This is a genomic window from Clostridium sp. AF23-6LB (genome assembly GCF_003461085.1).
Lineage (GTDB): Bacteria > Bacillota > Clostridia > Lachnospirales > Lachnospiraceae > Coprococcus > Coprococcus ammoniilyticus.
The window spans coordinates 749,729-807,399 of the sequence record NZ_QTWK01000001.1 but is presented as its reverse complement, the minus strand read 5'-3'; the positions used below and the strand labels follow the sequence as shown (position 1 = coordinate 807,399).

General features: G+C 42.0%; 50 protein-coding genes, 5 pseudogenes and 1 other annotated feature (2 of these 56 running past the window's edge). Of the genes and pseudogenes, 34 read left to right on the top strand and 21 right to left on the bottom strand.

What is annotated here, in order from left to right; genetic code table 11:
- The 8 genes from DWY07_RS03685 to argJ form a co-directional block, all read left to right on the top strand.
- Positions 1 to 130, top strand: partial view of a lysylphosphatidylglycerol synthase transmembrane domain-containing protein gene (locus tag DWY07_RS03685; protein ID WP_117822217.1) — the 3' end only. It extends 890 nt beyond the left edge of the window; 130 of the gene's 1,020 nt are visible here — the last part of the coding sequence; the start codon falls outside the window, past its left edge; the stop codon is at positions 128 to 130.
- Between the two features lie 90 nt (positions 131 to 220).
- Complete coding sequence (locus tag DWY07_RS03680; protein ID WP_242997297.1) at positions 221 to 2,923, top strand: TetM/TetW/TetO/TetS family tetracycline resistance ribosomal protection protein; 2,703 nt, start codon at positions 221 to 223, stop codon at positions 2,921 to 2,923.
- A gap of 269 nt (positions 2,924 to 3,192) precedes the next feature.
- The gene (locus DWY07_RS03675; RefSeq protein ID WP_117822215.1) at positions 3,193 to 5,544 is read left to right on the top strand and encodes a hypothetical protein; all 2,352 of its coding nucleotides are present in this window, start codon (positions 3,193 to 3,195) and stop codon (positions 5,542 to 5,544) included.
- 450 nt (positions 5,545 to 5,994) lie between these two features.
- A complete protein-coding gene (gene glpK, locus DWY07_RS03670) occupies positions 5,995 to 7,476 on the top strand; it encodes a glycerol kinase GlpK (RefSeq protein ID WP_117822214.1) in 1,482 nt (493 codons plus the stop codon).
- 79 nt (positions 7,477 to 7,555) lie between these two features.
- Entirely contained in the window at positions 7,556 to 10,108 is a 2,553-nt protein-coding gene (locus DWY07_RS03665; protein ID WP_117822213.1) for a glycoside hydrolase family 3 N-terminal domain-containing protein, read from the top strand.
- 447 nt (positions 10,109 to 10,555) lie between these two features.
- Entirely contained in the window at positions 10,556 to 11,530 is a 975-nt protein-coding gene (locus DWY07_RS03660) for an aldolase catalytic domain-containing protein (RefSeq protein ID WP_008400103.1), read from the top strand.
- A 191-nt stretch (positions 11,531 to 11,721) separates the two neighbouring features.
- Entirely contained in the window at positions 11,722 to 13,401 is a 1,680-nt protein-coding gene (gene gltX / locus DWY07_RS03655) for a glutamate--tRNA ligase (protein ID WP_021944786.1), read from the top strand.
- Positions 13,402 to 13,517: 116 nt separating this feature from the next.
- Positions 13,518 to 14,762, top strand: coding sequence for a bifunctional glutamate N-acetyltransferase/amino-acid acetyltransferase ArgJ (gene argJ, locus DWY07_RS03650; RefSeq protein ID WP_044944736.1), 1,245 nt, complete (start codon positions 13,518 to 13,520; stop codon positions 14,760 to 14,762).
- 106 nt (positions 14,763 to 14,868) lie between these two features.
- On the opposite strand, the gene DWY07_RS03645 is transcribed toward argJ, so the two are convergent.
- Both DWY07_RS03645 and DWY07_RS03640 read right to left on the bottom strand, forming a co-directional pair.
- On the bottom strand, positions 14,869 to 15,564 hold the full coding sequence (locus DWY07_RS03645; protein WP_117822212.1) for a GNAT family N-acetyltransferase: 696 nt from the start codon (positions 15,562 to 15,564) through the stop codon (positions 14,869 to 14,871).
- Between the two features lie 79 nt (positions 15,565 to 15,643).
- Positions 15,644 to 16,021 carry a hypothetical protein gene (locus DWY07_RS03640; RefSeq protein ID WP_117822211.1) on the bottom strand — a complete coding sequence of 126 codons (378 nt, stop codon included), beginning with the start codon at positions 16,019 to 16,021 and terminating at the stop codon, positions 15,644 to 15,646.
- Positions 16,022 to 16,505: 484 nt separating this feature from the next.
- Here DWY07_RS03640 and DWY07_RS03630 point away from each other — a divergent pair, with 484 nt between their 5' ends.
- The 6 genes from DWY07_RS03630 (at position 16,506) to DWY07_RS03605 (ending at position 23,330) form a co-directional block, all read left to right on the top strand.
- A complete protein-coding gene (locus DWY07_RS03630; RefSeq protein WP_008400090.1) occupies positions 16,506 to 17,258 on the top strand; it encodes a DeoR/GlpR family DNA-binding transcription regulator in 753 nt (250 codons plus the stop codon).
- Positions 17,255 to 18,157, top strand: coding sequence for a 1-phosphofructokinase (gene pfkB / locus DWY07_RS03625; protein ID WP_117822209.1), 903 nt, complete (start codon positions 17,255 to 17,257; stop codon positions 18,155 to 18,157). The genes DWY07_RS03630 and pfkB overlap by 4 nt, the downstream gene beginning before the upstream one ends.
- Positions 18,158 to 18,235: 78 nt before the next feature.
- Positions 18,236 to 20,299 (top strand): fructose-specific PTS transporter subunit EIIC, encoded by a 2,064-nt coding sequence (locus tag DWY07_RS03620; protein ID WP_117822208.1) that lies wholly within the window; start codon positions 18,236 to 18,238, stop codon positions 20,297 to 20,299.
- Positions 20,300 to 20,470: 171 nt separating this feature from the next.
- Positions 20,471 to 20,734 (top strand): HPr family phosphocarrier protein, encoded by a 264-nt coding sequence (locus DWY07_RS03615; RefSeq protein WP_008400082.1) that lies wholly within the window; start codon positions 20,471 to 20,473, stop codon positions 20,732 to 20,734.
- Between the two features lie 40 nt (positions 20,735 to 20,774).
- Positions 20,775 to 22,478, top strand: coding sequence for a phosphoenolpyruvate--protein phosphotransferase (ptsP, locus tag DWY07_RS03610; RefSeq protein ID WP_117822334.1), 1,704 nt, complete (start codon positions 20,775 to 20,777; stop codon positions 22,476 to 22,478).
- 549 nt (positions 22,479 to 23,027) lie between these two features.
- The gene (locus DWY07_RS03605; protein ID WP_117808287.1) at positions 23,028 to 23,330 is read left to right on the top strand and encodes a hypothetical protein; all 303 of its coding nucleotides are present in this window, start codon (positions 23,028 to 23,030) and stop codon (positions 23,328 to 23,330) included.
- Here DWY07_RS03605 and DWY07_RS13565 read toward each other — a convergent pair.
- A pseudogene (locus DWY07_RS13565) lies at positions 23,262 to 23,426 on the bottom strand (hypothetical protein); the annotation flags it as partial. The gene DWY07_RS03605 and the pseudogene DWY07_RS13565 sit on opposite strands and share 69 nt — an antisense overlap.
- Positions 23,427 to 23,668: 242 nt before the next feature.
- On the opposite strand from DWY07_RS13565, the gene DWY07_RS03595 reads away from it, so the two are divergent.
- Both DWY07_RS03595 and DWY07_RS03590 read left to right on the top strand, forming a co-directional pair.
- The gene (locus DWY07_RS03595; RefSeq protein ID WP_347465137.1) at positions 23,669 to 23,794 is read left to right on the top strand and encodes a carboxymuconolactone decarboxylase family protein; all 126 of its coding nucleotides are present in this window, start codon (positions 23,669 to 23,671) and stop codon (positions 23,792 to 23,794) included.
- Between the two features lie 67 nt (positions 23,795 to 23,861).
- Complete coding sequence (locus tag DWY07_RS03590) at positions 23,862 to 24,299, top strand: DUF3783 domain-containing protein (RefSeq protein ID WP_021944796.1); 438 nt, start codon at positions 23,862 to 23,864, stop codon at positions 24,297 to 24,299.
- Between the two features lie 92 nt (positions 24,300 to 24,391).
- Here DWY07_RS03590 and aguA read toward each other — a convergent pair whose 3' ends face one another.
- The 4 genes from aguA to DWY07_RS03570 form a co-directional block, all read right to left on the bottom strand.
- Positions 24,392 to 25,489 (bottom strand): agmatine deiminase, encoded by a 1,098-nt coding sequence (gene aguA / locus DWY07_RS03585; RefSeq protein ID WP_117822207.1) that lies wholly within the window; start codon positions 25,487 to 25,489, stop codon positions 24,392 to 24,394.
- Between the two features lie 205 nt (positions 25,490 to 25,694).
- Positions 25,695 to 26,987, bottom strand: a complete 1,293-nt coding sequence (locus tag DWY07_RS03580) for a serpin family protein (protein WP_117822206.1) — start codon at positions 26,985 to 26,987, stop codon at positions 25,695 to 25,697.
- A 166-nt stretch (positions 26,988 to 27,153) separates the two neighbouring features.
- The gene (locus tag DWY07_RS03575; protein WP_008399983.1) at positions 27,154 to 27,774 is read right to left on the bottom strand and encodes a hypothetical protein; all 621 of its coding nucleotides are present in this window, start codon (positions 27,772 to 27,774) and stop codon (positions 27,154 to 27,156) included.
- The gene (locus tag DWY07_RS03570; RefSeq protein WP_242997296.1) at positions 27,758 to 28,246 is read right to left on the bottom strand and encodes a sigma-70 family RNA polymerase sigma factor; all 489 of its coding nucleotides are present in this window, start codon (positions 28,244 to 28,246) and stop codon (positions 27,758 to 27,760) included. The genes DWY07_RS03575 and DWY07_RS03570 overlap by 17 nt, the downstream gene beginning before the upstream one ends.
- A gap of 159 nt (positions 28,247 to 28,405) precedes the next feature.
- Here DWY07_RS03570 and crcB point away from each other — a divergent pair, with 159 nt between their 5' ends.
- The 5 genes and pseudogenes from crcB to DWY07_RS03545 form a co-directional block, all read left to right on the top strand.
- Positions 28,406 to 28,768, top strand: coding sequence for a fluoride efflux transporter CrcB (crcB, locus tag DWY07_RS03565; RefSeq protein WP_117808299.1), 363 nt, complete (start codon positions 28,406 to 28,408; stop codon positions 28,766 to 28,768).
- 42 nt (positions 28,769 to 28,810) lie between these two features.
- Positions 28,811 to 30,019 carry an amidohydrolase gene (locus DWY07_RS03560; RefSeq protein WP_117808300.1) on the top strand — a complete coding sequence of 403 codons (1,209 nt, stop codon included), beginning with the start codon at positions 28,811 to 28,813 and terminating at the stop codon, positions 30,017 to 30,019.
- Positions 30,020 to 30,563: 544 nt separating this feature from the next.
- A complete protein-coding gene (locus DWY07_RS03555) occupies positions 30,564 to 31,052 on the top strand; it encodes a pyridoxamine 5'-phosphate oxidase family protein (RefSeq protein WP_242996106.1) in 489 nt (162 codons plus the stop codon).
- 160 nt (positions 31,053 to 31,212) lie between these two features.
- Positions 31,213 to 31,695 (top strand): HD domain-containing protein, encoded by a 483-nt coding sequence (locus DWY07_RS03550; protein ID WP_021944804.1) that lies wholly within the window; start codon positions 31,213 to 31,215, stop codon positions 31,693 to 31,695.
- A 476-nt stretch (positions 31,696 to 32,171) separates the two neighbouring features.
- Positions 32,172 to 34,817: pseudogene (locus DWY07_RS03545) on the top strand (SrtB-anchored collagen-binding adhesin); the annotation flags it as partial.
- Here the strand turns inward: DWY07_RS03545 and DWY07_RS13560 are convergent.
- From DWY07_RS13560 to DWY07_RS03465, 14 genes and pseudogenes are all read right to left on the bottom strand, one after another.
- A pseudogene (locus tag DWY07_RS13560) lies at positions 34,807 to 35,061 on the bottom strand (sigma-70 family RNA polymerase sigma factor); the annotation flags it as partial. The pseudogenes DWY07_RS03545 and DWY07_RS13560 overlap by 11 nt on opposite strands.
- A 294-nt stretch (positions 35,062 to 35,355) precedes the next feature.
- A pseudogene (locus DWY07_RS03535) lies at positions 35,356 to 35,616 on the bottom strand (topoisomerase DNA-binding C4 zinc finger domain-containing protein); the annotation flags it as partial.
- Between the two features lie 169 nt (positions 35,617 to 35,785).
- A complete protein-coding gene (gene erm(B) / locus DWY07_RS03525) occupies positions 35,786 to 36,523 on the bottom strand; it encodes a 23S rRNA (adenine(2058)-N(6))-methyltransferase Erm(B) (RefSeq protein ID WP_001038795.1) in 738 nt (245 codons plus the stop codon).
- Between the two features lie 124 nt (positions 36,524 to 36,647).
- Positions 36,648 to 36,731, bottom strand: coding sequence for a 23S rRNA methyltransferase attenuation leader peptide (locus DWY07_RS03520; protein WP_001814874.1), 84 nt, complete (start codon positions 36,729 to 36,731; stop codon positions 36,648 to 36,650).
- A gap of 20 nt (positions 36,732 to 36,751) precedes the next feature.
- The gene (locus DWY07_RS03515) at positions 36,752 to 37,594 is read right to left on the bottom strand and encodes an ABC transporter permease (RefSeq protein WP_003060411.1); all 843 of its coding nucleotides are present in this window, start codon (positions 37,592 to 37,594) and stop codon (positions 36,752 to 36,754) included.
- Positions 37,584 to 38,354, bottom strand: a complete 771-nt coding sequence (locus tag DWY07_RS03510) for an ABC transporter ATP-binding protein (RefSeq protein WP_003061398.1) — start codon at positions 38,352 to 38,354, stop codon at positions 37,584 to 37,586. Before DWY07_RS03510 ends, DWY07_RS03515 begins: the two co-directional genes overlap by 11 nt.
- Before the next feature lie 166 nt (positions 38,355 to 38,520).
- A complete protein-coding gene (locus DWY07_RS03500) occupies positions 38,521 to 38,751 on the bottom strand; it encodes a hypothetical protein (protein WP_003060191.1) in 231 nt (76 codons plus the stop codon).
- Between the two features lie 15 nt (positions 38,752 to 38,766).
- Positions 38,767 to 39,096 carry a DUF3784 domain-containing protein gene (locus DWY07_RS03495; RefSeq protein WP_003061243.1) on the bottom strand — a complete coding sequence of 110 codons (330 nt, stop codon included), beginning with the start codon at positions 39,094 to 39,096 and terminating at the stop codon, positions 38,767 to 38,769.
- A 14-nt stretch (positions 39,097 to 39,110) separates the two neighbouring features.
- A complete protein-coding gene (locus tag DWY07_RS03490; RefSeq protein ID WP_007286202.1) occupies positions 39,111 to 39,320 on the bottom strand; it encodes a helix-turn-helix transcriptional regulator in 210 nt (69 codons plus the stop codon).
- 1 nt (position 39,321) lies between these two features.
- Positions 39,322 to 39,636, bottom strand: coding sequence for a DUF6442 family protein (locus DWY07_RS03485; protein ID WP_003061887.1), 315 nt, complete (start codon positions 39,634 to 39,636; stop codon positions 39,322 to 39,324).
- Positions 39,637 to 39,780: 144 nt separating this feature from the next.
- Entirely contained in the window at positions 39,781 to 40,692 is a 912-nt protein-coding gene (locus DWY07_RS03480; RefSeq protein WP_003062215.1) for a conjugal transfer protein, read from the bottom strand.
- A gap of 16 nt (positions 40,693 to 40,708) precedes the next feature.
- Complete coding sequence (locus tag DWY07_RS03475; protein WP_003059774.1) at positions 40,709 to 41,716, bottom strand: bifunctional lysozyme/C40 family peptidase; 1,008 nt, start codon at positions 41,714 to 41,716, stop codon at positions 40,709 to 40,711.
- Positions 41,713 to 43,923 carry an MFS transporter gene (locus DWY07_RS03470; protein ID WP_003060083.1) on the bottom strand — a complete coding sequence of 737 codons (2,211 nt, stop codon included), beginning with the start codon at positions 43,921 to 43,923 and terminating at the stop codon, positions 41,713 to 41,715. Before DWY07_RS03470 ends, DWY07_RS03475 begins: the two co-directional genes overlap by 4 nt.
- Positions 43,923 to 44,177: pseudogene (locus DWY07_RS03465) on the bottom strand (ATP-binding protein); the annotation flags it as partial. The gene DWY07_RS03470 and the pseudogene DWY07_RS03465, both read right to left, overlap by 1 nt.
- A 284-nt stretch (positions 44,178 to 44,461) precedes the next feature.
- Between DWY07_RS03465 and DWY07_RS03460 the strand changes: the two are divergent.
- From DWY07_RS03460 to DWY07_RS03395, 13 genes are all read left to right on the top strand, one after another.
- Positions 44,462 to 44,665 carry an excisionase gene (locus DWY07_RS03460; RefSeq protein ID WP_002322728.1) on the top strand — a complete coding sequence of 68 codons (204 nt, stop codon included), beginning with the start codon at positions 44,462 to 44,464 and terminating at the stop codon, positions 44,663 to 44,665.
- A 77-nt stretch (positions 44,666 to 44,742) separates the two neighbouring features.
- Entirely contained in the window at positions 44,743 to 45,933 is a 1,191-nt protein-coding gene (locus DWY07_RS03455) for a site-specific integrase (protein ID WP_003062094.1), read from the top strand.
- 459 nt (positions 45,934 to 46,392) lie between these two features.
- Positions 46,393 to 47,799, top strand: a complete 1,407-nt coding sequence (locus DWY07_RS03445) for an amidophosphoribosyltransferase (RefSeq protein ID WP_021944805.1) — start codon at positions 46,393 to 46,395, stop codon at positions 47,797 to 47,799.
- A gap of 87 nt (positions 47,800 to 47,886) precedes the next feature.
- Positions 47,887 to 48,152 (top strand) — a binding site (T-box leader).
- 133 nt (positions 48,153 to 48,285) lie between these two features.
- Entirely contained in the window at positions 48,286 to 50,007 is a 1,722-nt protein-coding gene (locus tag DWY07_RS03440) for a carbon starvation CstA family protein (protein ID WP_117808302.1), read from the top strand.
- Between the two features lie 154 nt (positions 50,008 to 50,161).
- Positions 50,162 to 50,725 carry an alpha/beta hydrolase gene (locus DWY07_RS03435; protein ID WP_117822204.1) on the top strand — a complete coding sequence of 188 codons (564 nt, stop codon included), beginning with the start codon at positions 50,162 to 50,164 and terminating at the stop codon, positions 50,723 to 50,725.
- Positions 50,726 to 51,040: 315 nt separating this feature from the next.
- Positions 51,041 to 51,427 carry a MerR family transcriptional regulator gene (locus DWY07_RS03430; RefSeq protein ID WP_117808355.1) on the top strand — a complete coding sequence of 129 codons (387 nt, stop codon included), beginning with the start codon at positions 51,041 to 51,043 and terminating at the stop codon, positions 51,425 to 51,427.
- A gap of 5 nt (positions 51,428 to 51,432) precedes the next feature.
- On the top strand, positions 51,433 to 53,184 hold the full coding sequence (locus DWY07_RS03425; RefSeq protein ID WP_117785554.1) for a 1-deoxy-D-xylulose-5-phosphate synthase: 1,752 nt from the start codon (positions 51,433 to 51,435) through the stop codon (positions 53,182 to 53,184).
- Between the two features lie 65 nt (positions 53,185 to 53,249).
- A complete protein-coding gene (gene ahpC, locus DWY07_RS03420; RefSeq protein ID WP_117785555.1) occupies positions 53,250 to 53,813 on the top strand; it encodes an alkyl hydroperoxide reductase subunit C in 564 nt (187 codons plus the stop codon).
- Between the two features lie 2 nt (positions 53,814 to 53,815).
- The gene (locus DWY07_RS03415; protein ID WP_117822203.1) at positions 53,816 to 55,561 is read left to right on the top strand and encodes an FAD-dependent oxidoreductase; all 1,746 of its coding nucleotides are present in this window, start codon (positions 53,816 to 53,818) and stop codon (positions 55,559 to 55,561) included.
- A 173-nt stretch (positions 55,562 to 55,734) separates the two neighbouring features.
- Positions 55,735 to 56,082 carry a type II toxin-antitoxin system RelE/ParE family toxin gene (locus tag DWY07_RS03410; RefSeq protein WP_008399964.1) on the top strand — a complete coding sequence of 116 codons (348 nt, stop codon included), beginning with the start codon at positions 55,735 to 55,737 and terminating at the stop codon, positions 56,080 to 56,082.
- Positions 56,083 to 56,087: 5 nt separating this feature from the next.
- A complete protein-coding gene (locus tag DWY07_RS03405; protein WP_021944812.1) occupies positions 56,088 to 56,399 on the top strand; it encodes a helix-turn-helix domain-containing protein in 312 nt (103 codons plus the stop codon).
- Positions 56,400 to 56,848: 449 nt separating this feature from the next.
- Entirely contained in the window at positions 56,849 to 57,517 is a 669-nt protein-coding gene (locus tag DWY07_RS03400) for a response regulator transcription factor (RefSeq protein WP_021944813.1), read from the top strand.
- 25 nt (positions 57,518 to 57,542) lie between these two features.
- A protein-coding gene (locus tag DWY07_RS03395; protein WP_117822202.1) for a HAMP domain-containing sensor histidine kinase crosses the window boundary here: on the top strand, positions 57,543 to 57,671 show its beginning. 1,524 nt of this gene lie beyond the right edge of the window; 129 of the gene's 1,653 nt are visible here — the first part of the coding sequence; the start codon lies at positions 57,543 to 57,545; the stop codon falls past the right edge of the window.

Sequence of the window (57,671 nt, the reverse complement as noted above, 5' to 3'; positions counted from 1 at the left end):
TGCGAAAGCAGGAGCTATGGCACTGCTATACCGTTTTGCAACATTTGTATTTCCATGTGCACTGGGCGCGGCCTATGCAGCGAAGTTTGCAGTTATAAAACAGAGAAAGAATAAGAAGAAGGAAGTCTGACCCGTATGAAATGTGGGATGGATGGAAAAATATCCATCAGCTATATGCTCGATATGATATATGATGGACAGAAACAGGGTAAATACAGATATGAAAAAGTTGGTGGTGGGTATTCTTGCCCATGTTGATTCGGGAAAAACTACATTATCGGAAGCCATGTTATATACGGCAGGCAAGATCCGTAAGCTTGGACGGGTGGATCATAAGGATGCTTACCTGGATACGGATGCACAGGAGCGGGAGCGTGGGATCACGATATTTTCCAAGCAGGCGGTATTTACATATGATGGCATGGAGATTACACTGCTTGATACGCCGGGGCATGTTGATTTCTCGGCGGAAATGGAACGAACCTTACAGGTGCTTGACTATGCGATTCTTGTCATTAATGGTGTGGACGGGGTACAGAGCCATACCGATACATTATGGAAGCTGTTGAAGCGGTACGAGATCCCGACATTTATATTTGTAAATAAGATGGACATGGATGGGGCAGATAAAGATGCTGTTTTCCAAAATATACGAAAAAAGCTGGATGGGGATTGCGTTGATTTCTCATCCGGGGACAGAGATGAACAGATCGCGATGGCAGACGAGAGACTGTTAGATACCTATCTGGATAGTGGTATGGTTGAGGTAGAGGATATCATCGAAGCAATTCTTGACAGAAAGATATTTCCTTGTTTCTGGGGATCGGCACTCAAACTCTCCGGTGTGCAGGAATTGTTGGATGCGATGAATACCTATATGGTGATGCCTGCATATAATGCAGAATTTGGCGGACGGATCTTCAAGATATCGAGAGATGCAAAAGGGGAACGTCTTACCTATATGAAGGTGACCGGAGGAAGCTTAAAGTGCAGAGAGCAGATCGAGGGAACCGAAGGAAAAGTCAACCAGATACGGATTTATTCCGGTGCGCGTTACGAGACGGTAGAGGAGGCTTCTGCCGGAACGGTATGTGCGGTCACCGGGCTTGGTGAGACATCCGCAGGTCAGGGCGTTGGATGTGAACAGGAAAATGTATTTGCCGGACTGGAACCTGTGTTATCTTATAAAGTCAGCTATCCGGAGGACAAGGATGCAGTTGTCGTGCTCCGGGATATCAGGCAGTTAGAGGAAGAAGAACCTGAGTTACATGTGGAGTTTGCACAGGAGACCGGAGAGATCTTTGTGAAGGTTATGGGACAGGTGCAGCTTCAGGTGCTGACGCAGATCGTAAAAGACAGATTTGGCTATCTCATATCATTTGGTATGGGAAGGATCATATATAAAGAGACACTTGCAGAACCGGTAATGGGAGTCGGACATTTTGAGCCGCTTCGTCACTATGCCGAAGTGCATTTGCTGATGGAACCGTTGGAGCCGGGAAGTGGCATGCAGTTTGATACGATATGCAGTGAGGATGTACTCGATAAGAACTGGCAGAGACTGATCCTGACACATCTGGAAGAAAAGGAATACCGGGGCGTGCTGACAGGCGCACCGATCACAGATATGAAGATCACAGTGACCGCAGGACGGGCACATCAGAAGCACACAGAGGGCGGTGATTTCCGTCAGGCAACATATCGTGCAGTAAGGCAGGGGCTTATGATGGGGGAATGCAGACTGTTAGAACCCGTGTATGTATTCCGGCTGGAGATCCCTACAGAGATGACCGGGCGGGCGATGAATGATATCACGCGGATGCATGGACGATTTGCACAGCCGGAGGTTGAAGGAGAAATGAGTATCCTGACAGGAACTGCACCGGTTGCTACGATGCAGGAGTACCAGCAGGATGTAACGGCATATACCAGAGGACAGGGAAAGTTATCCTGTACCCTGCAGGGATATGAGCCATGCCACAATGAAGATGAAGTGCTGGCGGCAAGTACCTATGATCCGGAGCTTGATTTGGCAAATCCGGCATCATCGGTATTCTGTGCACATGGAGCCGGATATATCGTGGACTGGTACGATGTGTATGATATGATGCATGTAAAAGAAGATCCGGGATTTGCACTTGCAGGAATAGAAGATGTCCTGCGGAATATAACGTCAGAGCCTACTGAGGCAGACGAGGATAACCGGAAGCGGATGGCGCGTGGGCGGCAGGACGCAGGTGTGCCGGTGTATGATGAGAAAGAGTTAGAGGATATATTTGTCCGTACCTATGGTTCAAACAGCCGGGAAAATGCAGCTTATAATAAAGCGGGTTTCAATCGGTATAATAAGGGTGTATCGGAAGCGGACTGGTATGTGAAAAAGGCGGCAGAACATGGTAAAAGCAAAACTGCCGGTGCGCAGACACCGTCTGTCGGCTCAAAGACAGCGGATACCGGAATTGCCAGACCCGGAGCATACAGGAAGCAAAAGGGCGAGAAAGAATATCTGTTAGTTGATGGGTATAATGTGATATTTGCATGGGATGACCTGAAAGCACTGGCGGCGGTGAACATCGACAGTGCCAGAGATAAGCTGATCGATGTTATGTCGAATTATCAGGGCTATGTCGGCTGCGAGCTGATCCTCGTATTTGATGCGTATAAGGTGAAACAGAATCCGGGCAGCATCACAAAGCATGGAAATATCCATGTGGTCTATACGAAGGAAGCAGAGACTGCTGATATGTATATAGAAAAGACGACACATGAGCTTGGCAGAAAATATAAGGTGACGGTTGCCTCCTCAGATGGACTGGAACAGTTGATCATCATGGGGCAGGGCGCACTTCGGATGTCCTCCCGTGGGCTTCGGGAAGAAGTAGAACGTGTGAACCAGATTTTGAGAAATGATTATCTCAAATAAAACGGACATGTTTCTGGTATGATCCTGAAAAGATATTAGAGGGAATCGATTCCAAAACAGCTATATGTATGGAATTTGTTAAAAATGGGATGAAAAAGTGAGTATTCTTTTCACAAAATTATATTATATAGATAAAAATATTTGGAATGTTTAAATAAATTTGGAAAAAATAACCAAAGAAAACCATATATTTCTTGAAGTTAATAACAAAATCTGCTAAAGTGAATAGTATGAGCGTACGAATTCAGATGAGATATGGAGGAGGAAGTATGGGAAATAAATTATTTGTAAGACAGATGAAGAGAACCGTTGCCTGCGTTGCGGCAGCAGCTACTGTTTTCTCAATGAATCCGGCAGGACTTCCGTATGCAGGGGGACAGGCTGGGGCATTTGTTGTAGATGCAGCGACTGAGAGTACGGCAGTGGAGATCAGTACATATGAACAGTTTGCAGCTTTTGCAAAAGCGGTAAATGCAGGTACGGCAGAGTCATATGCAAGTGTAAAGCTGACAGCGGATATCACGATACCTTCAGGAACCACATGGACACCGATCGGTAGTGCAGCTAATCCATATACGGGAGTATTTGATGGGGATGGACATACAGTATCAGGACTTACGGCAAGTATAACGGCTGCAGAATATAATGCTGAGAATGATAGTGTTCCGTTTGGTTTATTTGGACAGACGCAGGGAGCCACGATCAAGAATTTGAAGATGAGTAATGTAGAAATTTCCGGCTCTGCAGGATCGGGCAGTGGTATCTTATGTGGCAGATCAATTGCGACTACGATCAGTGGTTGTACGATTGATAATAGCTGTACGTTTAATGGCAATACAGCAATGGTTGGAGGCCTTGGATGTATGCTTATTGAAAGCACAGTTAGTGATTGTGTTGTTGCGGTGCAGCTTCAGTTGGAAAATCAGGCCCCACCTGCTGGTGGATATGTTTATGTATTAAGTAATTCTCAAATTATAAATAGTATATTTAAGGGCACAATCAAAGGAACTGGTGCTATTTCGCTTACAGGCGGATTTGTTGGAGTTAATAGTGGTTTGATAGCAAACTGTATTTATTCAGGGACTATGACAGCCGCTGGTTATAATATGTGTAGTGCTTTTGCAGGAGAGGCATCGAATTCAGGAACGATAGTTAACTGTTTTGCAAATGGTAAGTTTTCATTAAAGGATGGTTCAACAGGTACTACAACAGGTATTTTCAGAGGAAATGGTAACGGTAATAAAGTTGCAAACTGCATTGCAAATGCTGCTATGGAGCCAATGAATCTGATAGGTGCAGCAGACAATGTTACGGATTGTGTATTCATGGAGTCGTCAGAGATCGCAGCCGGTAATGCTTCTTACAAATTGAATGGATATGCAGCTTCTTTGACAGATGCTGAGAAGAAAGAATACCATACATCTGAATGGAAATCTTTTGTAGAAACAGACAATGGTTCACTGACATTCAGTTCAGAAACCAAGGTTACAAGAAAAGTAACATTTTATGATACAGACAATAATGTGATCAGCGGCGGTTCAAACTTCATGGAGGAGGGCGCAAAACTCGTATATCCGGAGGCAGCAGATCCTTCCTATATTGCATGGGTAGACAGCAAGGGAAGAATATATGATAAGAATTCAGTTGTTGGTTCTGAGGATCTGGAGCTGTATCCACTGACAGAAGGTTATGTGGATTCACTGTTGAATATAAAACAGGTATCGATCACACTGGATAGTGATATTTCTCTGGTATATCTGGTAGATCCGGCTGTTCTGGAACGTTATCAGAATGCGACAATTGTGTACCGGGATGCATCCGGAACAGTACAGGGAGCATCGGGCTTGTCAAAAGAACTTACAAAGACTGTAAATGGCAAGACATATCTGTATGGAGAGTTTACAGGAATTGCAGCAAAGGAAATGACGAAAGATATAACAGCAACGCTTGAAGGTACCAGTGATGGTGGAATGACAAATTGCTACAGCAAGGCTTATACAACCAGTGTTGCTGATTATGCAAAACGGCTGATCGCAATGGATGGCACAAGTAAAGTATTAAGGAAACTGTTGGTTGATCTGGTAAACTATGGTGCATCCGCTCAGACCTATTTTGGATATAACACTTCAGATTTGGCAAATGCAGATTTTGATGATTATCAGACCTATGCGAGTGCAAAACATTCATTAACAGGATTTACAAATTCCGGAAGCTCAGTTACAAATTCCGGTAATGTAAAGATCAGTGGACGAACATTGGTGCTTGAGAACCGTGTTGGTATTGCGGTGATCATTGATACATCTGAATATGAAGGGAATATTGCTGATATTACGATCAATGTCAACGGAACAGGAGTTTCAGATGTTATAGCAGGTCAGGATCTAAAGCCATATGGCACAAACAAATATTATGGTGTTACATATGAGATCCTTCCGACAAAGATGGATGAAACTTATACATTTACAGTTCAGGTAAATGGTGAAGCGTCAGCACGTATGACCTATGGTATATCTGCTTATGCCTATAATATGAGAAACAACAGCAACACAAAGCTGGTTGCATTACTGCAGGATATCATGGAATACGGTAATTCTGCATTAAGCTACTGGCTTGCAAACTAGGAACGATAAGATATTAATATAAAGATATAGGAAATATAAGGAGGGTAAATAAAAATGAAAAAACAGTATGAGGCACCGGTTATGGAGATTGTGGAATTTGAGACAGAGGATATTATTACAACTTCAGGTGAAATAAACAATGGACTTATTATAGATCCAACAGGTGAAAATTAGAGTTATAAAAATATCAGAAATTGAATGAATATATAAAACCGGAGGAGTCTCGTATTCAAGGCGCTTTTCCGGTTATGGAGGCAATCATCAGAGATATGTGTATGCAAGGATACTGGCTGGTTGCCGGTACAAATAAAATACGGGGACAGGGGACGTTTTATACCAAATCCTGCCTCCGTATTTTGTTCATTTGTTATGGGAACGAGGAAAACGCAGCATAGGACAGGCAGGAGTTAGAACAGCCTGAGAAATTGTTATTTATAAAGAGGATATACAATGCAGAAATACATAATGGCACTTGATCAGGGAACAACCAGTTCAAGAGCAATTTTATTTGGGAAAAATGGAGAGATGGCTGCTGTATCACAGAAGGAATTTACACAATATTTTCCGGAAAATGGCTGGGTAGAGCAGGATCCGAAGGAAATATGGGCTTCACAGATGAGCGTAATGATGGAAGCAAGAGAGACACTTGGTATTCCAGTAGAAGAGATTGCAGCGATCGGAATTACGAATCAGAGAGAGACAACGATTGTCTGGAATAAAGAAACAGGAGAACCGATTTATCCGGCTATTGTATGGCAGTGCAGAAGAACCGCTGACCGGATCGATGCATTAAAGGCAGAAGGGTATGATACTGTGATCCGGCAAAAGACCGGACTAATCGCAGATCCGTATTTTTCCGCTACGAAGATCGAGTGGATCCTCGATCATGTTGACGGAGCAAGAGAGATGGCAGAGCAGGGCAAGCTGTATTTCGGTACAGTGGATACCTGGCTGATCTATAAGCTTACCGGCGGCAGGGTTCATGCAACGGATTATACAAATGCATCCAGAACGATGCTGTTTAATATTCACACATTAGAGTGGGATAAGGAATTGCTGGAGAAATTCCGGATACCGGAAAGTATGCTGCCGGAGGTGCATAATTCCAGTGAGATCTATGGATACACGGATGAACGGTTATTTGGCGGTTCGATACCGGTTGCAGGTGTTGCCGGAGATCAGCAGGCAGCTTTATTTGGACAGTGCTGCTTTGAACCGGGAGATACGAAGAACACATATGGTACCGGCTGTTTCCTGTTGATGAATACGGGAGACAGGGCTGTTTATTCCGAACATGGACTGCTTACTACGATAGCGATTGGGCTGAACGGCAAGGTACAGTATGCACTGGAAGGCAGCGTATTTGTCGCAGGAGCGGCGATCAAATGGCTGCGCGATGAAATGAAGCTGATCGAGAAAGCCGGTGATACAGAGAGAATAGCATTATCCGTTAAGGACAGCAATGGTGTCTATGTGGTTCCGGCATTTACAGGACTTGGCGCACCATATTGGGATGCATATGCCAGAGGTGCGATCCTGGGACTGACCAGAGGCACCACAAGGGAACATATTGTTCGGGCAACCGTGGAATCACTGGCATATGAAACCTACGATGTGTTAAAGGCAATGGAGAATGATTCCGGCATGGAGCTGAAACGGCTGCGTGTAGATGGCGGTGCGAGTGCAAATAATTTCCTGATGCAGTTCCAGGCTGACCTGTTAGCAGGGGAAATTGTGCGCCCGGTCGTAACAGAAACGACAGCACTTGGTGCGGCATATCTGGCAGGACTGGCTGTTGGATATTATGACAGTATAGAAGAGATAAAGCAGAACTGGCAGGTGGAGCGGATATTTGAGCCGCAGATCGATGAAGAGATGCGGAGGATGCTGCTTTCCGGCTGGGGAACCGCAGTAAAGCGGGTGCTTTTATAAAATCAGAATTTAGTAGATAGAATTTGTGAGCTGTTTTCAGATGAACAGAAAATAGTTACAAATAGCAGGAGATAAAAATATGACAGATAAGATCAAGACAATACTGGAACAAATGACAATAGAAGAAAAGGCTGACATGGTATGCGGTGCAAGTAATTTCTGCACAGCGGATGCTTCCAGATATGGGGTGCCTGCGATCCGTATGCTGGATGGAGGAACCGGGATCAATTATGAACAGTTGATCGCAGATCTGATCCTTTCCTGGCGTACAAATCCGCGCGATGAGGAAGAAGCATGGCTGATGAAGGATTTTAGTGCAACGGAAGAAAGAAATGTTATATTTGACTATTTTCGTCCGGACAAACTGACAGAAAAAGAGACAAAGGTCTGGAAAAAAGTCCGGGAATATCTGAAGGAACAATTTATAAAGAATACAACCAATAATGATACGACGCTTGCATTTGTTGAAATGGCAGGCGATGCGGCGGCTGATATTATGTCTCCGGCATGTTTTCCGTGTGGCATGATGCTGGGAGCAACCTTTAACCCCGATGTTGTCAATCAGACAGGACATGCACTTGGAAGAGAAGCGAGAGCATATGGTGTGAGCATGCTTCTTGGAACTCCGAATATCAATATCCACAGAGATCCACTGGGCGGAAGACTGTTTGAGGGATTCTCTGAGGATCCGTGTCTGGTAGCGAAGCTTGCTCCGGAATATGTAAAGGGTGTGCAGGCGGAAGGCGTTGCAGCAAATATCAAGCATTTTGCTGCCAATAATCAGGAGAAGAACCGTCAGGGAATAAATGAAACGATATCAGAACGGGCATTGCAGGAGATTTATTTTCCTGGTTTCCGTGCCTGTGTAGAGCAGGCACAGCCTGCGACAGTTATGGCAGCCTATAATAAGATCAATGGAACAGCCTGCACTGCAAATGAATGGCTGTTAGACGGTATTCTGCGTAAATACTGGGGCTTTGAAGGTATGGTCGTATCAGACTGGGGGGCAGTATATGATCCGATCGCAGCGTTAAAGGCAGGCAATGATCTGAATATGCCGGGAATCACAGCAGATCCGGAGAAGGTTGTTCAGGCAGTAGAAGCCGGGGAGCTGATAGAAGAGGAGCTTGACCGGAATGTGGCGAGAGTGCTGGAGCTGATGGACACCTATGGTTCACCGGAATGCTATGATATGTCAGCACAGTATATTATGGATATGTCGAAGCAGGCAGCATATAAGGCAGCCTGTGAGGGAATTGTATTATTGAAAAATGAAAATGGAATCTTCCCGATCCGGTCGAAAGGAAAGGCGGGCAATGATTCTGTATTTGAAACTGTATCAGACGAGGAGGTAATGTCCGGGGTTGTTCTGTGCGGAAGCGGAGCTATCCGTTTATATGACTGTGGTACCGGAAGTGCAGGTATTACGACAGATAAGGACAGCAGCATCTACGAGGGGCTGATCCAGAATGGTGTCGAGGTGAGTATCGGAATACCGGCAGCAGGGAAGCGTGCAGGCATTTCCACCTATATCTGCGTTGCCAGAATACCGGGCATGGAAGGAAATGACCGGAAGAATATGAAGCTGTCCGCGGAGGATGCACAGATTTTGAATCAGATGTTAGATCTGAAACGGGAAAATCCTATGGTCAAATTAGGATTGATCTTAAATGTAAGCGGCCCGGTTGATCTGGCACTCTGGGAGCATGAGCTGGATGGTATTTTCTGTATGTTCCTTCCGGGAATGGAGGGCGGACATGCGATGGCAGATATTTTAACCGGACGTGTTAATCCATCCGGAAAGCTGCCGCTGACCTTCCCGAAGAAGCATAAGGATACACCGACGTATCTGAATTTCCCCGGGGATGGATATCAGGTCAATTATGGAGAAGGGATTTACGTCGGATACAGATATTATGATAAGAAGATGGTAGAGCCGTTGTATCCATTTGGACATGGCTTATCCTATAGTCATTTTGAGATCAGCAATGAGCGTGCAATCGCAGATTCTGTTCCGGTGGAACTGGTTTATCCGGATGGCAAAGTGGATAATAAGAAGATGCCGGTGCTGACGGATTCTCTCCGGATCGCTGTGGATGTGATCAATCAGGGACCGGAAGAGTTTTCAGAGGGTATGGAAGTCGTTCAGCTTTATATCAGTGATCCGTATGCGACGATATCAAAGCCTGTAAAGGAACTGAAAGCTTTTAAGAAGATCCGGCTGGCATATGGTGAGCGTGAAAAGGTGACATTCACATTGACGAAGGAGGATTTTGCATCCTTTGACAGTGACCTGCATCAGTGGGTAGCAGAGGAAGGCGTCTATAATATTCTGATTGGCAACAGCTCCCGAAATATCGTGTGCAGTATGCCTGTTTATCTGGATGCGAAGACAGAGTACAGCTACAGTCTGCAGACACCGATCAAGGTGCTGTATGAGAATACCGTGACCAGAGAACACATGAATCATCTGTGGTTCAGACTGGGACTTGATCCGGCGGACATTGATAATAAATACGAATATGAACCACATACCAGACTGATCAATCTGGTTCATCTGAAATGTGAGAATCCGGATCAGGAAGTACTGGATGAATTCGAACTCCGGGTTGGAAGCCTGAAGCGGGCGTAAAGATATATTATTATTAAAAGCTTCCGGGCACTCCATCCCTGCTGCATACTGCCTATACGAAATAACTTGCTGCGATTTCTGCTCATTGCACATGTCTGATTCGTAAGTGCTCCTGCGCAAACTCACCTTCGGTGAGAACCTGCGCCCGCATTTACTGACAATGTGCAGTGAACAACGAAATTCTCGCAATGTTATTTCGTATAGGCAGTATGCAGCAGGGGTGGGATGTCCGGGAGCTTTTTCTATGATAGGACAGTCATCACGGAACTTTAAAGTGAAAAAGTTTATTGCGTTGAAGTAAAAAAGTGCTTGCATTATTTTAAAAAGCTGTTATACTATACTCACACCAACGCGTTAAAGTGAGAAAATAAATAGAAAGAGCGTTGGATACCCCTGAGAGTTTGATCGGCTCATCAGGTGATAAAAAAGATTTAGGAGGAAACAGCGATGATAGGCGGAGATATGATCACGTACAGACCTGATATTCAGGTGCTTGATGCTACAATTCGAGATGGAGGACTTGTCAACGATTTTTATTTTACAGATGAATTTGTAAAAGCACTTTATGAAGCAAATTTGAAGGCTGGTGTTGATTATATGGAATTCGGCTACAAGGCTTCCAAGGAGATGTTCGATGTAGAAAAGTTCGGAAAGTGGAAGTTCTGTGACGAAGAAGCCATTCGCAGTATAGTCGGAGAGAATAATACAGAGATGAAGATATCTGTTATGGCTGATGTCGGAAGATGCGATTACAAGACAGATATTATTGACAGAGCAGACAGTGTTATTGACATGATACGTGTGGCTACGTACATCAACACCATGCCTGCTGCGATCGAGATGATAGAGGATGCACATGCAAAGGGATATGAGACGACCTGTAACATTATGGCGATCTCAAAGGATCAGGAGTCAGAGATCGATATCGCTCTTGAGATGTTAGGCAAATCAAATGTAGACGGAATCTACATTGTAGACAGCTACGGCTCTTTATACCCGGAGCAGATCCAGAGACTGACACAGAAATATGTGGCAGTTGGAGAGAAATACGGTAAGAAGATTGGTATTCATGCACATGACAACATGAAGATGGCATATGCAAATACTGTTGAAGCAATGAGACATGGAGCAAGCATGTTAGATGGAACGGTAAGCTCTATGGGACGAGGTGCAGGAAATTGCGCGATGGAATTGCTGCTTGGCTTCCTTCGTAATCCAAAGTACAATCTGTACCATATCCTGAAGTTCATTGAGCGTTACATGGTTCCGTTAAAGGAAAAGGGTGATGCTGTATGGGGCTATGATGTACCTTACATGCTGACCGGTATGCTGAACCAGCATCCAAGAGAGGCCATTGATTTCATCAAACAGGGCAAACACGAATACGCTGACATGTACAGCTACTTACTTTATCGTGAGTAAGAAATAAGTCGAAAAGAGATCCGGGAAAAATCCCGGGTCTTTTTTGTCCACCTGAGTGCAAACGGGAGAAAAGACCTGTACAAAGCCGGGGGTTTGTGGTATTTTTTACTATATGTGTTTTGACAGTCGATTAGGTGCTGTCAGGCGGTAAGAAACGAAAAATAGATTTGATATAAGAGGTGGCAGATAAGATGGATTATAACAAATTAGCAGAATTAATATTCCCGGATATAACAGGAACGGTAGACGATCTCGAAGCAAGATTTCCAAAGAGAGACTTGCCGGAGGGTGCGAAGGTAACGAGATTTGCGCCAAGCCCAACCGGATATATGCATATCGGTGGTTTATATGCTGCTATGATATCAAGAAAACTTGCAAAGCAGAGCGGTGGTGTGTTCTATCTTAGAATAGAAGATACAGATAGAAAGAGAGAGCTTGAAAATGGCGTGGAGGAGATCATCAATTCCTTAAACAAGTTTGATCTTGGATTTGACGAGGGACCATTTGAAGGAAGCCCTGTCACATATGCACCATATAAGCAGAGCGAGAGAAAAGAGATCTATCAGATCTGCGTTAAGAAGCTGATGCAGGAGGGATATGCATATCCTGATTTTACAACTGCGGAAGAACTGGATGCGATAAGAGCAAAGCAGGAGGCTGCAAAGGTAGATATCGGATATTATGGAGAGTATGCAGTTGGCAGAAATCTGACATACGAGCAGATCGAGGAGAAACTAGCAGCCGGAGAACCTTATGTTGTCAGACTTAAGAGCCCGGGCGAAGCAGGAAAGACGGTTGTTTACAGTGACCCGATCCGTGGTAAGATCGAGATGCCTGAGAATATGATGGATGTTGTACTGTTAAAATCTGACGGAATTCCAACCTATCATTTTGCACATGCAGTAGACGATCATTTCATGAGAACAAATATGGTCATCCGTGGTGATGAATGGCTTGCATCCTATCCGCTTCATAAGCAGTTATTTGAACTGTGCGGATTTGAACTTCCTGAGTATGCACATATTTCACCAATTATGAAGATGGAAATATCCGTGGATGAGGATGGAAATGAACATCAGCATAAGAGAAAGCTTAGTAAGAGAAAAGACCCGGAGGCAGCCGTTGGCTTCTATCAGGAGCAGGGCTATCCATCCGAGAGTGTACTGGAATATCTGATGACGATCGCCAATTCCAATTATGAGGAATGGCATGCAGCAAATCCTGATAAGACGATCGATGATTTCACATTGTCACTTGCGAAGATGCCGGCATCCGGTGCATTATTTGACATGGTGAAGTTAAATGATGTCAGCAAAGAGATGATCTCCACATTTTCAGAAGAAAAGTGCTATGAGAAGATCATGGCATGGGCAAAAGAATTTGATGAGAAGCTGTATGAATTTGGCACAAATGATAAAGAGAGCTTCTTAAAGACGATTAGCCTTTGGAAGATGTCAGGAAATAAAGTCCGTAAGGATGTTGGTAAGTGGTCGGATCTGGCAGAGATGTTCGGCTATCTCTATGTGCCGGAGGATGAACTGAAGCTTTCCTACGAGATCGACGAGAAGTATAATGCAGATCAGATGGCAGAGATCATCAATGAATATAAGAAGGATCTGTTCTTAGATGCTGAGAACTGGTTTGCCGAGATGAAGGTTATGGGTGATAAGCTTGGCTATTGCCCGAATGTCAAGGAATATAAGAAGAATCCGGATGCTTATAAGGGATCGATCACAGATGTCTGCACGATCGTTCGTGTGGCAGTAACCGGTAAGAAGAATTCACCGGATCTTGCTACGATCATGAACGTAATCGGCAAGAATCGTACGATCGGAAGACTGGACAAGTTTCTGGCAGCAATCGGCAAGTAAGATAATAGAAATACAGGCAGAGTTTTATATATCTTAAAAAGGAGGCAGTGGCGAATCACTGATCGGCAGTAGTGGAATGAAACGTGGAAGTCGACAGGATTTGGCTACGGATGATTATGAAGAAGAAAACATACGAAGGATACACATATGTAGACGGTGGTGTCTGTGCAGCAAAGGGATTTGTGGCAAATGGTATAAACTGCGGACTGAATTCCGATAAGAATAAGAATGATCTGGGTATGGTTTACAGCAGTACAGTCTGTAATGCAGCAGCCGTATATACACAGAACAAGGTAAAAGGTGCGCCGATCCTTGTAACTAAGGAGCATCTGAAGGCAACAGGCGGCAAAGCCATGGCAGTTGTCGTTAATTCAAAGAATGCAAATACCTGTAATGCGGATGGCGTGGAAAAGGCAGAGCGGATCTGTGAGCTGGCAGCAGATGCACTGGGAATCGATGCAGATATGATCATCAATGCATCGACCGGTGTGATTGGTCAGATCATTCCGATCGAACCATTTGAAGAGCACATGAAAGAGCTTGCTGGCGGTTTAAGTGCCGATGGCAATGATAAGGCTGCAAATGCGATCATGACGACAGATACAGTTGATAAGCAGGTTGCAGTAGAATTCACACTTGGTGGCAAGACCTGTCGTCTTGGTGGAATGGCAAAGGGAAGCGGTATGATCCATCCGAATATGGCAACCACGCTGAACTTTATCACAACGGATGTTGCAATCTCAGCCGATATGATCCAGAAGGCTCTGAGTGAGATCGTAAAGGTAACCTATAATTGTCTGTCTATAGATGGTGATACATCGACAAATGATACTTTAAGTGTCATGGCAAACGGACTTGCAGGAAATGAAGAGATCGTAACAGAAAATGACGACTATGCAATTTTCAAGAAAGCACTGTACATCGTTATGGAGTGTATGACGATGATGCTCGCAAGTGATGGAGAGGGCGCAAGCAAGATGCTGGAATGTACAGTATCAGGAGCACCGGATCAGGACACAGCGATCATCGTTGCAAAGAGCATTATCCGTTCCCCACTGACCAAATGTGCGATGTTTGGTGAAGATGCAAACTGGGGACGTATTCTCTGTGCGATCGGATATGCAGAAGCAGATTTCGATATCGATAAAGTAGATGTAGATCTTGAATCTGAGAAGGGAATCGTAGAGGTATGCAGAAATGGTTCCGGTATTCCATTTTCTGAGGAAAAAGCCTCTGAGGTATTATCCGAGGATGATATCTACATCAATGTCAATCTGAATCAGGGTGAAGCATCCGCCAAGGCGTGGGGCTGTGATTTGACTTATGATTACGTTAAGATCAACGGTGATTATCGTTCATAAATAAAGAGTGCCACCGATAGACGGTTAGCCTTGATATGATTGGTTAAAAATAACCGCTCGCAGTTTGCAGGCTGGGCGGTTATTTTTTATACTTATAGTGCGCTGATTAGCGTGTTCCAAATGAATCTGTCCAGAGTGGCATATAGCCGCTTCGGATGGCTACTGCTTGGGAAGCCAGATTTGTAACAGACGCACTATAAAATGGAATCATATTTCGTTCCAGAATTTCGACTGTCAGATTTCTAACCAGCAAACGGGCTAGACCATATCCTCTCCATTTCTTTTTTACATCAATTCCAACTTCCATCAGTTTACCGGTGGGAGCAGCACCCGCAATTGCTATTATTTCGTTATCTTTTATTGCACATAAAACGATGGTTGTATTTGTATTTCCTTCTGCATCAAAAGCCAGTGAATTTTCAAAGCCCTCGATATCACATAATGTTTTAATGTTGTTACCTTCATATAATTTGAACGAAAAGGTATCTGAAAGAGGTAATTTAACCATTTGTTTCAGGTCAGGAATGTAATGAATAGTCTGACCAAAAATCAAGGTACTTTCATATAATTCGTCTCGAGTTTTACCTGATAACAGTTGTTTTCCAAGTTCATATTTTTCTTCAGACAGAGAAATGATATTTGTATCTCTGATGCTGAGAATTTTAACATAATTATTAGCAGCCTTTTCGTTCTTTACGAAATGTGTGCCTTCTTCTTTTAATTGATCTGTTGAACAATTTATGTAGCCGGCAATGTAGTCATATATTTTATTATTTATCTCATCTTTATAAGAATTATTCATAATTTTCTCCCTAAGTATAGTCAAACAGAGAGATAAAAACTTATCTCCCTGAAATGAATGATTTGCATTTGAACTGTGCTTAATACCGTGTATCTACTGAAAAGCCTGTTTGCTGCAGGGAAGATTTCGTTATGGTTCGGAACCAGTGAATGGAGGAGTTGTAGTTTCCCTCTACTACTGTTACCGTTCCCTTTACATTTTTTGTTTTTAACTGGTAAGTTTTGCCCTTCTTCAGCTTTAAAGATGTTTTATTCAGCGCAGCTTTCTTGGCCGTGGTCTTGCTTGCGGTAAGGGTGGCATCATTTGTGGTTGTATTTGTAGTAGAAGTGGCAGTGTTTATAGCTGCGGTCTTACTTGTGGCAAGGGCAGCATTGGTGCCTGTGTATGTACTGACAGCGGAAACTGTGCGCTCATTTAAAGTTGCTGCCTGTGCTGGCAATGCAGTTACGATAACCATACCGAGCAGGCTGCATCCGATGATTGTACGTTTCCAGAAAGAATTGGAATGATATGGTGACGTCCCATTTTATATTTTAGAATTTCGTACGCAAAAAAGAACTCTATAATGAGATCCTTTTTGGAAGAGACGCAGCTATGACCCTTTGGCTGATGTCATATATCAATCAGCAGGAAGAAGGTGTTCCGATGCCAGGAAAACTTGCGCTTAGTTCTCCGGGATCGGCATTGACAGCAGAAGAAAGAAAACCGGCAGGTGGTCTTATAACGAGACTGCCTGCTTTCTTTAATTCCGTTTCTTTCATATTTGTTCAAAAAACTTCAAAAAAATGCAAATTAATGATTGATTGTGAACGAAATGTGTGTTAATATAAATCCAAGTTGAACGAATATGATTGATTTTGAATGAAAAATTGGTTATAATGCATATATATGAATTGAATTGCAAATAATAAAATGATTTGATAATAAGGAGACCTATATATATGCTTACGGAAGAAAGATATAACAAGATACTGGAAGCTCTGAAGAACAAAGGAACGATCACAGTTGCAGAAATGACAGAGTGCACAGGAGCATCAGAATCAACCATAAGGCGGGATCTTATCGCTCTCGATGAAATGGGAAAACTGAATAAGGTACACGGAGGAGCTACAGCAGTTGCACACCAGTTTATTGCAGATGAGATTGCGGTCAGTGTAAAAGAGCAGCTCTGTGTGGAAGAAAAGAAAGCAATTGCGCGGTATGCGGTGAATATGATCAATGATGACGATTTTATTTTCATAGATGCAGGAACAAGTACCGGATGGATGATCGAGTATCTGGAATCAACCAGAGCGACATTTGTCACAAATGGAATTGCACATATCAAACGGCTGATGAACAAAGGACTTCGGGCATACATGATCGGAGGACTTGGAAAGCCGGTCACAGAATCTACGGTAGGTGCAGATGCTGTAAATAATATGAAGATGTTCAATTTCTCAAAATGCTTCCTTGGAACCAACGGTGTACATACAGATTACGGTTTCACGACAGTCGATGTAGAAGAAGCACTTGTAAAGATGGAAGCGGTCAACCGATCTTATGCGAGTGTTGTCCTTGCCGATCACACGAAGTTTGACAAGGTTACAGCGGTTACATTTGCAGGAATCAAGAAGGCGTGTATTATCACCGACCGACTTGTAAATGATAAGTATGCAGATGCAACAGTCATAAAGGAGGTAATGAAGGAATGATCTACACAGTAACTTTCAATCCGGCAATCGATTATGTTGTCAGAATGGAAAAACTGGAAATCGGTTCGGTAAACAGAAGCAGAGAAGAAGCCCTGTTCTACGGTGGAAAGGGAATCAATGTTTCAACAGTCCTTAAGAATCTGGGCGTAGATTCTGTAGCACTTGGATTTGTTGCAGGCTTTACCGGAAAAGCGATTGAAGAAGGAGTCGCTGCCCTTGGTGTAAAAGCTGATTTCATCACGGTTTCAGATGGCGTTAGCAGAATCAATGTTAAGCTGAAAGCCGGAGAAGAAACAGAGATCAATGGAAAAGGCCCCAATATCAGCGATGCAGAACTGGAAGAACTTTATAAGAAATTAGATGGTTTAACAGACGGTGACTGTCTGGTTCTGGCAGGAGCGATCCCACCATCTTTACCATCTGATGTGTACGAGAAGATCATGGCAAGACTTGCAGGCAAGAAGGTTGATATCGTAGTCGATGCTACGAAGGATCTCCTGTTAAATGTTCTCAAGTATCATCCGTTTCTTATCAAGCCGAATAACTTCGAGCTTGGAGAAATGTTTGGCGTAACACTTCATTCCGATGAGGAGATTGAAGAATATGCAAAGAGATTACAGGCACTTGGAGCAAGAAACGTAGCGATCTCCATGGCAGGAGACGGATCTATGCTGATCACAGAGACCGGAGAGACATACAGAATGGGCGTTCCAAAAGGAAAAGTTGTTAATTCTGTAGGAGCCGGAGATTCCATGGTGGCAGGATTTATCGCAAGCTATTTTGCAGAGCATGATTACAAGAAAGCATTAAAGTACGGCGCAGCAACAGGCAGTGCAACTGCATTTTCAGAAGGACTTGCAACAAAAGACCAGGTTGAGAAACTTTTAGGACAATTTTAACAGTTGGGGAAAAGGGAGAAGAACCGACTGAACTGACCAGATCCTGATAAACCGGTATTTGAGTAAAGGAGAATGAGTATGAGAATAAGGGAGTTATTAAAAAAAGAAGGAATTGCCCTTGGTGTAAAAGTAGATTCTAAAGACGCAGCGATCGATTATCTGATCGATCTTCATGCAAAATCGGGCAATATAACAGATAAGGCAGAATTCAAGAAAGGAATTCTTGCAAGAGAGGAATCCGGTTCGACCGGAGTTGGAGAGGGAATCGCAATTCCTCATTCCAAGAATGCAGCAGTTAAGCAGCCGGGACTTGCAGCTATGACAGTACCGGACGGTGTAGATTATGATTCATTAGACGGACAGCCTGCAAACCTGTTCTTCATGATCGCAGCACCGGAAAAGGGCGCAGATGTACATCTGGAAGTATTATCAAGACTCAGTATGTTGCTGATGGATGAGAACTTCAGAGCAGAACTTCTTGCAGCAAAGAATGCAGATCAGTTCTTAGATATCTGCAGCAAATATGAGATGGAAAAGTTTGCGGATGAACTTGGAGAAGCAACAGAAGATAAGAAGGAAAACGCACCGGAAAAGACAGGATACAGAGTCCTTGCAGTTACAGCATGTCCGACCGGTATCGCACATACATTTATGGCAGCGGAAGCCCTTGAGAAAAAAGGAAATGAAATGGGCATTTCGATCAAGGTTGAAACAAATGGATCCGGCGGTGTTAAGAATCGTCTGACAGCAAAGGAGATTGAAGAATGTGACGGTATTATCGTAGCAGCCGATAAGAATGTGGAGACTGCAAGATTTGACGGCAAGCCAGTTCTTTTTACAAAGGTAGCAGATGGTATCCACAAACCGGAAGAGCTTATCAATAAAGTAATCGATGGCAAGGTTTCGGTGCATCATGAGAGTGGAAAGAAAGCAGAGGAAGAAAGCGCAGGCGGTGTTGGAAGTCAGATCTACAAGCATCTGATGAGCGGTGTATCCCATATGCTTCCATTCGTTATCGGTGGCGGTATCATGATCGCACTGGCATTCCTGATCGATACAATCTGTGGATATGGTTCAACCGGTGGTTCAAACTTCGGTACCTGTACACCACTTTCTGCATTCTTTAAATATGTCGGAGATCTGTCCATGGGACTGATGGTTCCGGTACTTGCAGGTTATATCGCATATTCGATCGCAGATCGTCCGGGTCTTGCAGTTGGATTTACCGGCGGACTTCTTGCTTCATCCGGTAATGCAGCGATCGCAAAATATATATGGGCAGGTGCAAGCCTTTCCCCATTCCAGAATTTTATTTCAAAATTCGGTTTTGTAGGGGAAGGCTCCGGTAATACAGTATCCGGTTTCTTAGGTGGTATTCTTGCAGGTTTCCTTGCAGGTTATATCGTACTTTTATTAAAGAAGATGTGTTCAAAGTTCCCTCAGTCATTAGAGGGTATCAAGCCAACATTGATCTATCCGTTAGTTGGTATTTTCCTTGTAGGCGTATTGATGGTATTTATCTTTAATCCATTGATCGGCCTTGTAAATACAGGACTTTCCAATATGCTTACATCACTTGCAGATAAGAATCTGTTAGCTCTCCTTGGTCTGATCCTCGGAGCAATGATGGCGATCGACATGGGCGGTCCTATCAACAAGGCAGCTTATGTATTCGGCTCGGGAATGCTTTCTACAGCAGCAGACCTTGTATCAGCCGGTGCATCCCAGAGTGATGCAGCCGTTCAGGCATGCTACATTTCCATGGCAGCCGTAATGATCGGCGGTATGGTTCCACCAATGGGAATTGCACTTGCATGTAAGCTGTTCCCTAAGAAATTCACAAAGGCAGAAAGAGGCTCAGCCGTTTCTAACTTTGTAATGGGTTGTTCCTTCATCACAGAGGGTGCGATTCCGTTTGCAGCAGCAGATCCGCTTCATGTTATCCCATGTACCCTGGTTGGTGCGGGTGTAGCAGGAGCATTATCAGCAGCATTCAAATGTACACTGATGGCACCACACGGAGGAATCTTCGTATTTGCAACAGTAGGACATCCATTATTCTACATTCTTTCATGGGTGATTGGTTCTGTAGTAACCTGTTTACTGCTCGGTCTGATCAAGAAAAATGTAGCAGAAGAATAAAAACAAAAACCCTATCCTTTTTAACAACGGTGGGAACAGAAAGAATCTGTTCCTGCCGGATATAAATAAAACAGGGATATTTCAAATATTAAATCAAAAGTAACAATGTTGATCATGCGTTTGTCCGAATCGGACAAATGATAAAAGAGATATAAAAAGGAGAAGATAATTATGGTATCACAGACAGTTAAAGTTATTAATGAGCAGGGATTACACATGAGACCGGCAGGAGTATTTGCAAAGGAAATGACAAAGTTCAAATGTAACGTAACAATCGATATTGCCGGTAAGAGAATCAACGCAAAGAGCGTTATGCTGATCATTGCAGCATGTATTAAGTGTGGAACAGAGATGACAATTGAGTGTGACGGTGAAGACGAGCAGGCAGCTCTCGCAAAGGCAGTAGAGTTGGTTGAATCCGGTCTTGGCGAATAGTCAGACAGCATTCTTTCATCTGGAAAGCGGGGTAGAAGATATGTTAAAAGGAATAGGCGGCTCAGCCGGTTATGGCATCGGAAAGGTTGTCATCATCAGTGATGGCAAACCGGAATATAAGCAGCATACAGTAACAGATACAGATGCTGAACTTCAGAGATTTGAGAATGCTATGGAAGTTTTTGTTGAAAAGACTCAGAAAATGGCAGATGCAATGAAAGAAAAGGTTGGAGGACATAATGCAGAGATCCTGGAAGGACATATCGTTTTGATGAGTGATCCATTTATGCAGGATCAGGTCAAGGAGTTGATCGGTAATGGCGAATGCGCAGAAGCAGCCGTTGACAGCGTATGTGATATGTTCGTATCCATGTTCTCCCAGGTAGATGATGAACTGACTAGACAGAGAGCAACTGACGTAGGAGATATCCGTGTCCGTATGCTTAAGATCCTTACCGGTACGCCGGATATTAATATCGGAGATGTTCCGGCAGGTACAGTGATCGTCGCAAAGGATCTGACACCATCCATGACAGCAGGAATCGTAAAGGAAAATGTAGCAGGTATTATCACCGAGATTGGCGGTAAGACTTCTCATTCAGCTATTCTTGCAAGAGCACTTGAGATCCCTGCTGTACTTAGTGTAGATGGTATCGTAGATCAGGTGTCCGATGGTATGATGGCAGTTGTAGACGGATGCGAAGGCGTTTGCATCTTAGAACCTGCGATGGATGAGATCGCAGAATATGAGACAAAGCGCGCAGATTACCTGAAAGAGAAGGAACTGCTTCAGATCTACAGAGGAAAAGATACAGTAACTGCTGATGGAACAAAGGTAGCTTTATATGGCAATATCGGCAATCCAGAGGATGCCAAGGGTGTTGTAGCTGCTGATGGTGAAGGCGTAGGCTTATTCCGTACTGAGTTCCTGTTCATGGGAACAGACAGTTTGCCAACAGAGGACGAGCAGTTTGAAGCATATAAGGCAGCAGCCGAGACGATGCAGGGTAAAGAAGTTATTATCCGTACACTGGATGTCGGCGGTGACAAAGATATCCCGTATCTCGGATTGGAAAAAGAAGACAATCCATTCCTTGGTTTCCGTGCAGTCAGATATTGTTTGAAAAATGAGGACAGCTACAAGGTACAGCTTCGTGCATTGCTTCGTGCGAGTGCATTTGGCGATATTAAGATCATGGTTCCGCTTGTTACCTGTGTGGATGAGATTCGACGGGTAAAAGAACTGGTAGCGGAACTTAAGAAGGAGTTAGATTCAGAGAAAATCGCATATAACAAGGATATTCAGGTCGGCGTTATGATCGAGACTCCTGCAGCCAGCCTGATCGCAGATCTTCTGGCAAAGGAAGCTGATTTCTTCAGTATCGGTACAAATGATCTGACCCAGTACACAATGGCAGTTGACAGAGGAAATGCCAAGGTTGCATATTTGTATTCCGCATACAATCCTGCTGTTCTTCGTTCTATGAAGAATGTTATTGAAGCAGGAAATGCAGCAGGCATCATGGTAGGTATGTGTGGTGAAGCAGCTGCTGATCCGTTACTGATCCCACTTCTGATCTCCTTTGGACTGGGAGAGTTCAGTGTATCGGCAACTTCTGTTTTAAGAACCAGAGGCACAATTGCCAAATGGTCAAAGGCAGATGCAGATGCTCTTGCAGCAAAAGCATTGTCCTTATCCACAGAAGCTGAGGTGGCTGAACTGTTAAAAGCCTCCGCAAGATAAGCGAAAAGCCCATATCTGTTTTGTTTGGAACAGAATGAAAGATATTAAAAGCAACTAGTACTATAATTACACCTATTATTCCGCAAGTCGTTTGCACTCTATTTCAACGCAGCGGTACTAAGCTCCTTGCCTATGGCAACTCGCTAAGGACCGGCGTTGAAAAAGGCTTGCTACATAATAGTGTAATATATAGTAACTGTTGCTTTTGTAATATATCGGATAGTTCCAAACAAACCAGATATGAAAGTTTCTGCAATTAGCGCAGGCGAGGCTTAAAAAGTGCATTGTTTTCTGAGACGGTTTTCTGCATATTTGAATAGCAGGGTAAATGTCAAGAATAAATTTTTTACAAAATTTGAAAGATTGAGTGTGGGTTTTTACGAATTTCTTACGAAAATAAATTTGCACTGGAATTTTATGAAAAATATTTGGTAATATTAATATAGAAACTTGAAATAAAAAGTTATTTTTTAGCCGTAGCGGCAAGACGAAACAGGGCACATATTGGCAGTTGGAGATGTTTTCAATAGGTAGAGAGGAAGATAGGTTATGTTTGAAAACGAAAAAGTGAAACATGTAAAATTTGGTGAGGGAAACGTAGTTGAATGTGATGGTACACACATCCGTATTTTATTTCAGTGTGAGAATATAGAAAAGACTTTCACTTATCCGACCGTATTTGAGAACTTTGTAAGATTTGACAGTCAGGACGCACAGGACAAGGTCACAGATGATCTGAATACCGCAAAAGAGGAAGCTGCAAAGCTGGAAAATCTCAGAAAATTATTCATGGCTGAGCAGGCAAAGAAGCGAAAGTTGGAGAAAGCAGCCAAAGCAGCAAAGAAAAGATAAAGCAAGAGCACCCGGTCGGGTGCTCAGCCCATCTTCTTCCTTTGAGCGAAGGCTGTTGGTCAGAACCTTCTGGCTGATACCGGTCAGATCATGTTTAAGTTCGTTGAAATAAGGCTACCGCAATCCCATTGGCTTTAGACAATGGGTAGTTCACTACTGAGAATACTTACTTCATAAAAACTTCATACAAAAAAGTTCTTGACTTGGAGTAAGGTTCAAAGAGTATGATAGGAGTGTACGAAAAAGGTATGCTCCTTTTTCGTATATAAATACGGGGAACATCAGAACATAAGAGCATAAGTTCTGAAGCAGGTTTAAGTAAGATGGAGAGTGATAGTATGAAGACTACAAACAGAGAAGAAATTGCTGAGATCGTTACACATGCAGTATTTTACTGTGGATGGCCAAAGGCATGGGCAGTATTTCGTATGGCAAAAGAAGTCTGGGCAGAAGAAGATAAGTAGGAGAAATGTGGCAGTTGTGGTATAATGAACATTGGTGTACCATAATAAAATGTAGACAGGAGACGGCATGGAAAAGTTAGTATTAATACATGTAGATGACATCGAATATCACAAGATACAGAACATTGCGAGCCGGATGAAGATCACTGTAGACCGGATACCGGAAGAAATAGTGACAGCGAATTATAAGTTGGGCGAGCTTGTAAATGGAGTCTATAAAAATGCCGCAGATACGATAGATGGAACTGGTCGGGAACAGGAAAATGTGACAGGACATTCTTCAGAGACAGGGGCGGTGAACGCACAGGCAAAGAGCCGTGCAGACAGCTTAATTCTGGTATGCAATCTGAAAGAAAAACGGCTGGATAAGATGTTGTTTGAGCTTCGTCATGCTGAGGTGAAGGTTATGTATAAAGCCATTCTGACACCAAGCAATCAGAACTGGACAGTTCCGATGCTGATGCAGGAGCTTTGCAGAGAAAGATTTGCAATGATGAGAAAGTAAAAAAGAATCGTACAGGGATGAATTTGATTCTCCTGTACGATCTTTTTTATATAGTACGATTTATATATAACAGGTAAAGCTCCATATGTCATTTATACTTTCGGCTGCTGCTGGGTGATACAGTGGATATTGCCGCCGCCGTAAGCAATTTCTTCGGTACGGACACCGACAACCTTACGTTCCGGGAACATGGACTGCACCTGACGGATTGCAAGAGCGTCATTTTCATCACCGTACTGTGGCAGGATGATGCCGCCATTTACGATCAGAAAATTCAGATAAGAGGCGATCGCAAGGTCACCGTTTTTTCTTGGAGTGCTTCCGGGAACTGCATCGACTGTGTCCATGCCCTTCAGATAAACCGGAGCTTTGGTTGTACAGAGCTTATGGACGATCAGTTTCCTGCCTTTGGCATCTACAGCATTTGACAGGGTGTGGTAAGCGGCCTGTGCTTCTTTATAGAATGGGTCAGTCGGATCATCCGTATAGATGCAGGCAACTTCACCGGGACGGACGAAGCAGGCAACATCATCGATATGTCCATTTGTCTCGTCGGGATCGATGCCGTCCGTGATCCAGATGATCGTATCGACATTCAGATAATCTTTTAATTTCTGCTCGATCTGAGCTTTTGTGAGATGAGGATTTCTTCCCTTTGACAGCAGGCACATCTCGGTGGTGATCAGTGTACCTTCCCCATCGACATGAAAAGAGCCGCCCTCTAATACGAAATCACCGGTTCGGTAAGAATCAATCTGTTCCAGTTCGCAGATTTTGGATGCGATCTGATCATCCTTATCCCATGGAAAATACAATCCGTCGACCAGTCCGCCCCAGGCATTGAAGGTCCAGTCACAGGCGCGGGTTTCGCCTTTATCATTTATCAGAAAAGATGGTCCCATATCTCTGCACCATGCATCGTTGCTGCTCATTTCAACGATCCGTACGCCGGCAGGCAGCATGGCTTTTGCATGTTCATATTGTGCGGCAGATACGCACATTGTAACAGGTTCGAATTCTGAGATTGCAGCAGCTACATTTGCAAATGTTTTTTGTGCCGGTTTCGCACCGGCTCTCCAGTTGTCGGTTCGTTCCGGCCAGATCATAAAGATCTGCTTTTGTTCTTCAAATTCTCCCGGCATACGGAAACCGTCAGCCTTTGGGGTCGAGTTTGTAATAAGTTTCGCCATTTCTGTATCCTCCTTGTATCGTAAATAAAATATCCATATCGTGTTTGAAAAATCATCTCTTGCAGGCAGAAGATTTTTCAGTTTTATATTTGATAAAACAAAAAACGGAGCAACTCATTTTCTGAATTGCTCCGTTGCATGTGTCTGTATTTATTTCTTATTACGATAGCACAGAGAGTATTGAAAATCAATATGGAATTGGATCTTACAGATCATTTACCCGTCCCATGAACAGGATCATTCCGGTATCCTGATCTTCAATGACATAGACAAATGGCTGGTCAACGATGAAGTTATAGGTTTCTTCCGGTGGCATCATAGCAGTTTCCTTTATTATGATATCCGTCTCCGCGGCAGCCTTTGTTCCGTTTTCATCAACGATCACTTTTGCTTTGTGAGAAACGGAAGATACCGCGATGCCATCTGCGATCTTTGAGAAATCAGCAAAAGCATATGCAGACCGGATTCCAAGTCTGTTCAGGATATCATCCAGACCGTTGATACTCTGTTCATCTGTGAATTTTGGAAGCTGAATGGTCTCTATCTCAGGAGAATCAGCATTATCCAGAGAGTCGATAAGTGCCTGTTTCTCATCACTGCTTAAAGCATCGAACAGGTTGGTGATCGTATCGCCTTCTTTAGATGGAAGGAATACTTTCATTACAACAGAATCACCATCGTAAGGAAGTACGATTCCTTTTATCGATCCGCTATCCGCATAAGAGAATTGTTCATCGTGCAGATGCATCATTGGTACGGTAGAATCTCCGTTTGTTCCGTGAAAAGTATCATCGTATGTGTTATCCTCTGTAAATGGTGTCTGCCATTTTCCTTCAAAGTAAACCGCATTAATGAGCATCATAACAGTATTTGTCGAAAGTTCATTCATGATGGATGGGATCATCTGATTTGTATGTTCATTTACCCAGTTGTTTACATCCTTCACAACCTGATCGGCATGATCCGTAAAATCGGCTTCATATATCTCACCATGGTAATAGGTCTTGGCCGGAAGCAGAAAATCATCTGAGATATTAGCCGCCCAGTCTTTTCCGGTGGTCATCCAGATGGAATTTGCAGTATTTACATATGTCTGCTTGGACCAGTCTTTGTTCAGATAGCTTTGCATTTCCGTATTCCAGGTTGAAAGATCTTTGATGCCAAGTGTTGATTCCAGTTCCGTTTTCGTTTCGCCCCCGGCACCCTGATCGAGCATGGACAGTGCACTGGAAATACTGTAAGGGGAATAAAAACAGTTGCTGTCTTTTGGAAGTGCATCATACAGGTCAAATGCAAAATTGTTGACACCGTTTTTAAGTTCCTCATAGGAATCGACGGGCGCCGGTTTTGCTCCGACTGCGATGTCACTTCCGAGTTCCTTTGATGCTAAAAGTTTTTGTTTGGTGACGCTGCCGCCATTATTATCTGCGTTTCTGCATCCTGCAAGACTTGTGCACAGACATGCACCAAGTAATAAGCTGATTATCTTTTTATTCATAAATAATCCTCCATTTCTTTCGTGGTCAGATATGAATAATACTAACATATATCAGTGAATAAGAATATTCAAAAAAATATATAGTCTTATCAATGTCCGGTTTATTTGCTTCTTTAATTTACATACGAAAGAAAATGGAGGATTTATGGAATTATTTTAAAAATTTTTATTCTTCGGTCACGGAATAGGTGGCAGCTTCATCCGATAAGGATTCCGCATCTACACCGAGATCTTTTTCCGCATTTACAAACCATGCCGGAGTATCGGAAGATACATTCATGTTGTTGAAGATATAAGTACCATCTGCATCAAACAGATATTCGGCATAGCCATAATCATCGGCAGTTCCGCCTATGACGATCACATGTGTGATATGATCGGCATCCGTGTAATCATATCGGAAGTAGGTATCTGTACTGCATTTGTCTGTGATATCGGTCTGCTGTCCGTTCAGGGTGAAATACAGTCTTCCGGCTTTCGCGGTGACATAGGTTTGATCGGTTGATTCGATACGGAAAGACATGGTAGCGTCTTCTGCATCGCATTCGACCTTCGTACCATTTGCAGTAGAGAATACCTTATGCACCCAGGTGCTTCCGGTTGCTGCCAGACAGATGCCATTTGACAGACAAAAGATGGCTGCCAGTCCGGCAACTGCGTAGGAAAGTCTGCGTGTGATCGTGTGGATCCGCAGCTTCTTTGAGCGTTCCGGGGTGATGTTGATGACTGCATCTGAGTGGATCATGTCAAATGTTTTCTTATAGCGTTCTTTATTCTGATTGTTCATAGTCCCAAGCCTCCTTTAGGGTGTCGCGAAGCACGGTACGTCCGCGGTTTAACCGGACCTTTACGTTGCTTTCGCTGATCTTTAGAATGTCTGCAATTTCCTTAATGGAATAGTCTTCATAATAAAACAGATGGATCACTGTCCGGTATTTTTCCGGCAGCTTCATGACTGTTTCAAATAATTCCTGGCTTTCAGTATCAGAAAAATTCAGTTGTTCCATATAATCTTCCAATGATGTCCGGTTCCTGTGCCAGAAGGTGCGAAGCATATTTTTTGACTGATTGATCGTAACCCGGATCAGCCATGCCCGGATATGCATTTCATTGTTAAAATCCACGGCACCTGAATGATAGCGTAGAAATGTTTCCTGAACAACATCTTCGGCATCCTCCCGGTTCTGACAAATGGAAAATGCAATGCGGAACAGATTGTCCTGATACATTTGTATAACAGTTTGTGTTGGTAATCGCATAGTCACATCCTCTTTTCTTGTGTTAAAAGGCCTTTCAATAATAACACAATTCATCCGGTTTAAAGGTTACAAAAATACAAATTATACTTGCATAAAATTTGTATTGTTTTATCATTTGATAGTGTAGGTATGAAATGACAGAAAGAGAGAAAAGATAAAATGGTAAAATGTTTGTTAGTTGGCGTTGGAGGCGGCATAGGTGCAATTCTTCGATATTTGATTGGTTTAATACCGGTGGGAGCACAAAACAACTTTCCGATAAAAACATTATTGATTAATGTAATAGGAGCATTTGTTATTGGCTTAATTTCTGTGTCGGCAGAAAAGTATCAGGTATCACCACTTCTGGTTTTGACATTAAAGACGGGAGTGTGTGGTGGATTTACGACGTTTTCTACATTTGCGTTGGAAACAGATCAATTAATACAGAGCGGGAATTACGGATTTGCGATACTTTATATAGGATTAAGTGTGATATTAAGTGTTGCTGCGGTGTTTGCTGCACAAATACTTATGAAGTAACGATGAAACGATGAAGATTTATGGGAATAGAGGGCTGACGATATGGATAAGAGAGAGCAATATATAGATAAACAGATTATAGAGCAAATAATGGAACTGCGAAAGCAGCTCCACCGGATCCCGGAGCATTCCATGCAGGAAGTAAAGACAAAACAGTTGCTGATGGATTTCTTAAAATCGCATACAGCATTAGAGATCGTAGATTGTGGGGCGTGGTTTTATGCGGTGAAAAGAGCAGATGATCGGGTAACCACAGAAAATGATAAAACATTCCATGTGAGTGAAGTGGCTGCGGAAATACCAGAGCAAATGGAGGAGTATAAGCAGCCGATTGCATTCCGGGCAGATATGGATGCGGTATGTGGCAAAGATGGAAAGCCGGGGCATTTCTGTGGACATGATGGACACAGCAGTGTGCTATGTGGACTTGGCTTGTATCTGGACAGCAGAAAAGATCCGTTGGCACAGGATGTATATCTGATCTTCCAGCCGGCAGAGGAGATTGGAAAGGGTGCAGAGCTTTGCAGAAGCCTGATCAAAGAAAAGCATATCGGAGAAATCTATGGCTTTCATAATATACCGGGGAAGCCGCTTGGAACGGTACTTGTGAAGGATGGAACATTTGCATGTGCTTCAACGGGCTTAGAGATCCACATGACAGGAACGCCGAGCCACGCAGCATATCCGGAAGCTGGCAGAAATCCCGGATATGCACTTGCCGGACTTCTGCTTCAGATTGAAGAACTGACAAAGCAGTTTAATGAGACGAAGGGATTTGTCCGCATGACTTTGATCGGGATGAAACTTGGAAGTGAGAACTACGGTGTAGCGGCATCGGACGGGTATCTGAGACTTACCGTTCGAAGCGAAGGCGAACAGGTATTTCGTGAGTATCTGGCAGAGATCCGTAAGCTGGCAGAGGTTATGGCACAGAAGGAAGCTCTGGAACTTTCGATAAAGGAGATTGAACGGTTTCCATCTACGGATAATCATGCGGAACAGGTGCAGAAGATCCGGGCATGTGCGGCTTCTCACCAGATTCCATATATAGAGCTGCCTGAGCCGATGCACTGGTCGGAGGACTTTGGCTGGTACTTGCAGGAGACAAAGGGCGCATTTTTCGGCATTGGTGATGGAGAGGATTATGCCCAGCTTCATACAGAGCATTTCGAATTTCCCGATTCCATACTTGAAACCGCAGTTACTATGTTTGCCGGGTTGTGTGTTGACATAAAAGAGGGGGAATGTTAATATAATATCAAAAGATGCTACCGATAGACGGTTAGCCTTGATAATGTTTTGGTCACAAAAAGGACCGCTCACAGTTTACCGGGCTGGGCGGTTTTTTTGTGCCTATTTATTGCTCTTAGAACCAACGGTATAACCAAGAGCAAAGCAAGTAATGCATAAGCTGATAATGGCTATAAAAAGCTCCGTTGTAAGCATAAGCACCGACCTCCTCAACAGATTTCCATAAATGGATTTCTATGTAAACACAGGCTATAACTCCTGTGGAGAAGACTGACCGCCTACCGAATAGGGTAGCACCGTGATTATTATATCAAACAAATGTTCTGCATGCAACTTTAAATAATTATAAATGTTCACTTGTCAGATAACACAAATCTGGTATATAATAAAAAAGAACAGAGAGGTTCGACGATGTGCGAATTCTCTGTTTTTTTTACTTTATAGGAAAGTACGCCCTATTCATAAGTTTATTGTTGATGATTGAGGGATGGAAAATAAGTCTTTAATAATAATTTAAGCCCAATGTGGCTAAAAGGAGAACATAATGAACAGACCAATGAGAAGACAAAAATGTGAAGTTACAGATCCGGTGAAGATTGAGCAGATCATAAAGAAAGCAGGCGTGGTTCACCTTGGTATGGTGGATGAGGGAAAGGCATACATTGTTCCATTACATTATGGATATATTTATAAGGATGGTGGACTTACGTTATATATGCATGGCGCAACGGAAGGACGCAAATATGACGTGATCGCAGCCAATCCAAATGTATTTATCGAGATTGATACAGATATGGTACTGACCAGTGGTGGTGAAGTTCCATGTGAATATGGGGCAAATTATGCTTGCGTGATGGGAGAAGGAACTGCCAGCATTCTGACCGATGTTGATGAGAAGGTTATGGGACTGGAGCTTATAATAAAGAGTCAGCTGGGAAGAGATTTTATCATTACAGAACCAATGACAAAATTGGTGAATGTGATCAAGGTTGTTGTTCCGGAATTATCGGTAAAAATGAATCAAGAAAAATAAAAAGAACATTAAGAAAAAGTAATAGTTTACCACGTATAAATTGTGCTATCATGGGTAAGAATAAATAGCCGGTTTGAGAAAAAAGCAAGGAATTGGAAAATAGTTGGCAGTAGTTGAATGATGTAAGAGACAGAGATTAGGGAATTCAGGAGAATCCAAAATGGAAGCGAATCGTATCGAAGAAAAAATATATAAATATGGTGCGGATATCCTGGCATCAGAGGGTATGCAGAAAGAAAAAACATTTGTGCAACATGGTTCAATAACCTGTTACGATCATTCCCTGCGGGTGGCGGAGAAAAGTCTGGAGCTTGCAGAGAAATGTTCCGCATATATTGATGAACGGTCGCTGGTGCGTGGAGCACTGCTTCATGATTATTTCTTGTATGACTGGCATGAGAAGGATGGCGGACATCGGCTGCATGGTTTTTTTCATGCAGAACGAGCCTTGCATAATGCCAGACGGGATTTCAATTTGAACTTCATTGAGCGGGATATCATCCGAAAGCATATGTTCCCACTCAACATAACACCTCCAAAGTTCCGGGAGAGCTGGATCGTAACATGGGCGGATAAGTTGTGCGCCGCCGAAGAAACCACCAGAGTCCTCCGCCTTGCCGTCACAAAAACCGTCAGAGGCTGATCATAATGCAGCATGCTGCATATAGCTAAAGAATAATATTGACATCTATAGAAAAAGAACAACATTATACATATTTTCGCAAGCTGTTTGCAGCCCGATAAGTGTATGATCTTGTTCTTTTTTTATTACGTTTTTTGATAGAAATTATTGATTTATGTAAGTACATCCTATAAAATAAAAAAGGTTTCTATTAAAAACACAATAAAAATCTGATTATCCGCTAAAACACAGTATCTATCAGCATTTTCAAGGAAACAAACACATCAATTTACTACTTATTTACTACCATTGAATGAGCCTTGATACGCAAGTTTTCCTAGATATGCAAAGATATGGTACAGCACATCAGTATTGAAACAAGAAAAATTGAATAACTCATAGACTATGGAACGCCTAAAATGACGTTCCTTTTCTATTTTCAGCCGTTCATTATGGACGGTTATTTTATTACCAAAAATGAAAGGAGCATTAGATTTATGAAAAAGATGTTAAAACGATTGTGTACGGGCTTCTTAGCTCTTGCAACTGTCGTTACTGCTTTGCCGACTACACCCGTTCATGCAGAAAGTAAGCAATACTGGACGGAGTCAAAAGAGCGTGTCGGTATCGTTGAAAAAGTAATGAATGACGGTTCGATTGGTTCTACCTTTAATGAGGGACATTTGACCGTTGAGGGCGAGGACGCTTACTGTATCGACATTAACACAGACTTTAAGAATGGCTACAAGACCAGAGCTGACGCAAGCACCCGTATGAGTGCCGACCAGATAAGCGACGTTGCCTTATCTATCGAATATGTAAAACAGTACACAGACAGCCACAACGGAATAAGCAAAAACCACGCCTACCTTTTAAGACAGCTTGTTGTCTGGCAGAGATTAAGCGTACATCTTGGCTGGCAATGCGATAACGTGCGAGCTTCTTATGATGAAATTCCAAAGGCAACGCAGGACGAAGTTTTCGCTGGTGCAAAAGCCTTTGTCAAAGAGAATAAAGGACGCTATGAATGTGGCGGTTATATCTACTCTGGCGAGGGGCAGGAATTGGGACAATTCTGGGCGAAACTCAATGTTGGAAATGCGAAACTTCAAAAGACTTCCAGTAATACCAGCATTACAGACGGTAACGGGAATTACTCTATCGCTGGTGCGACATACGGTGTCTTTGCTGATAAGGACTGCACGAAACAGCTTGCCACCCTTACGACTGATGAAAACGGAAATACAGATGTCGTAGAGGTAACGGCTGACACAGTCTATATCAAGGAATTATCCGCACCAGCAGGATATAAGGTTGATACAAATATATATTCCTTAAAGGTTGAAGCTGGAAAGACAGCGACCTTGAACGTATCAGATACACCAAAGGTAACAGACACTTTGATTGAACTCTTCAAGATTGATATGGAAACACAGAAAGACAATCCGCAGGGGAACGCTTCTTTAGCAGGTGCGGAATTTACATGGAAGTATTATACTGGCTTCTACAATAAAGACAATCTCCCTGCCGAAGCTACAAGAACATGGGTTACAAAGACAATCGCCGAAACAGACAGCGACGGTACAATCCACTATGTTACAAAATTAGCGGACGCATACAAGGTATCTGGCGACAGTTTCTATATGCAGGACGGCAAAGCCGTTCTTCCACTTGGAACACTAACCGTAGAAGAAACAAAAGCTCCAAACGGTTACTTGCTGGACGGTGCATATATGCAGGCTGGCGATAAGTCCGAACAGATTAAGGGCTTATATGTAACACAGATTACCGAGGACGGCGACCTTGCCGTATTGACTGGAAGTAACCAGTTTTCTGTATCAGACAAGGTTATCCGTGGCGGTGTGAAAATTCAGAAACGAGATTTAGAAACGGGCGATACAAAACCACAAGGAAGTGCCACTTTGAAAGATACTGCCTTTGACATCATTTCCTTAAATGATAATGCGGTACTGGTTGAGGGCAAGCTATACAAGAAAAATGAAGTGGTAAAGACAATCCATACAGACATTGAGGGTGTCGCTTCTACGTCTGCTGACCTTTTACCTTATGGAAAATTCCGTATCGTTGAGAGTGAAGCTCCAAACGGATATTTGACAGACGGTGCAAAACCGATTGATTTTGCAATCACAGAGAATGGAAAAATCGTTGATTTAACCGACGAAGCCCATTCTATCTACAATCAGATTAAGCGTGGAGATATTGAGGGCGTAAAAATCGGAGCAGGCACACACAAGCGTCTTGCTGATGTTCCCTTTAGGATCACAAGCAAGACAACGGGCGAAAGTCATGTTGTGGTAACTGATGATAACGGGCAATTCTCCACTTCTTCTGACTGGGCTTCTCATAAGCATAATACCAACGCAGGAAAGACCAGCGAGGACGGTGTATGGTTTGGAACTTCTAAACCAGACGACAGCAAAGGGGCGTTGCCTTATGATACCTACATCATTGAAGAAATGCGTTGCGATAGTAACAAAGGCTTTGAGCTTATCCCACCTTTTGAAATCGTGGTATCAAGAAATAACCTTGTGATTGATTTAGGTACTTTGACTGATGAATACGAAAAAGAAATCTCTATCCATACCACAGCGACCAGTAAGGACGGCGAAAAGACAATCCTTGCAGGAAAAGAGGTAACAATCGTTGATACCGTCAAATTAGACGGACTTACAAAAGGCACAAAATATCAGCTCAAAGGCTGGCAGATGTTAAAGGAAGAAAACACCGAGCTTCTTATCAATGGAAAGCGTGTAGAAAATGACTATACCTTTATCGCTGATGATGAAGCTATGAAAGTGGAAATTACTTATACATTCAATGCGTCCGAGCTTGGCGGTAAAAATCTGGTAACATTCGAGGAATTATACGATTTGAGCAATCCAGAAGAACCCGTAAAAGTTGCGGAACATAAAGACATTGAGGACGACGGACAGACGGTACTTATCACAGAGCGTATCATCAAAATTCATACGACTGCTACCGATAAGGACGGCAACAAAGAGCTTGAAGCTGGAAAAGAGGTAACAATCATTGATACCATAACCTTAGAGGGCTTAGAAGTCGGCACACAGTACAAACTTGTAGGCTGGCAGATGTTGAAAGAAGAAAATGCAGAGCTTCTGCCAATTCATCATCAAGGACACGAATATCAATGCCACATACTGAAAAGATTGTATAATCTGTTTCGTAGTCGTCCCAAACAGCCATTTTATCAACAAGGACATCTGGCAATTCGCTGAAAGATATTTCTTTATTCTTACGACGGTTTAATTCCTTGTAATAATCTTTCACGACACTACGGACAACTTTCTTTAAACAACTTTCAAAACGACATTGAACTGTTTTCTGGAAGTCAGACGGTTTCATCAATCTCACCTCCTTTCCTTTATGATTTGAAAAGTGTTTATCCCTCTTTCCGCACCATATAAGGACAGCTAGGTGTGATTTAATGACCTCTTTTGAAAAATTTTTTAAATTTTTTCGGGTATGAAAAAAGCCCGCACAAAACATATAGTCTGTACGAGCCTTTAAAGCTAAAACATAGTAATATTGTATCATTAAGAATCACAAATCACAAGTGATTTGTGATTAATCACTTGTGATTTGTGATAAGTGATTTGTGATTAATATATAAAAGCCCTCTTTAAAGGGCTTTTATGTTTATTTTGAAAAAGAGATAAAATCAATATATCCCTTTTCCCCAATTTTTACAACGGCATTGTAGGGCTTTTTCTCTTTGTTTTTGATTCCTTTTACCAGGGTTTCTTTTCCCTCCAGTAATTCTTTTACATTCGTTTTGGTTAGTTTTTTCTTTCTAAAATGTTCAGCTAAAGTAAACTTACATTCAGGATAATTTGAACAACCATAAAACGATTTTTTTAATACAATATTGTTGCCACACTTAGGACATTTTCCTACAAGGGGTCCCGAGCGCTTAGTGGGAATTTGTACCCCTTATCGATACAAATTCCCCGTAGGCGCTAGGGACCTCTTTAGCTTCTTGGAAGCTGTCAGTAGTATATCTAATAATTTATCTCCATTCCCTTTAGTAACGTGTAACTTTCCAAATTTAAAAAAGCGACTCATAGAATTATTTCCTCCCGTTAAATAATAGATAACTATTAAAAATAGACAATACTTGCTCATAAGTAATGGTACTTAAATTGTTTACTTTGGCGTGTTTCATTGCTTGATGAAACTGATTTTTAGTAAACAGTTGACGATATTCTCGATTGACCCATTTTGAAACAAAGTACGTATATAGCTTCCAATATTTATCTGGAACATCTGTGGTATGGCGGGTAAGTTTTATTAAGACACTGTTTACTTTTGGTTTAGGATGAAAGCATTCCGCTGGCAGCTTAAGCAATTGCTGAATCGAGACTTGAGTGTGCAAGAGCAACCCTAGTGTTCGGTGAATATCCAAGGTACGCTTGTAGAATCCTTCTTCAACAATCAGATAGATGTCAGACGCACGGCTTTCAAAAACCACTTTTTTAATAATTTGTGTGCTTAAATGGTAAGGAATATTCCCAACAATTTTATACCTCTGTTTGTTAGGGAATTGAAACTGTAGAATATCTTGGTGAATTAAAGTGACACGAGTATTCAGTTTTAATTTTTCTGACGATAAGTTGAATAGATGACTGTCTAATTCAATAGACGTTACCTGTTTACTTATTTTAGCCAGTTTCGTCGTTAAATGCCCTTTACCTGTTCCAATTTCGTAAACGGTATCGGTTTCTTTTAAATTCAATTGTTTTATTATTTGGTTGAGTACTTTTTCACTCGTTAAAAAGTTTTGAGAATATTTTATATTTTTGTTCATGTAATCACTCCTGAAGTGATTACATCTGTAAATAAATACAGAAGTTAAACGATTTGTTTGTAATTTTAGTTATCTGTTTAAAAAGTCATAAGATTAGTCACTGGTAGGAATTAATCTAACGTATTTATTTATCTGCGTAATCACTGTTTTTAGTCTGTTTCAAAACAGTAGATGTTTTATCTACATTACGCATTTGGAATACCAACATGACGAATCCCTCCTTCTTAATTACAAATTTTTAGCATCTAATTTAACTTCAATTCCTATTATACAAAATTTTAAGATAACAGTCAAGAACATATCTGCACAAGTTGTAGATATACCATAAATGCTGATAATCAACATGATTACGCTTACCATCAAATAAGTAAGTGTTTCTTGCTTATTAAAATTATCCATAGTACAACGTGAATTCCAGAGAAAAAGAGAAATCGCACCAAGAATAATACTTAAAACAAAAATGACATTTCTTTTTTTACTGTCACGGAACATTTTCTTTTCATTTTGTTTGTCAAAATAAAGAAAATCACGTATCGTCATTTTACTTATTCTTCTTAATAGATTAAGCAAAACCAAAACATAAATAGTTAAAAAATAAATTATCAATAGTCCAATAGAAACGAAATTCAAAGAAATAAAGAGAGTTTTTGGAATACCCAGTAAGTTTACAATTACTAACGACACAAACTGGCTGAATAAAAAGCCAATAGGAATAGCTAATACAAATGCTAAAATTCCCAACAGTATATTTTCAATTACAACTAAGTGGGCAATTTCTTTTTTCTTAATGCCAAGAAGCATATATGTTCCTAATTCTTTACTTCTTTTTTCAAACATAAATTTCGTTGTATAGTTGATCAAAAAGCATATCACAAAAATAATAAGAATATTTACAGCGAACAATGAATTCTTAAATGCATCCATACTGGAACATAACTTTACAATTTCATCAGAATTTGCCACCAAATTAAAAGCAAATATAAGAGAAAAGGATGCAGTAACGGTTATCAGATAAATCAAATAATCTTTAATATTTCTTTTTGTATTTCTATACGCTAACTTACCTAACATTTCCCACTTCACCTCCGAGCAAGGTTAATATATCCAGTATTTCATTGAAGAAATCTTTTCTGCTTTTTTCCCCTCTGAAAATTTCATTGAATATTTTACCGTCTTTCAAGAACAAAATACGTTCACAGAAAGACGCACTAAACGGGTCATGTGTTACCATTAAAATAGTAGCCTGCATTTTCTTGTTGATTTCAGACATTGTTTCCAGTAATAATCTGGAAGCTTTTGAGTCCAAAGCTCCCGTCGGTTCATCAGCTAAAATCAGTTTCGGTTCATTGATTAAGGCTCTAGCACAAGCACAACGCTGTTTTTGTCCGCCAGAAACTTCATAAGGAAATTTCGATAAAATATCACGAATACCCAATTTATCGGCGATAGCATGAACTCTTTTCTCAATATCAGTAGGGTTCTGTTTGTTGATAACCAATGATAAAGAAATGTTTTCTCCAATCGTTAAAGTATCTAAAAGGTTGAAATCTTGAAAAATGAACCCTAAATTTTCACGTCTGAAATCAGCAAAATCTTTATCCTTGATTTTGGTAATATCTTGATTATTGACTGTAATGTGTCCGCTGGTTACAGTATCAATCGTAGAGATACAGTTTAATAGGGTAGTCTTTCCAGAACCACTAGCTCCCATGATTGCGACAAATTCGCCCTTATCTACATACATAGAAATACCGTCTACTGCCTTTGTGATATTTCCAGAGTTACCCCCGTAGTATTTTTTTACTTGCTCTAAATTTAAAATGTGTTCCATTAAAAATCGCTCCTTTCTTCCTGCCACATTTATTTGTTTTGGAATACAATTAAATTATAGCAAGGGCAGTATTCAATTACACTTACAGTTTTGAAAGTAAACAGAGAGTAAAAGAGCCGTGATAATGCAGATCACAATTTTGTGAAGCATTTCCACGACCCTTTTATTATAATTTTGCCTTTGTCTTTTTCGTAATGATATAAATATATTCTTCTGGTGTAGGGCGTTTATTCCCAAAATACTTTTTGAAATTTGCCTGCACCTCTGGGTCGGTGCTATTCATAGCTTCATCAATCGTAGCTTCAATATCCGCCCGAACATCAGCCAATGATACACCGCCAGCTTTTGCACCAGCTTTCAATGCCTTTTTTATATCTCTTTTGTTCAGTCCTATCATATTCATACCTCAATTCTACTTTTTAAAGCTAATAAGTTTTCCATTGTATTTTACAATGATGAATATGATATAAAACACTCCTACAACAATCAAAATAAGACCTATGTAATAGCCTAATTCAGAATGAGAGATTAAATTGATAATCGGCATAACAAGAATACCAATACTAACCAGTAAAGTGCCTATTCCTATTTTTTTTGTAAACACCTTTTTATCTTTAGGGTCAAGTTGTGTATAATGATAACCATGTAATAAAGTAATATTCTCTTTTATACCTATTTGATAAGATGTAAAAAGTAAAAACAATCCTATAACTATTTCAACAATCAATTCCTCTAATTCCATAATCGTTCTCTCCTTTAATCAAAATAAAATAATTCTTCAAATTTTTTATCTAAAGCTATACAAAGCACTAATGCCAATTTTGCTGTTGGATTAAATTGTCCAGTTTCAATAGAACTAACTGTATTCCGAGAAACCCCGACTAGTTCAGCTAATTCTGTTTGTGATAATTTTTTTTCTTTTCGTACAGTTTTTAATCTGTTTCGCAAAATTAAATGTTCGTCCATTCTATAAACCTACCATTAAAAATTTATAAAAGTAATACCCCATAAATAGAAAAAAGAATAAAGCAATAACAAATTTGGATTTATTTTTTGAAATATGTGCTTCATAACCCATAGAGCCAAATGCCACAGACCCAATAATTGTCATTATGTCATAGTAAGGTTCTTTACAAACTGCTTTAATGAAAAGAATTAAAATGCAGATAAATAAAACAAACATTAAGCCAAAAGATTTCCCTTGAAGTTTAATATGTTTTTCGTATTCATCAAGATATAGATTCTCTTTTTTGTTTTGTGATAGTATTTTTTCTTTATCCATTATATAACGCTCCCTTCAAATAATACCAAGTACACTTGTCATTTATATTATAGCATTCGGTCATTACAAGTCAATATTTTTGCACAGTTTTCTTGTCGTTTTGTAAAAGCGTGCAAATCTGATAGGAAATGCACGCTATATCATTTATCCTACAATCTTCCAGTTACTATCCTTATGTAGCACAAGCTCATACTGCGATACCTGCGTCGCTTTTGTCTGATTATCAATGAATTTTACCGCAACCTTGACTTTCACATTGTCGCCGTCCTTTATAAAGATAGGGTTTACCAGTTCAGAATAAAGGTAGTCCCTGCCGATAGGTTCAATCACATTTCCCAATACATAGTAAGCAAGCTCTTTTTCCGTCGCTGTTGGGTACAGCTTAAAGAATGTTTCCAGAAAAGCGGTAGCGTCATTTACCGTATCAGCGTCCACGCTTGCGTCTGCTTCTGGTGTCTTAGGCTCATAGTCTGATTTTTCAACTGCTGGTGCAAGGGTAGGGTTTTGAACGATTACCATATCCCCGTCTGCGTCCACATAGACTTTTACAGTATAGGTTGCTTTCACATTGCTTGTCTGTTCTCCCTCTTTTATCTGCTGATCTACTTCGTAGGTAGCAGAAAAAGTGTCCGCTCCCGATTGCTCGATATGCCATACAATCACATCTGTAACCGTGGAGCTGGTCGGTATATCGGTTCTAATGGTGTCTACATTTAAGTCCTGCAATTCCTTTGTCAGATAACCGCTGATTGCCTGCGTCCTTGCTTCGATAGCTTCTTTGCTGTTATCCCATGTGTAATAGGACTTCGCAAAGTTTTTCACGAAATTTTCTATCCCGTTGGTGTCCTGCAAGCAAAGTTCAATGATTTCTTTTTCATGGGTGGTGTGCTGGTCGATAGCCGTAAAATTCTTATACACCCCAAAGCTCACGCTTGCGACAAGCACCACCCACAACGCAATCACGGTTTTCTTATGTGTGCCTACCTTGACAGTACGCACCTTTTTTTCTTTTGGTTCTTTGATAGTTTCTGTCTGTTTCTTATTCTTCTTAAACATATTTTTCAAGTCCTTTCTATTGTTTTACTCGTCCTGCACCGATTAAGTGCTGTTGCCAGTAACTACTACTTAGGTCTGCATATCCTATCGGGTCGCCTGCGTGGTACATCTGTGTCGGCGAAACAAGAATACCGACGTGTGTTACATACGAACCAGCGTTATAGGTGGAATGGAAAAACACCAAATCGCCTGCTTTTGCCTGCGAGAGTGGCAGATGTTGGGTTGCGTCATACTGTGCTTGTGCTGTTCTCGGTAAGGAGATACCAGCTTTTCCATAGCACCATTGCGTCAATCCCGAACAATCAAAGGAAGTATTCGGGTTACTGCCACCATACACATACTTCCAGCCTTGATATTTCAACGCTTCATTCATTACCTTTTGTGCCAGTTCTCCCGATACCTGCGGAACTGCTAAATACTGATTGACTACTTCCACATAGAACATATTTCCATAGCCATACCGCCAGCCCCCATTCTTAGCAACGGCTATCGGGTTGGTGTAGGTTACTTTCTTTCCACCCGATTTCTCACGGGCGAAGCTCTCTGCAAGATTAAAAGTGTGTTTTTTTCCTTTTCCTGCCACATATCCCACATAGCCACCGCCATAGTTATAAGACTGTATCGCTACATTCAAGTCGTCGATACCTTGATTTTTGCAGGAAGAAAGCAGGGACGCAAAATACTTACACCCCTGCTTGATTGAGCTTTCCGTATCTAAGGAATTAGGCGGTAAACCAAGACTTTCCGAACTCTGCATAACATCTTCTGCCGTACCGCCACTTTCTACTTGAATGATAGCAAGTAACACATTGACATACTCGGAGATACCGTTTTCTCTGGCGTATTTTTCTACCATAGGCTGATGTTTCAAGACTTCTGCGGATAGGTTCATACCCGTAATGCCAGAAGAAAAATTGCTGTTCTCGTCGTCGCTGTCCGCACTAATGAGGACGCCAAAGAAAAGCACCAGAGAAAAGAGGATAGGAAACAGACTGCCAATGATAGCGATATGTTTCAGTTTCATTTTTTCTTCTGTCCTTTCTTCGTTACAAGGTTACGGGTTTTCTCTATGGTCTGCTGGTTCTTCTGGACGCTCTGGGTCTGCTGAACCTTTATCCTGCGGTCTTTGGTGTCATTCTGGCGTGTTTCCTGCGATACCACTTTTTCTACATTCTGCCTATGTACTGTCTGTGTAGGCTGGGGTGCTTTCTTATCAGAAGCACCAGAAGATAACGGACGCTCTTTGATAACATTTGTCTTGACTGGCTCACTTGCTTTCGGAGTTGGAGCTGTGGCTGGGCGTTTGACTTCCTGCATTTTTTCAACACTCGGCTTTGGAATGGTTGAAGCTGTGACTGGTCGCTCATGGGGACGGGTAGCTCCCGTTGTCGCTGATCCGTCAGCCTTTCGCTGTACCTGCCTTGCTTCTTGTGCCTTTTGAAGCTCCATACGTTTGTCAGCGATATTTTTCTTACGCTGTTCCTGCTTTTCCAAGCGTCCCGTCTGTCTGGACTGCTGTTCCTGCACCATGCCACGCTTGAAGTCGGACACGCTGGACTTTGCCTTTTCCTTTGCGGAATACACCGCATAAGCGGTCTGTGTCGGCATATCCTTGATATTCTCTTTGACAGCGTTTGCCTTGTCTTTCACTTTATTTTTCGTATCTAAAACAGCACCGACTTTTGAACCTGCACGCTGTCCCATGCTGGAAGTGGTATTGCCCCGATTTTCTTTAGAAGCCGTATTTTTTCTTTCGGCTCTCTTGCCAGCAACGGCACTTCCAGCCACCGCACCAGCTACACCGCCCGAAATACCGCCAGCACTTACCGCCCTTGCAATACGGTGTTCCATACGCCTAGCCCGATGTCGCATAAACAGATACGGTCTGCGGAATATGCGTCGTCCCATGCTTTGACTGTCGCCAGCATTAAGTGAGAACATACTCATTAAGTCGCCCAGCTTCATGTAGATACCAGCGAAACATACTATCTGCAAGAACGCCACCATAAAGAATGGGTAGTCTGTGGAAATGTTGTAAAACATACTGGAAATACTAAATGCCACCGTTACAATGAGCGTTATTCCTGCCCGTGTCATTATGGTATTAAATACTCTCACGATTGCCTGCTTTGCCATGCTTTCATAGCTCGGTATCATGGAAAGTAAAAAACTGATAGGTAAAAACATTGCAAAGATAATAAAAAGTATCTGGCTGAACAACATCATGCCCGTAAGCAAGAATACAAATATCGTGATACCCAAGTTAAAGAACAAGAGGAAGAACACCATACCCAAACGGTTCACGACCTGCGGTATTGTCAGATTGTTATTGTCGTTGTCCTCGATTTCTGTTTTCACGACTTCCTCTCTGGTTTTCCCGTCCTCGTCCTCTGGACTTGCCGATACGAGAGCTTCTACACGGTCTGTCCCGATTTCTTCTGCGTTGCTGTTCCCGAATTGAAGCAAGAGCCACGGCTGTTCCACTTGAATAGAAAATAGGCTGTCCCGTATCAAGTCCACGCTGTCCTTACCCTCGCTGTCGGAGTTAGGGAGCATGATTTTTGTTCCCAAATCCAAAGAAGCGGTACTGATGTCTGATGAAAATTCATTTATCTTCTTGATATAGTCGGGAGCATAAGCAATAAATGAAGCGGACAGCACGAACACCACCACAAAGTTGATAACAGCGTGAAGTGCTTTGCTGGTTTCCCGTTTTATCAGTCCCGTATAAGCAACGTACATTCCCACCACTAAGATAATGAGAAGCAGGAAACCAACATAGAAGCCCGTAGAAGAAAAGCCGTTCTCGGTAACGCCTGCAAGGGTCTGTATGCTCTTTCCGATACTGTCTGCCATATCATTGATGAAGTCCAGCTTATAGGCTTCCTGCACCACATAGCCCGTTGCATTACTCAAATACAAACTGATAGTCCAGACAAAGTTGGTAATGCAGTACAGCCCGTATTGTACCGATTTTCCGATACCGTCGAGCCAGTTCCACGGAAGCCACGACCAGCTATTATCGACGAAAAAATCAAGCTGGTAGTTGGAAAGGGGATATTTTGAATAAAGATTTTCTGCGTTTATGGTATCGTCTACAAGCCCCGTCGCATGAGCCACCGTCCCCAAAAGTGAAAGCAGGATAAGGGAGAGTGCCACCACGAACAGAGCCATTTTGAGAAAGTGGAAAATCTTCTTTTTTGTGAACACACCTTTTATCCTTTCTTTCATCACTCCACCTCATTTCTCTGTACGGGCGGTCTGGTATCAAAGGCGTGTAGCAGTTCTTCAAAGACTGGGTGTATCTGCACCACACCGACACGCCCGTATAAGTCCTGCAATAAGCATTGTCCGTTCTCCAAATCACGCAAGCGTTTCTGGTTGTTCTCATCGTCCTTGTCGATACCGAAAAACTCTAAGGTCTGCTTTATCTCGTTTATATCCGTGCTTCTAAATGCAAACTTTAAGCCGATATTGTTTTTCAGACTTTGACAACTGAATAAAGCAGACAGATACGTTTGTGAGATGGCGAGCCACGGGGACTGTACGCCACGACCTTTTCAAAAGAAAGCGAGCGACCCACGCAGTGATCCGAGAGCGACTGTTGGAAAAGTTGTTTTGCCACGACCTATCCTCACAGAATAATGATACGTCCGCATGGTGCGGTTCTGCCCACAAGAATGGGAATAGTTGAGATACTAATGGAGCTTTCCAAAGCCGTCTGCCTGCTTGTAAAAAACGACACACAGTAAAGGGGGGTGCATAGATTATGAACAATACTGATGTGCCTATTTGGGAAAAATATACGCTGACGGTTGAAGAAGCGTCCAAATACTTCCGCATTGGCGAAAAGAAATTGCGTAAATTAGCCGAAGAAAATCTTGACGCTGGCTGGGTTATCGTGAACGGCAACCGTATTCAGATTAAGCGAAAACAATTTGAAAAAATCATAGATACATTGGACGAAATCTAATGTCATTGAGCCGTAGATATGGTATAATAAATATAGCGTATCACGGCTCGTTCCATGACGGAAAGGAGCTTTACACTATGTCTAATGTAAAACGAAAAGACAGTAAAAATCGCAATTTGCGTAATGGAGAGAGCCAGCGAAAAGACGGAAGATACGTTTATAAATATACCGATATATACGGAAAGCCACAATTTATCTATTCTTGGAAACTTGTACCGACAGACAAGACACCTGCTGGAAAGCGTGATGATATATCGTTGAGGGAAAAAGAAACACAGATTAAAAAAGACCTTAACGACGGTATCGATACAGCAGGCGGTAAAATGACAGTCTGCCAGCTCTACGACAAGAAGAACAGCCAAAGAAAGAACATCAAGAGGGCTACTGAAAAAGGACGACAGTATCTTATGAACGCTCTGAAAAATGACCCATTGGGTATGAGGGCGATTGATACTGTTAAGCAGTCGGACGCTAAAGAATGGGCTATCAGAATGAGCGAAAAAGGATACGCCTATAAAACGATTGATAACTACAAGCGTTCCTTGAAAGCGTCATTTTACATGGCGATACAAGACGACTGTATCAGAAAGAACCCGTTTGAATTTAAGCTAAGTGATGTTCTGGAAGATGATACGGAGCAGAAAGTTATCCTTACACCAGAGCAGGAAGAACGCCTGCTTGCCTTTATGGAAAAGGATAAGATTTACAGCAAGTATTATGATGAGGTTGTGCTTCTGCTGGAAACGGGACTTCGTATTTCTGAATTTTGCGGACTAACGACGCATATTGATATGCAGAACAGAATACTCAATATAGACCACCAGTTATTGAAAGACAGCGAAATCGGCTACTATATTGAAACGCCAAAGACCAAAAACGGAAAACGAGAACTTCCATTGACAGAACGGGCTTATCAAGCAATCCAAAGAATACTAAAGAACAGAGGAAAGGCACAACCGTTGATTGTAGGTGGTTATAGCAATTTCCTATTCTTGAACCGTGAGGGCTTACCTAAAGTTGCAGGAAACTATGAGGGCATGGTGCGAGGACTAATTAAGAAGTATAACAAGTATCACACGGACAAGTTACCGAACATCACACCACATTCATTCCGACATACTTACTGTACGAATATGGCAAACAGAGGAATGAACCCAAACACCCTGCAATATCTTATGGGACACGCTAACATAACCATGACACTTGGCTATTATGCACACGGTACATTTCAATCTGCAAAAGCAGAACTGGAAAGACTGGCTTGTTAATATCGGAGCTTATATTTACTACTCATTTACTACTTTTGGTTGCATTTTCATGCTGGTAAATGCCAGCTTATGCAAGGTATCTTCCAAAAAGAAAATACCGATAAAGCCCTAAAATACGGGATATATCGGCATTTACCAACTTATGAAAAGATAATCAGAAATTTAGTAAGTTTTTCTATTAAAAACGAAGAATTATCACTGAAGAAAATATTGATATGAATTGACAAAGAGATATGAGATTGTACTAGAAAACAGAGATGTAGACATATATATTTTTATGTAACAGACCTCTTTTTACGCCGGTCCTTAGCGATCTGCGATTAGCAGAGAGCTTAGTACCGTTGCGTAAAAATAGAACGCAAGTGTTCTGTGAAATAAAGAATATATATGGATACATCTCGTTATGGAAGCATTTGTTGAGGAATGTCATGAGAGTTTTAGAAAAGAGAGGAAAAGGCAATGGGCGGATTTTTTGGCGTAGCATCAAAGCAGGATTGTGTATTTGATTTGTTCTTTGGTATCGACTACCATTCACATCTGGGAACAAGACGAGGCGGAATGGCAGTATACGGAGAAGACGGATTTAATCGTGCGATCCACAATATTGAGAATGCACCATTTCGTACAAAATTTGACAAAGATGTTCAGGAAATGAGTGGTCATATGGGAATCGGATGTATCTCCGATTACGAACCGCAGCCATTGATCGTACGTTCTCATCATGGCACTTATGCACTTACAACAGTCAGTAAGATTAATAACATAGGTGAACTTACAAAGAAGCTGTTCGAGAATGGACATTCTCACTTCTTAGAAATGAGCGGCGGCGATATCAATGCAACGGAGTTGATCGCAGCACTGATCAATCAGAAGGAAAATCTGATCGAAGGAATTCAGTTTGCGCTTGATTCTATCGATGGTTCTGTATCCATTCTGTTGATGAATCAGGCGGGAATCTATGCAGCCCGTGACAAATACGGCAGAACACCGGTTGTTATCGGTAAGAAAGAAGATGCCTATTGTATAACCTTTGAGAATTTTGCATATAAAAATCTTGGATATAAGGACTATAAGGAACTTGGACCGGGAGAGATCGCTGTCGTGACAGACAAGAACTGTATCACGCTGGTCAATCCGAATAAAGAAATGAAGATCTGTACCTTCCTCTGGGTATATTATGGTTATCCATCCAGTTCCTATGAGGGCACAAGTGTAGAGCAGATGCGGTATAATTGTGGTAAGGCAATGGCGAAGCGTGATAACGTAAAGCCGGATATTGTAGCCGGGGTACCGGATTCCGGTATTGCTCATGCAATCGGCTATGCAAATGAATCCGGAATCCCATTTTCCAGACCATTTATCAAATATACACCGACCTGGCCACGTTCCTTCATGCCAACGATCCAGAGTAAGAGAAATCTGATCGCTAAGATGAAGCTGTTAGCAGTGGATGAACTGATCCGTGATAAGAGCCTTCTTCTGATCGATGACTCGATCGTACGAGGAACCCAGCTTCGTGAAACAACTGAATTCTTATATGAGAGTGGTGCGAAGGAAGTACATATCCGTCCGGCATGCCCTCCGTTATTATATGGATGTAAATATCTGAATTTCTCTCGTTCATCATCAGAAATGGATCTGATCACCCGTCGTGTGATCGATCGTCTGGAGAATGGAAATGTAACCGATGAGGTATTACAGGAGTATGCAGATCCGGAATCTGAGAAATACGAAACAATGGTTGAGGAGATCCGTAAGGAACTGAACTTTACATCATTGCGTTTCAATCGCTTGGACGATATGCTGGAATCCGTTGGAATCGATAAGTGCAAGCTGTGTACTTATTGTTGGGATGGTAAAGAATAGGGAAAAATCATTCAGAAAAAGTCAAAAAAATTTAAAATCGCTCTTGACAACAAAAAAACAGAGTGCTAAATTAGCAGTTAACAAAGAGCAAATGCAACGAACAGAATACGATCATTAAAAAAGGAGTATTTCAGAGAGCCGCCGGGTGGTGTGAGACGGTGTATGTTTTTAGTGATTATCCTCTGCGAGCAGTGCACTGAATTCCAGATATGGACATTAGGTGTCACCGGTTTTCTACCGTTACAAAGAAACTTATTTCTACAGTGTGAGCTTATGAGATGAGGTTGAGTGGTCATTTTTTTGAATGGCAAATAAAGTGGTAACGCGGAAGTTTAAAGGCTTTCGTCTTTATGAAATTACATGAAGACGAAAGCTTTTTTTAATTTATAGGAAAGGTTGTCCTATAAAAGATATGTTTTTGTATAAACTCTTTGTGAACATACTATAATCAAGTATCTGCCACATGGCGGAAGGAAGGAGAATGATATGAATAGTTTGGTAATTATTCTTATCGCAGTAGTAGTTTTAGGAGCTGGCTATTTAGGTTACGGAAGATGGCTTGCTAAGAAATGGGGCATAGATGCAAATGCAAAGACCCCGGCCGTTGCAAATGAAGATGGAAAGGATTATGTACCATCATCAAAGCTTACAGTATTTGCACATCAGTTTTCATCCATCGCAGGTGCGGGACCTGTACAGGGACCAATCATTGCGGCAATGTTTGGATGGGTACCGGTTTTACTCTGGCTGCTTGTCGGAGGCGTATTCTTCGGTGCAGTACAGGATTTCGGTTCTCTGTATGCATCCGTTAAAAATGAGGGTAAGTCCATCGGACTTGTTATTGAGAAGTACATAGGCAAGGCAGGAAGAAGATTCTTCTCACTGTTCTGCTGGCTCTTTACACTTCTTGTTATTGCAGCCTTTACATCTATGGTTTCATCAACATTTAACGGATTTACAACAGGTGCTGACGGAGCAGTAACAAAGAACTTTAACGGCGCAGCAGCCGCTACAGTATCTATGTTATTCATTGTTGTCGCTATGGTGCTCGGTGTTGTTATGAAGACTTGCAAGAATATGAAGGAGTGGGTGAAAGCAATCGTAGCTATCGTCCTCATCGTTGCAATGTTTGCAGTAGGTATGAAGCTTCCTTGGTACTTAAACGGTAACCAGTGGAACTACGTTATCATGGCATATCTGTTCCTTGCATCCGTACTTCCTATGTGGTTACTTATGCAGCCAAGAGATTACATGACAACATTCATGCTTGTTGGTATGTTGGTTGGAGCATTTGTCGGTGTTCTGGTTGGACATCCGGATATGGGACTGAACGCTTTCAATGGTTTCACAGTTGTATCGTCAACAGGTGCTAAGAGTTATCTGTTCCCAACACTGTTTGTAACAATCGCCTGTGGTGCGGTTTCCGGTTTCCACAGCCTTGTTTCATCAGGAACATCATCAAAGACGATCAGAAATGAAAAAGATATGTTATTTGTAGGTTATGGCGCAATGATCCTTGAGACACTCCTCGGTGTTATCTCATTGATCGTAGTTGGTGCAGTAGCAGTTGGAGGAAAAGCACCGGAAGGACTTACACCATTCCAGATCTTCTCACAGGGTATCGCAGGTTTCCTTGAGAAGTTCGGACTTCCAAATTCAGTAGCGAATGTATTCATGACCATGTGTGTATCAGCACTTGCTCTTACATCACTTGATTCAGTCGCACGTATCGGACGTATGTCATTCCAGGAGCTGTTCATGGGAGATACTACAGATCCATCTCAGATGCCTGTATGGCAGAAGATTCTTACAAATAAGTATTTAGCTACAGTTATAACATTGTTCTTTGGTTACCTTCTCTGCAAGGGTGGATATTCAAATGTATGGCCACTCTTCGGATCAGCAAACCAGATGCTTGCAGCACTTGTACTGATTGGTGTAGCAGTATTCCTCAAGGCAACAAGCAGAAAGCATGCAATGCTTTATCCACCAATGCTTATAATGCTTGCTGTAACATTTACAGCTATCGTTCTCAACGTAATCGGAAATATCCAGAAGTTCCAGGCCGGAACCGGTACATTCCTTGTTGAAGGACTTCAGCTCATTGTTGCAGTATTCCTTATCGTACTTGGTATCATTGTAGCAATTACATGTATCAGAAAACTTGTTCTTATGAAGCATGAGAAGACTGCTGAAAAGGAAGCATAAAATAATATTCAAATAAAAAACAATAAACGTAAAATAAATAATAAATCTAAATCGTAAAAATAATATTCATTGAAAAACTGTGGATGGGAAGATATACAGATATCCTCCCACCACAGTTTTTTGTGTTATAATAACTCCGTCAGGAGGTATGAAGATGAAGCTGGTAGTATGTTTTCCGGGAATCGGCTATCACTGCGACAAGCCACTGTTATATTATGGCAGGCGCGTAGCAGAATCCGTAGGATATAAAGAATATAAGAACGTAGAATATGTGAATCGGATCGGAAACGTCAAAGGCGATCCGGTAAAAATGCAGGCAGCATTTGAAGACCTGTACGGACAGACAGAGGAAATATTAAAAGATATAGATTTTTCCGGGTATGACAGCATTTTATTCTTATCAAAAAGTGTAGGAACGATCATTGCGACTACTTACGCAGAACGACATAAGATACCATGCAGGCATGTGCTGTATACTCCGCTTGAGGCGACATTTGACAATTGCGCATCTGATCTGTCGGGGAGAGCGATAGCATTTACAGGAACGGCAGATCCGTGGGTGGAGAGCACCGCTGCAATTACAGATCGGTGTCAAAAAGCAGGGATTCCGGTTCATGTGATAGAGAAAGCAAATCATTCCTTAGAGACTGCCAATGTATGGAAGAATCTGAAGAATCTGGAAGACATCATGAAGCTGACGGCAGAATTTATTAAATAATGTGTATTGTTTATTGTGATATATGCCACTGCCGCCTGTATAGCCTGCAGAATCATAGCGAGCATTTCGTAATGAGGAACACGCTGGCAGCGAATGCGGGTGCCTGTCTGAGCCCGAAGGGCGAGTTGCACAGGAGCATGAGCGGATAGGCGCGTGTGACGAGTAGAAAGCGTAGCGTATTCTGCAGGCTATACAGGCGGCAGTGGCATATATCACAATAAACATTTCATCTATAGACTGACAAAAAATATCTTGACTTTGAGCGAACTCCAAGTGCTATAGTAAGGAAAAATCAAATGAAGGATGGTGGCGCAGATGACGATCAAGGAAGTAAGTGAGAAATTTGGTATCTCACAGGATACCCTTCGGTATTATGAGCGTGTAGGACTGATTCCACCGGTTACAAGAACTCCGAGTGGAATCAGAGATTATCAGGAATCGGATCTCGGCTGGGTAGAAAATGCAGTTTGTATGCGGAATGCAGGCGTTCCGATCGAGGCATTGATTGAATATGTGAAACTGTATCAGATGGGAGATACGACGTTTGAAGCAAGACGACAGCTATTGCAGGAACAATATGACGCATTGCAGGAACAGAAAGAACAGATCGAGGAGACCATGAAGCGGCTTGCCTATAAGGTATCGCGCTATGAGAAAGCGGTACAGACCGGCGTATTGTCATGGGATAAGGAGGATTGTTAGAAATTATGTATATTGAACAGATTAACGGACCTGAAGATGTAAAAAAATTGAATATAGAAGAGATGACGGCGATGGCAGCAGAGATGCGGCAGGCACTGCTTGTCCGGGCAAGTAAGCATGGCGGACACTTTGGCCCGAATTTTGGTATGGTAGAAGCAACGATTGCGATGCATTATGTATTTGAGTCACCAAAGGACAAGATCGTATATGATGTATCCCACCAGAGCTATCCGCATAAGATGCTGACAGGCAGAAAGGATGCTTATCTCTACGAAGAACATTACGATGATGTATCCGGATATACAAATCCAAAAGAAAGTGAGTATGATTTCTTTGAGATCGGACATACATCTACATCTGTCAGTCTTGCCTGTGGCCTTGCGAAAGCCAGAGATCTGAAAAAGGAAGACGGCAACGTGATCGCTGTGATCGGTGATGGTTCATTAAGCGGTGGCGAGGCATTGGAAGGTCTTGACTATGCGGCTGAGCTTGGTGGCAATCTGATCATTGTTGTAAATGATAATGACATGTCGATCGCTGAGAATCATGGTGGTTTGTATCAGAATCTGAAACTGCTTCGTGAGACAAATGGGCAGGCAGAATGTAATCTGTTCCGTGCGATGGGACTTGATTATGTATATGTAGATAAAGGAAATGATATTGCTGCATTGATCGCAGCATTTGAATCTGTAAAAGACAGTAAGAAACCGGTTGTCGTGCATATTAAAACTTTAAAAGGAAAAGGCTATGCACCGGCAGAACAGAATAAGGAACAGTGGCATTGGTGTATGCCATTTGACCTTGAAACAGGAAAGCCTTTGATGGAATTTGACGGAGAAGATTATTCCGACGTAACCAGAGATTATCTCTTAAAGAAAATGAAGGAAGATCCATCTGTAGTTACGATCACATCGGCAACACCTACCGTTATGGGATTTACAGAGGATAAGAGAAAAGAAGCGGGCAGCCAGTTTATTGATGTAGGTATCGCAGAGGAGACAGCGGTTGCACTGGCATCCGGTATTGCGGCAAATGGCGGCAAGCCTGTATATGGTGTATACAGTTCATTTATCCAGCGGACATATGATCAGTTGACACAGGATCTGTGTATCAATAACAACCCTGCAACGATCGTTGTATTTGCGGGATCTGTATATGGAATGAATGATGTGACACATCTTGGATTACAGGATATTCCGATGCTTACAAGTATTCCGGGGCTTGTGTATCTGGCACCGACAACCAAAGAGGAATATCTGGCAATGCTTGACTGGAGCGTGGAGCAGACAGAGCATCCGGTTGCAATCAAGCTTCCGGGAGCTGCGATGGTATCGGACGGAAAGGCTGTAACAAAGAATTTCAGTCAGTTAAATAAATACGAAGTAACTAAAAAGGGAAGCAAGATTGCCGTTATCGGTGCAGGTACTTTCTATCAGCTTGGAACAGATGCGGCAGCACTGATCGAGGAGCAGACAGGAGTTGCGCCAACCATCATTAACCCACTGTATGTTTCCGGTATGGATGAAGAACTTCTGAATGATCTGAAGAAAGATCATGATATCGTAATTACATTAGAGGATGGTTATCTGGAAGGTGGCTTCGGTCAGAGAATCGCCGGCTTCTATGGTGATTCTGATATGAAGGTTCTGAATTACGGTTTAAAGAAATTCTTCTATGACCGCTACGATGTAAATGAAGTATTAAAAGAAAATCATCTGACAGCAGAACAGATTGCAGAAGATGTGAAGAAGGTTTAACAGTATAAAAAATCGCTTACAGGTAATATTAATCAGAAATAATGTTTGATAAAGGAGATTAAACAATGTCGATGATTAACAGAGAAGTAAGCGATTTTTTTGTGCATGCATATCAAAATGGTGAATTTAAAACGGTAACCAGGGACGACATATTAGGCGGATGGAGTGTATTTTTCTTCTATCCCGCAGATTTTACATTTGTCTGCCCGACGGAGCTGTCAGATCTGCAGGATAAATATAAGGATTTTAAAGCTGCCGGCTGTGAGGTTTATTCCATATCAACAGATACGCATTTTGTGCATAAGGCATGGCATGATACATCGGAAAAGATTGGAAAGATCACGTTTCCGATGTTGGCAGATCCAAATCATGAATTATGTGAAGATTTTGAAGTGATGATCGAATCAGATGGGATGGCTGAACGTGGCAGCTTCATCATCAACCCGGAAGGGCGAATTGTTTCCTATGAAGTCAGTGCAGGCAATGTCGGGCGAAATGCAGATGAACTGTTTCGTAAATTGCAGGCATGCCAGTTTGTTGCGGAGCATGGAGACGAGGTCTGCCCTGCCAAATGGCAGCCGGGAGAAGCTACACTGCGTCCAAGTCTGGATCTTGTAGGGAGATTGTAAGAATGAAGAATGAAAATATGTATGATGTGATGATTGCAGGCGCGGGACCGGCGGGGCTTACAGCAGCTATTTATCTGGCGAGAGCCTGTTACCGGGTGCTTGTTGTCGAGAAAGAGAAGATTGGTGGACAGATCACGATCACAGAAGAGGTGGTGAACTATCCGGGAATAGAGAAAACAGATGGAAAATCCCTGACCGCTGCTATGTACAGACAGGCAAAGAATTTTGGTGCAGAATTCCTGATGGCAGAGGTTGAAAAGCTGGATGTAGATGGAGAATATAAAATCGTGCATACAAATAAGGGCGACTTTTCCTGTTATGGAATTCTGCTCGCAACCGGAGCACATCCGAGAATGATCGGATTTGAGGGGGAGAAACGGTTTAAAGGACGGGGCGTAGCTTATTGCGCAACTTGTGATGGAGAGTTCTTCACCGGCAAGGAAATATTTGTTGTGGGTGGCGGTTATGCTGCTGCGGAGGAAAGTGTATTCCTTACCAAGTATGCCAGCCATGTGACGATATTGATCCGGGGCGAAGATTTTTCCTGCCCTAAGTCATCGGCGGATAAAGCCAGAGCAAATGAAAAAATTACGGTGCTTACCAGTACTGAGATCGTCCGCGCGGAGGGTGAAGATGTCCTGACAACACTGGTGTATAAAAATGTGAAAACAGGAGAAGAAAGTGTATATCATGCGCCAAAAGGAGATACGTTTGGTATTTTCGTATTTGCCGGATACGAGCCGGAGACTTCGTTGCTACAGGGAAAAGCAGAGATTGATGAAAAGGGATATGTAATTACGGATGCTTCCAGACAGACCAGTATATCGGGTGTTTATGCGGCTGGCGATGTCTGCCAGAAAAATCTTCGTCAGGTAGTGACGGCAGTCGGTGATGGTGCAGTTGCAGCGACAGAGCTTGAACGGTATGTGGCAGCCATGCAGAAAAAGAATGGAGCAAAGCCATCACGGAATTTGCGGGAAAATAAACAATCAAAGGAGAAGAATGTTACACAGGAGAAAAAGCGTGAAGGAATGCAGCCTGTGGTCGCTGAAAATACCGGATATGAAATGCATAAAACGGGACAACAGAAACAGCCGGAAGCAGAAGATTCATTGTCGGACGAGTTCTTTGATGAAGAGACGGAAAAGCAGTTAGATGAGGTCTTTGACCGCATGGCGCATCCGCTGATCCTGAAATTATATCTGAATCAGAAGCAGGAGTCAGTGCAGCTAAAACAATATATGGAAGCTATGAGCAGACGAACCGAAAAGCTCAGTGTAATCGTAGCAGAGGAAGGGGCAGACGGGGATTCTGTTCCGGCAAACGAACGACCATTTGTCAGGATTTTGGGAGAAGACGGAAGTGATACCGGGCTTGGCTTCCATGGTGTACCGGGTGGACATGAATTCACTTCTTTTGTGATTGGATTGTATAATGCTGCCGGACCGGGACAAGAAGTGGATGCACCGATTATGGAGCGTATTCATGCGATCAAAAAGCCGCTTCATATCAAGATTCTTGTAACACTTGCCTGTTCCATGTGCCCCGATCTTGTCATCGCAGCACAGAAAATAGCCGCAGAAAATCCACAGGTTACAGCAGAGATTTACGATGTGATGCTATATCCATCTTATCAGAAACGCTATAAGGTTATGAGCGTACCATGCCTTGTTGTGAACGATGAACATGTAGCATTTGGAAGAAAGACATTACCGGAGCTATTAGACTATTTGGATGAGATTTTATAAAATAATAGAGCATCTCTTTACTGGATATATATTCGGTAAAGGGATGCTCCTTTTATTTTGAATAATTTGTGATCGTGTAAAATAGGATATTAGACAAAACAGATTAAATAAAAAGATTGACACCCTACAAAATAGGGTATACTATTTAGAAAAAAGGAGGGATGAATTAGCGAATGATAAGAACATTTATTGAAATACCATTATTTACAAAACGGTGGAAAGAAATAGGGCTTGGGGAAGATGAGTTACGAGCATTGCAAATTATGCTATTAAAAAATCCAGAATCAGGACCGGTAATGGAAGGAACTGGTGGAATACGTAAGGTACGGTTCCCATTAGAAAATAGAGGAAAGAGTGGTAGTGTTCGTGTATGTTATACGGATTTTGCAGAATATGAAGTTACCTATCTAATAACTGCATTTGAAAAGAAAAGTCAGGAAAATCTGACAAATGAAGAAAAAAATGTACTTAAGAAGTTGGTAAAATCTTTGAAAGAGGAAACGGCAAAGAATAGGAGATGATTTCTATGGGTTCATTATTTGATGATTTAAAACAGGGATTGGAAGAAGCAATAGAGTATGAAAAAGGACAGGGAAAAGCTCGCGTAAAAACATATATGATAATGCCAGTGAAAGAATATTCAAATACAGAAATTCGTGAGATCAGGATGCGGGCAGGAATGACACAGGGAGTTTTTGCATCTTATATGGGTGTTTCGAAGAAAACAGTAGAGGCATGGGAGTGTGGCAGAACACACCCAACCGGACCAGCGTTTCGTTTGCTTGATATCTTAGCTTCCGAAGATCTGGATGAAACAGAATTTGTAGTAGCAAAATAATAAGAAGAAAAAATAAAAAGAACGTCCTTCTGCCTGGTATCAATGTTCATTAATATAACATCAGTGAGATTTCGTTGTGCGGTGCACATAACCAGATCAGAGTAAGCTACACTAAGCTCAAACTACGCTAATGCTTGTTTTCACTAAGTGTACTTACATGGCACGCACTAACCTCAGACTTCGTGTTAACGCTCGTCTTCACTAAGTGCTCCGCTCAGCCGCAGGCGAGTTAGCACAGGAGTATTTACGAATAAGTTATGTGCAACAAACAGAAATCGTAACGAGTTATATAATGGGCATTGATACCAGGCAGAAGGACGTTCTTTTCGTTTTGAAAACTTACATTTGTGTACAACAGGATACAAATAGGATATAATTGCCATGTATGATAGGTTCAGAATCTAAGATATCGAGAGATTAAAAAATGAATTCTGGAAATGGGGAGCGCTATGAGTTACAACATTTTACTGGTAGAAGATGAAGCAGGAATTGCAGAGGGCATCATGGATTACATGAAAGAGAGTGAGATCACATTTACCTGGGCGGCGGACGGAGACGAGGCACTTGCTCTGGTGTACGAACATGAATATGATCTGGCACTTTTAGATGTGATGCTGCCGGGGGCAGATGGATTTGAGATATGCAGAGCCATCCGGGCAAAGAGTTACGTTCCGATCATTTTTCTGACCGCCAGAGGCAGAGAAGAAGACCGGCTTTATGGGTACGATCTCGGTTGTGATGATTACGTTGTGAAACCATTTTCCATGGCAGAGCTTCAGGCGAAGATCCAGTCATTTTTGCGTAGGTCGAAAGGCTTGTGGACGAAGAATCAGGTGATCCAGGTGGGAGACATCAAGATGTATCCGGACAGACTGCTTGTTGAGGCAGCAGGAGAAGAGGTCCGGCTTGCACCAAAAGAATATGCGATGCTCAAATACCTGATGGAGCATAAGGGCATGATCGTGACAAGGGATGATATGCTTGTCCGGTTATGGGGGTATGATTACGATGGTGGTGACCGTGTGGTTGACAACCATGTAAAGAAGCTTCGCAAAGCACTTGGTGACAGCGGTAAACTGGTAAAGACTGTATTTGCAAAAGGATATCGGATGGAGTAATCAGATCAGAGAGGTGGACTATTATATGAAGAAAAAAGAAAAGAAATATTATGGAAAAAAGAAGAAGTTTTATTCCTTCTTTTTAAAGATTTTTATTCCGTTTATTATTGTAACATCGATACTTGGGGGTATCATTACAGCATTTTTAAACCTG

What these genes read in the sequence shown, in the direction of transcription:
- DWY07_RS03680 (WP_242997297.1), top strand. Translation starts at nt 221, where the DNA reads ATGAAAAAGTTGGTGGTGGGTATTCTTGCCCATGTTGATTCGGGAAAA.
- DWY07_RS03675 (WP_117822215.1), top strand. Translation starts at nt 3,193, where the DNA reads ATGGGAAATAAATTATTTGTAAGACAGATGAAGAGAACCGTTGCCTGC.
- glpK (WP_117822214.1), top strand. Translation starts at nt 5,995, where the DNA reads ATGCAGAAATACATAATGGCACTTGATCAGGGAACAACCAGTTCAAGA.
- DWY07_RS03665 (WP_117822213.1), top strand. Translation starts at nt 7,556, where the DNA reads ATGACAGATAAGATCAAGACAATACTGGAACAAATGACAATAGAAGAA.
- DWY07_RS03660 (WP_008400103.1), top strand. Translation starts at nt 10,556, where the DNA reads ATGATAGGCGGAGATATGATCACGTACAGACCTGATATTCAGGTGCTT.
- gltX (WP_021944786.1), top strand. Translation starts at nt 11,722, where the DNA reads ATGGATTATAACAAATTAGCAGAATTAATATTCCCGGATATAACAGGA.
- argJ (WP_044944736.1), top strand. Translation starts at nt 13,518, where the DNA reads ATGAAGAAGAAAACATACGAAGGATACACATATGTAGACGGTGGTGTC.
- DWY07_RS03645 (WP_117822212.1), bottom strand. Translation starts at nt 15,564, where the DNA reads ATGAATAATTCTTATAAAGATGAGATAAATAATAAAATATATGACTAC.
- DWY07_RS03640 (WP_117822211.1), bottom strand. Translation starts at nt 16,021, where the DNA reads ATGGTTATCGTAACTGCATTGCCAGCACAGGCAGCAACTTTAAATGAG.
- DWY07_RS03630 (WP_008400090.1), top strand. Translation starts at nt 16,506, where the DNA reads ATGCTTACGGAAGAAAGATATAACAAGATACTGGAAGCTCTGAAGAAC.
- pfkB (WP_117822209.1), top strand. Translation starts at nt 17,255, where the DNA reads ATGATCTACACAGTAACTTTCAATCCGGCAATCGATTATGTTGTCAGA.
- DWY07_RS03620 (WP_117822208.1), top strand. Translation starts at nt 18,236, where the DNA reads ATGAGAATAAGGGAGTTATTAAAAAAAGAAGGAATTGCCCTTGGTGTA.
- DWY07_RS03615 (WP_008400082.1), top strand. Translation starts at nt 20,471, where the DNA reads ATGGTATCACAGACAGTTAAAGTTATTAATGAGCAGGGATTACACATG.
- ptsP (WP_117822334.1), top strand. Translation starts at nt 20,775, where the DNA reads ATGTTAAAAGGAATAGGCGGCTCAGCCGGTTATGGCATCGGAAAGGTT.
- DWY07_RS03605 (WP_117808287.1), top strand. Translation starts at nt 23,028, where the DNA reads ATGTTTGAAAACGAAAAAGTGAAACATGTAAAATTTGGTGAGGGAAAC.
- DWY07_RS03595 (WP_347465137.1), top strand. Translation starts at nt 23,669, where the DNA reads ATGAAGACTACAAACAGAGAAGAAATTGCTGAGATCGTTACACATGCA.
- DWY07_RS03590 (WP_021944796.1), top strand. Translation starts at nt 23,862, where the DNA reads ATGGAAAAGTTAGTATTAATACATGTAGATGACATCGAATATCACAAG.
- aguA (WP_117822207.1), bottom strand. Translation starts at nt 25,489, where the DNA reads ATGGCGAAACTTATTACAAACTCGACCCCAAAGGCTGACGGTTTCCGT.
- DWY07_RS03580 (WP_117822206.1), bottom strand. Translation starts at nt 26,987, where the DNA reads ATGAATAAAAAGATAATCAGCTTATTACTTGGTGCATGTCTGTGCACA.
- DWY07_RS03575 (WP_008399983.1), bottom strand. Translation starts at nt 27,774, where the DNA reads ATGAACAATCAGAATAAAGAACGCTATAAGAAAACATTTGACATGATC.
- DWY07_RS03570 (WP_242997296.1), bottom strand. Translation starts at nt 28,246, where the DNA reads ATGCGATTACCAACACAAACTGTTATACAAATGTATCAGGACAATCTG.
- crcB (WP_117808299.1), top strand. Translation starts at nt 28,406, where the DNA reads ATGGTAAAATGTTTGTTAGTTGGCGTTGGAGGCGGCATAGGTGCAATT.
- DWY07_RS03560 (WP_117808300.1), top strand. Translation starts at nt 28,811, where the DNA reads ATGGATAAGAGAGAGCAATATATAGATAAACAGATTATAGAGCAAATA.
- DWY07_RS03555 (WP_242996106.1), top strand. Translation starts at nt 30,564, where the DNA reads ATGAACAGACCAATGAGAAGACAAAAATGTGAAGTTACAGATCCGGTG.
- DWY07_RS03550 (WP_021944804.1), top strand. Translation starts at nt 31,213, where the DNA reads ATGGAAGCGAATCGTATCGAAGAAAAAATATATAAATATGGTGCGGAT.
- DWY07_RS03520 (WP_001814874.1), bottom strand. Translation starts at nt 36,731, where the DNA reads ATGTTGGTATTCCAAATGCGTAATGTAGATAAAACATCTACTGTTTTG.
- DWY07_RS03515 (WP_003060411.1), bottom strand. Translation starts at nt 37,594, where the DNA reads ATGTTAGGTAAGTTAGCGTATAGAAATACAAAAAGAAATATTAAAGAT.
- DWY07_RS03510 (WP_003061398.1), bottom strand. Translation starts at nt 38,354, where the DNA reads ATGGAACACATTTTAAATTTAGAGCAAGTAAAAAAATACTACGGGGGT.
- DWY07_RS03500 (WP_003060191.1), bottom strand. Translation starts at nt 38,751, where the DNA reads ATGATAGGACTGAACAAAAGAGATATAAAAAAGGCATTGAAAGCTGGT.
- DWY07_RS03495 (WP_003061243.1), bottom strand. Translation starts at nt 39,096, where the DNA reads ATGGAATTAGAGGAATTGATTGTTGAAATAGTTATAGGATTGTTTTTA.
- DWY07_RS03490 (WP_007286202.1), bottom strand. Translation starts at nt 39,320, where the DNA reads ATGGACGAACATTTAATTTTGCGAAACAGATTAAAAACTGTACGAAAA.
- DWY07_RS03485 (WP_003061887.1), bottom strand. Translation starts at nt 39,636, where the DNA reads ATGGATAAAGAAAAAATACTATCACAAAACAAAAAAGAGAATCTATAT.
- DWY07_RS03480 (WP_003062215.1), bottom strand. Translation starts at nt 40,692, where the DNA reads ATGTTTAAGAAGAATAAGAAACAGACAGAAACTATCAAAGAACCAAAA.
- DWY07_RS03475 (WP_003059774.1), bottom strand. Translation starts at nt 41,716, where the DNA reads ATGAAACTGAAACATATCGCTATCATTGGCAGTCTGTTTCCTATCCTC.
- DWY07_RS03470 (WP_003060083.1), bottom strand. Translation starts at nt 43,923, where the DNA reads ATGAAAGAAAGGATAAAAGGTGTGTTCACAAAAAAGAAGATTTTCCAC.
- DWY07_RS03460 (WP_002322728.1), top strand. Translation starts at nt 44,462, where the DNA reads ATGAACAATACTGATGTGCCTATTTGGGAAAAATATACGCTGACGGTT.
- DWY07_RS03455 (WP_003062094.1), top strand. Translation starts at nt 44,743, where the DNA reads ATGTCTAATGTAAAACGAAAAGACAGTAAAAATCGCAATTTGCGTAAT.
- DWY07_RS03445 (WP_021944805.1), top strand. Translation starts at nt 46,393, where the DNA reads ATGGGCGGATTTTTTGGCGTAGCATCAAAGCAGGATTGTGTATTTGAT.
- DWY07_RS03440 (WP_117808302.1), top strand. Translation starts at nt 48,286, where the DNA reads ATGAATAGTTTGGTAATTATTCTTATCGCAGTAGTAGTTTTAGGAGCT.
- DWY07_RS03435 (WP_117822204.1), top strand. Translation starts at nt 50,162, where the DNA reads ATGAAGCTGGTAGTATGTTTTCCGGGAATCGGCTATCACTGCGACAAG.
- DWY07_RS03430 (WP_117808355.1), top strand. Translation starts at nt 51,041, where the DNA reads ATGACGATCAAGGAAGTAAGTGAGAAATTTGGTATCTCACAGGATACC.
- DWY07_RS03425 (WP_117785554.1), top strand. Translation starts at nt 51,433, where the DNA reads ATGTATATTGAACAGATTAACGGACCTGAAGATGTAAAAAAATTGAAT.
- ahpC (WP_117785555.1), top strand. Translation starts at nt 53,250, where the DNA reads ATGTCGATGATTAACAGAGAAGTAAGCGATTTTTTTGTGCATGCATAT.
- DWY07_RS03415 (WP_117822203.1), top strand. Translation starts at nt 53,816, where the DNA reads ATGAAGAATGAAAATATGTATGATGTGATGATTGCAGGCGCGGGACCG.
- DWY07_RS03410 (WP_008399964.1), top strand. Translation starts at nt 55,735, where the DNA reads ATGATAAGAACATTTATTGAAATACCATTATTTACAAAACGGTGGAAA.
- DWY07_RS03405 (WP_021944812.1), top strand. Translation starts at nt 56,088, where the DNA reads ATGGGTTCATTATTTGATGATTTAAAACAGGGATTGGAAGAAGCAATA.
- DWY07_RS03400 (WP_021944813.1), top strand. Translation starts at nt 56,849, where the DNA reads ATGAGTTACAACATTTTACTGGTAGAAGATGAAGCAGGAATTGCAGAG.